A 57671-nucleotide genomic window follows, 5' to 3' on the forward strand; every position below is an offset into this window, starting at 1 on the left:
GGCTCTGGTCGATCCGGCGGCACGGGTGACGCTCACCGAGGGGGATCCGGCGCACCGTCGACGTGGTACTTCGCGGCGAAGGAGCGGGCGGAGGCATCGACGCCCTTGATTCGACCGCGCCACTCTGGATAGGGTCCAGATACCGGCCGGTCACCTACCGCCGAACGGCCGGTGAACGTCGTCCCGGACGAGAGTTCGGCCACCCGCCCAGCCTGCGGGGCCGCCTCCGGAAGGCGTTCGGCGAACGGGGGTTCCATGGTGGGCAATGCTGCGCGCCATCCGGTGCCCGATGGGTCCGGTCGGCGCCACCGCCGTGCGGGCGATCCTCCGACTCCCTGACATCCGGTCTCGTCCGGCCGATCCGCCGCTGCCTGAACGGGGGTGCAACGATCTCTGCCGAGTCGTCCCGCGACGTGAAAGTCTCCGTCATCCTACCCACCTACAACCGCTGTGACCTGCTGGCCGAGGCCCTGCGGGGCCTTGCCCGACAGAGCCTGCCGACGGAGGAGTTCGAGGTCATCGTCGCCGACGACGGCTCCTCCGACGCGACCGCCGCCGTCGTCAAGTCCTTCTCCGACCGGCTGCGACTGCGCTACCACTTCCAGCAGGACCACGGGTTCCGGGTCGCCGCCGCCCGCAACGCCGGTGCCCGGCTGGCCAGCGCACCGATCCTGGTGTTCCTGGACACCGGCGCGCTGGTCGGGCCGGACTACCTCCGCGAACACCTCGCGGCGCACGGCGACGGCTCCGCGCGCCGTGCGGTGATCGGCTACGCGTACGCGTACCGGCCCGAGGACCCGACGCCCGGCCTGGCGGAGATGGTCGGGCGGCTGCTGCCCGAGCGGGTCCTGGCGGCGTACGCGAACGACCCGTCCATCTTCGACATCCGGCACGGCGCCTTCCTCCGGTGCGGCTTCGATCCCGGACGTCTGGTGGTGCCGTGGATCCTCCTGTGGGCCACGAACTGCTCCATCCGTACCGAGGACTACTGGGCGGTCGGCGGCTTCGACGAGGACTTCCAGCGCTGGGGCGTCGAGGACATGGAAATCGGCCTACGCCTGCACCGCCGGGGGGTGGAGTTCGTGGTCAGCCGCTCCGCCTGGGTCATCGAGGCACCGCACGACCGGGACTGGGAGGGCAACCGGCAGGGCAACCACCACAACATCGGGGTCCTGCTCGGCAAGCACCCCGAACCGGTCGCCGAGATCGGCTGGTCCCTGATCACCAAGGACCTGTACTGGCCGTGGGAGGACGACTACCAGGCGCTGCTGGACTGGACGGCCCGGGCCCGGGACCTCGACGTCACCGCGGAGCTGCGCGAGGCGGCGGCGGGACTGCGCCCCGGTGAGCGGGTGGCGGTCTTCGGCTCCGGGGGCAGCGTGCCCGCGGAGCTCTCCTCGGCGGTACTGGTGGACTTCGACGAGGAGCTGCTGCGGCAGGCGCTCACCGGAGGCGGCCGGGTCGGCCACCACGCGATCGGCGTGCGGACACCGCTGCCGGAGCAGTCGGTGGACGTCGTGCTGATGACGTCCCGGCTGACCGGGCTCTGGGACCGGTGGAACCTCGATCTCGTGGCCGAGGCCCGGCGGATCGGCCGCGAGATCCGTGCCTTCGGGTTCGGGCTTTGACCGGCGTACGGGTGGACCCCGGGACGGCGCTGGCGATCGGCGGTGGCCCCGCCGTACGCGGTCCGGAGCGGGCCTGGCCCGACTGGCCCGTACCGGCACCGGCCGCCGAGAGCCACCTCGCCGAGGTCCTGCACGGAGGGCGTTGGGCGATCACCAGTCCACGCCGTGGCGAGCTCTTCGAACGCAGGTTCGCCCGGATGTTCGCCGAGTACGTCGGCACCCGGCACTGCGTACCGACCGACCACGGTTCGAGTGCCCTGGTGATCGCCCTGGAGTCACTGGGCCTGGCGTACGGCGACCCGGTCCTGGTGCCGGCGCTCACCTGGACCGCCTGCGCCACCGCCGTGCTGCGGGCCGGCCTGCTGCCGGTACTCGCGGACGTCGACCCGGAGACCGGCTGCCTGGACGTGCCGGCGCTGCGCGCCAACGACGACGTACGGGCGGTCGTCGCGGTGCACTGGGCGTGCGCGATGGCCGACATCCCGGCGATCGAGGAGTTCGCCTCGGCCCGGGGGATCGAGGTGGTCGAGGACGCGGCGCAGGCGCACGGGGCCCGCTGGCTCGGCCGCCCGGCCGGCTCGCTCGGCCGGCTGGGTTGCTTCAGCATGCAGCACTCGAAGGTGCTCACCTGCGGCGAGGGCGGTGCGGTCGTCACCGACGACGATGCGCTGCTGACCCGGCTGGAGGAGTTGCGCGCCGACTCGCGGAGCTGGCGGGACGACGCCCGCCCCGGCGAGCTGGACCTGCGGGAGAGCGCCACGGTGATGGGCGCGAACTTCTGCCTCAGCGAGTTCGGTGCCGCCCTGCTCTGCGCCCAACTGCCGGAGCTCGACGCGCAGAACACCGTCCGGGAGCGGAACTACGAGCGGCTCCGCGAACTGCTCGCCGACGTACCGGGGGTCGGGTTGCTCGCCCGACGGCCGGAACAGGACCGGATCTCGCTCTACGAGGTGCCGGTGGTCTTCGACCCGCTGCCTCCGCACCGAAACAACTCCTGGGTGGCGGCGGCCCTCACCGCGGAGGTCGGGATGCGGGCCTATCCGCCCCGGGTGCCGTTGCAGCGCAGCCCACTGCTGCGTCCGTGGACCAAGCCGGCGCTGGCACCGCTCTCCGAGCGCTTCGTGGCCCGGCACCGGGACCGGGACTTCCCCGGTGCGGACCATCTCGCCCGGCACGCGGTGCTGCTGCACCACAGCGCGTTCCTGGGCCTGGAGAGCGACATGCTCGACCTGGCGCGGGGTATCGCCAAGGTCGCCGGACACCTTGCGGAAGGCGGCCGGGAATGACGACCGAGGAGGTGGACCGGCCGCCGGAGGCGGATGTCGGAACGGTCACCCCGGGTGTCTCGGTGGTCGTACCCGTGCGGGGCCGGGTCGACGAGACGGCCCGGCTGCTCGCCAGCCTGGCCGTCGCCGCCGCCCGGTGCCCGGAACCCGTCGACGTCGTGGTCGTGGACGACTCGACGCCGGACGACGCGCGGGCACACCGGGCCAACTGCGCCCGGCACGGTGCCCGGTACGTCCGCGGCCCCCGGCACGTCGGGGCGAAGCGGAACCTCGGGGTGTCGCACGCGCGGCACGACCTGCTGCTCTTCACCGACTCGGACTGCCGGGTCTCGCCCGAGCTGTTGCGCAGATACGTGACCGGCATCCGGCGGGCCCCGGCAGAGGTGGCCGGGATCGCCGGCCCGACCCTGGTGGAGGAGAGCCGGACGGCGGTGTTCCGGATCATGCGGCGCTCGCACCTGCTCAACGGGGACCTGGAGATGCCCCGGGCCGGTCGGTCGCTGCCGTGGGCCACGACCAGCAACCTGTTGCTGCGGCGCGACGCCTTCCGCGCGGTCGGCGGATTCGTCGAGAAGTCCCTCACCGTGGTGGCGGGCGAGGACGTCGACCTGGGGCTCCGGCTGACGGGGCGGGGCTTCACCATCCGCGCCGACCCGGAAGCGACGGTGACGCACGACCGGATGAGCAGCGATTCCGTCCGGTCCGTCTGGCGCCGGTTGTTCGGCTACGGACGCTCGGAGCAGTGGCTCGCCACCCTCCACCCGCAGCGGCGTACGGCGCGGTGCAACCCGGTGGCCGTGCTCGGGCTGGCCGGCGGCGTGGCGGTGGCGACGCTGGGTCCTACCCGGGGGCGCAGCGCCCTGCTCGTGCCGCTGACCGCCGGAGTGGGGCTCGGGCTGCGGGCCTGGCGGCGCCGCCGGCCGGGCGACTCGGCGCGCGGTGTCGCGGACGCGGTCGCCTGCGCGGCACTGGAGTACGCGTTCGATGTCGGCGCGGTGGTGGCCGCCGTGCAACTCCGCCGGCCGGACCTGCTGTTCGCCGGCTTCCGCTCCACGGGCGGCGACGCCGATGAATGAGCGACGGGGAGGCAGCACCGTGCAGGTCGCGGACGTGCGGTTCGGCGAGCGCGGTACCAGTTATCTGTACGGCGTCGACTGCGTCGACCAGATCGTCGAGGCGGTCGCCCGGCTGGCCGGGGGCGCCGAGTCGGTGGTCTTCGTCGTCGACCGGCAGGTGCTGGCACACGCCGAACCGGTGCTGGCCGGGCTGGGGCGGCGGATGGCGGTGCACCGCTTCGTGCTCGACGCGGCGGAGCGGCGCAAGCGGCTCTCCGTCGTCGAAGCGATTCTCGAGTACGCGGTCGATCGGGGCGCCGACCGCCGCTCGCTGATGGTCGCGATGGGCGGCGGGCTGACCGGAAACATCGCCGGGCTGGCCGCCGCCCTGCTCTTCCGGGGCATCCGGCTCGTCCACCTGCCGACCACCCCGGTCGCCGCCTTCGACTCGGTGCTGTCCCAGAAGCAGGCGGTCAACCTGAGCGCCGGGAAGAACCTCGGCGGGACCTACCTGCCGCCGTCGCTGATCGGCTGTGACCTGACCTGGCTCACCTCCATTCCGCGCGGTGACCTGCTGACCGGGGTCGCCGAGATGGCGAAGAACGTGCTGGCGATGGTTCCGCACGAGGAGCCGACCTTCCTCCGCGCGGTGGCCGGACTGGAGCACCGGCCGGTCGACTCGTTCGTCGCGCTGTGCCGGCTCGGCATCGAGGCGAAGCTGCCGATGCTCGTCCGGGACCCACGGGAGCGGGGCGAGGCGGTGATCTTCGAGTACGGCCACACCGTGGGGCACGCGCTGGAGATCGTGACCGACGGCGACTTCAGCCACGGTGAGGCGATCGCCTGGGGGATGCTGGTCGCGGCGGAGGCGAGCGCCATGCTCGGCTATCTGGACCGGGGCGAGGTGGACCGCCATCACCGGCTGCTGGCGCGGCTGCGGCTGCCGCCGCCGGCCGGCAGGCTGGGACCGGTGGACCGGACGGTGCTGCGGACGGTACTGCGCGGCGACAACAAGCGGGGCTACCTCGCCTGCGACGCGGGGGATATCCCGATGGTGCTGCTGGCCGCTCCGGGCGTACCGGTGACGCAGGCGAGCGGCCAGCCGCTCAGCGCGGTGCCGGAGAAGATCGTGCTGGCCGCGTACGACCGGGTGGCGGACGGGCGGGGGAGGTCGGATGGCTGAGCCGGCGCCGGTCATCCCCGGCGCGACCGTGTCGATGCGCGCGATCGGCGCGCTGGCCGCGCTCTCCGTCTCGGCGTTCTGCTACGTCGCGATGGAGACCCTGCCGATCGGCATCCTCACGCTGGTCTCCGCCGACCTGGAGGTGTCGCTGTCGCAGACCGGGCTGCTGGTCACCGGGTACGCGGTCGCCGTCGCGGTCGTCTCGGTGCCGCTGACGTACGTCACCGCCCGCATCCCGCGCCGACGCCTGCTGGCCGGGCTGCTGGCCGTGCTGGTACTCGCCACGGTCTTCTCCGCGACCGCCCAGGAGTACGAGGTGCTCTTCGCCGCCAGGGTGGTGGTCGCGTTCACCCAGGCGCTGTTCTGGGCGGTGGTGGCGCCGGCGGCGGCGGGGATGTTCCCGGTGCACGTACGCGGCAGGGTCACCTCCGTCGTCTTCGCCGGTGCCTCGCTGGGGCCGATGCTGGGGGTACCGGCCGGCACCTGGGTCGGCCAGCAGGCGGGCTGGCGGGCCGCCTTCCTCATGCTGGCCGGGCTCGCGCTGCTCGCGTTCGTGGCGATCGTGCTGCTCATGCCGTCGGTCCCGGTCGGTCAGACGCACGCCGCGACCGGGACCAGCCCGGATGCCCGCCGGTACTGGATCGTGGTCGTCGCCACCGTGCTCTCGGTCGGCGGCCTGTTCACGGCCTTCACCTACACCGCCGTCTTCCTGACCGAGGTCAGCGGGTTCGCACCGGCGGCCGTCGGGGGGCTGCTGCTGGTCCGGGGCTTGGCGGACTTCGCCGGCATCGCGGCCGGCGGCATCCTCAGCGACCGCCGGCAGCGGCTCGCCATGGTGTCGTCGGTGTCACTGCTGGCGCTCGCCCTGGTCGGCATGTTCCTGCTGGCAGAGGTGGCGCTGGTGGCCGCCGCCCTGCTGGCCGTTTCGGGATTCGCCATGGGTGCGCTGACGCCGGCCCTGCAGAACCGGGTGCTGGAGGTCGCCCCGGGCAGCTCCGACCTGGCCGCGGCCGGCAACTCCGCCGCCTACAACGTGGGCATCGCCGGCGGATCGCTGCTCGGGGCCGGCATCCTGCCCACGCTGGGCGTACGGGGCACCGCACTGGTCGGCGGCGTACTGGTCGCCGCCGCGCTCGCCATCTTGCTGGCCGAGCCACTGGTCGCGGCCGACCGCCGGGCGCCGGTGGCCGGAGCCGAACCGGCACGGGCGGAACTCTGACCGGTCCGGCCGGCGTACCCGCCGCGGCGCTCGTACCCGTCCGGCGGACCCACCCATACCCATCCAACGAACCGGGAGCGCAGTCCTTGACGCAGAACGCCGAATGGCAGACCGGGTCCGAGCCCGCGGAGTGGACCTGGGACGAACCCGACCCCGGCTGGCACGCGCCGTGCCGCCGGCTGGAAGCGACCGGGCTGACATCGCCGTTGGACCGGGCCGACCTGGCGGGTATCGGAGTGACCGGCATCCAGTTCGGCTCGTGGGACGGGCGGGACCCGGGCTGCCTCAACACCGACGTGATCGGGCTGGTGGACGGGGACACCCGGACCGAGCCGGGCCAGGTGTACAGAGTGGACGGATGCGCGTACTTCGTGCGGCTGGACGCCCGCGACCCGCTGCCGCTGGCGGACGGCTGCGTGGACTGGGCGTACGCCGAGCACTTCATCGAGCACCTGACCCTGGCCGAGGGCATCGGCTGGCTGCGCGAGGTGCGGCGGATCCTCGCCGTCGGCGGATGGCTCCGGCTGACAACGCCGGACCTGCACCGGTACGTGGCCGGATACCTCGACGACGGCGCCGACGGGTTCTTCGCCCGGCACCGGCGCCGGCTGATGAGCCTCGGCGCGAAGCCCGGGGACCTTCCGGAGCGGAAGGCGTTCATGGTCAACCAGATCTTCCAGTTCCACGGGCACAAGTGGATCTACGACCTGGACGAGTTGCGCCACGCCCTCGGCGCCGCGGGCTTCGACCCGGACGCGATCTCGGTCCGGTCGTTCGGTCGCAGCGCCCTGCCGCACCTCGCGGCGTTGGATCGGGCCGTCCGCAACGATGAGACGATGTACGTCGATGTCCGCCGGACGGTCACCGCCGACCCACGGGACCAGTGACAGGCGGGTAGGGCGCGACAGTGTTAAGACTCTTTACAGTACGCCTGCCGGGTCCTTATCATTCGGCGAACGTTCTTTCGTCGATGTCCCAGATCCGTGGCGATCGACCGCCGTCCGTGCCCGCGCCATCCCGGGCCACCGGGACGAGCCGGTGCCTGGCGGGCGGCCGCCCCAGCCGGAGCAGGAGAGCGTGACAATGAATGGTTCGCTGCAGAGGTCTGACCGGTCGGCATCACCCAGCCACAGGCGTACCGCCCGGCGCGGGCCGACCCGGCTCGGCCGGGCCGCCCTCGGCATCACCCTCGTGGTCTCCAGCGTCGCGCTGGCCGGTCAGCTCGGCACCCCGGCGGCCCGGGCGGCCGCCGTGCGGAGCGGGGCGGCCCAGGTCGTCCCGGTACCGGCCAGCGCGGTCCCGGTACCGGGGGAGACCTTCACGCTCGCTCCGCAGAGCCGGATCGTGGTCGCGCCCGACGGCGGCGCGGAGACCACCGGAGTCGCCGACGGGCTGGCGGCGCTGCTGCGGCCGTCCACCGGCTATCCGCTACCGGTCAACGCTGCCGCCCCCCGCCCCGGCGACATCGCGCTGCGCCTGGTGGCCGCCGCCGAACTCGGCGACGAGGGATACCGGCTCGACGTCACCGCCGCCGGGGTACGCCTGTCGGCGGCCCGCCCGGCCGGCCTCTTCTACGGCGTACAGACGCTGCGGCAGTTGCTTCCGCCGTGGATCGAGAGCCGGACGCTCCGACCCGGACCGTGGACGGTTTCCGGGGTCCGGATCGAGGACGTCCCCCGGTACGGCTACCGGGGCGTGATGCTCGACATCGCCCGGCACTTCCAGCCGCCGGCCGTGGTCAAGCGGCTGATCGACCAGGCCGCGGCATACAAGATCAATACGTTGCACCTGCACGTCGGCGACGACCAGGGCTTCCGGATCGCGATCGACGGCCGCCCGGAACTCACCGAGATCGGGGCGCAGTTCTCCATCAACAACGACCCGGGCGGCCATTGGACCCAGGCCGAGTACGTCGACGTCGTCAACTACGCGGCGGAACGCTTCATGACCGTCATCCCCGAGGTCGACACGCCCGGGCACACCAACGCGATCATCATGTCGTACGCCGGCCCGGAGGCGGACCCGGTGCTGCCGGACGTCAACTGCAGCAACCGTACGCCCCCGGTCTGGAACCTCACCGGGGCCGTCGGCTACAGCGCGCTCTGCCCGGAGAGCCCGAACACCTGGGCCATCCTCACCGACATCGTCGCGCAGCTCAGCGCGCTGACCCCCGGCCCGTACTACCACTTCGGCGGCGACGAGGTGCCGGCGTCCATACTCTCGCACGAGCGCTTCGTCGACTTCGTCGACCGCATGGCCGACCTGGTCACAGCGCACGGCAAGACCGGGATCGGCTGGGCCGAGATCTCCCAGGCGAACTTCGACCGGCCCGGCGCGGCCCCGGCGGTCGCCCAGTTCTGGAACAACGGCAACCCGGCCGGTGCCGGCGGCGACACGGCCCGGCGGGCCGTGCAGAAGGGTATGAAGGTCGTCATGTCGCCGGCCAACCACACCTATCTGGACATGCGGCAGTTCCCCGGCAGCCCGCTCGGGCTCGGCTGGGCCGGCACCCTGGACGTGTCACACTTCTACCACTGGTCCGGCACCAGCAGCGACCCGGGCAGCTACATCCCGGCCCGCACCGTGAACGGCGAGACCCTGCCGGCGGTGACCGACGCGCACATCCTCGGCGTCGAGGCGCCGATCTGGTCCGAGACGCTGCTCACCGGCGCCGACATCGAGTTCCAGGCGTTCCCCCGGCTGCCGGCGACGGCGGAGATCGGCTGGTCGCCGAACGTCCACCCGGAGCGCAACCTGGCCTCCTTCGTCGACCGGGTGGCCGGGCACGGCCTGCGCTGGCAACTCCAGGGCCAGAACTTCCACCCGTCCCCGCAGGTGCCGTGGCGGGTCGACGTGGCGGCGCCGGACGTGCACGGCGACACGCGTACCGTCGGCGGCGCGCTCGCCTCGATCTCCGCGCCGGGGGTCGCGCCCGACCAGGTGACCGCGACCGTCGACTGGGGCGACGGCAGCAGCTCCCCGGCCACGGTCAGCGGTACGGCCGGCACCGTCACCAGGGTCAACGGCCTCTACACCGCCACCGCCAGCCACCGGTACGCCCGGGACGGCGTCTATCGGGCCACCGTCACCGCGACCCGGCCGGGCGGGGTCACCAGCAGCGCCGGGTTCACCGTCACCGTCGACACCTGCACCAGCCGGTTGTCCGGCCAGCACCGTGGGCCGCTGGTGGTCGGGGCCGGGGTGACCTGCCTGGCCGGCGCCACCGTCACCGGCCCGGTGACCGTCCGCCCGGGCGGCTCGCTGATCGCCACCGCGGCGTCGGTCCGGGGGCCGGTGCAGGCCACCGGCGCGACCACCCTCGAACTGCTCGGCGGCTCGGTCGCCGGCCCGGTGACCGTCACCGGCACCACCGGACAACTCGGCATCGAGGGCGTACGGGTCGGCGGCCCGCTCGTGGTCACCGGCACCGGCACCGGCACCGGCCCGGCGCCGGTGATCGCCGGCAACACCATCGGCGGCCCGCTGGTCTGCACCGGCAACACCCCGGCACCGGTGGACAACGGCGTACCCAACACGGTGCGTGGCCCGGTCACCGGGCAGTGCCGGGACCTCTGACCGGATCCCGGCCTCCGGGAACGAGAATCCCGGGGGCCGGGCCGGTGGCGGAGACCACCGCCGGCACCCTCGACCGCGCCGTGGGCCGTGCTATCCGCCTCCCGGGCTGACCAGGCCGGTCTCGTAGGCGACGACGACGGCTTGGACGCGGTCGCGGAGCCCGAGTTTGCCGAGGATGCGGGCGACGTGGGTTTTGACGGTCGCTTCGGAGAGGTGGAGGCGGGCGGCGAGTTCGGCGTTGCTCAGGCCCTGCGCCAGCAGCCGCAGCACCTCGAGCTCGCGCGGCGTCAGCGTGGAGAGGTCGCGGTGCGGTGCGGCGGGGTCGGCGCTGCGACTGGCGAACCGCTCGACGAGCCGCCGGGTGATGGTGGGGGCCAGCAGCGCGTCGCCGGACCGGACCATCCGGACGGCGGCGACCAGATGTTCCGGAGTGACGTCCTTGAGCAGGAAGCCGCTGGCGCCGGCGGAGAGCGCCGCGTAGACGTAGTGGTCGAGATCGAAGGTGGTCAGGATGATCACGCGTGGGTCGCCGGTGGCACCGGTGAGGATCCGCCGGGTGGCTTCCAGCCCGTCCATCTCGGGCATCCGGACATCCATCAGGACGACGTCCGGCAGGGTACGCCGGACCGCGTCGACGGCCTCGGCACCGTTGGTCACCTCGGCGACCACGTCGATGCCGTCGGCGGTCAGGATCATCCGGAAGCCGGTACGGACCAGCGCCTGGTCGTCCGCGACGACGACCCGCAGCGGTGCGGTCATGGCGCCTCCAGCGGGATTCGTGCGGTGACCTGGTAGCCCCCGCGCAGGCGTGGCCCGGTGCGCAGGGTCCCGCCGTAGACCGCCAGCCGCTCACGCAGACCGATCAGGCCGTGCCCGTTGCCGGTGGTGGCCGCGACACCGGGGAGGCCGCCGGTGTCGGTGGCCTCGACCCGGAGCTGCTCGGTGCCGTACTCCACCAGGACGGTCGCGCTCGCCCCGGTGGCGTGTTTGACCGTGTTGGTCAGCGCCTCCTGGACCACCCGGTAGGCGGTCAGCTCGATTCCCGGCAGCAGCGGACGGGGTTGGCCGGACACGGTCAGCTCGACCGGTGTCCCGGCGTCGCGCACCCGCTGCACCAGTGCTTCCAGCCGGTCGAGGCCCGGCTGTGGGGTCAGGCCGCCCGTGCCGGCCGGGTCACCGCCGTCGCTGTCCATGGTCAGCAGCCCCATGACGTGGCGCAGTTCGGCCATCGCGGCCCGACCGCCGGCCTCGACGGAGAGCAGCGCGTCGTGGGCCTGGTCAGGGCTGGTCCGCATGACCTTGCGGGCCGCTCCGGCCTGGATGACCATGACGCTCACGTTGTGGGTCACCACGTCGTGCAGTTCCCGGGCGATGCGGGCGCGCTCGTGCTCGGCGGCGCGGCGCAGCGCCTCGGCCTGCTCGTGTTCGAGTCTGGACAGCCGGGCACGATCCTCGTCGGCCCGCCGTTTCCATTGGCGCAGGCCGTTGGCCGCGAGGACGATCGGGATCAGGATCAGGAACGGGACGGCATTGTCCGGGACGGTGGGCACCGCCGACTCCCGGATCTGGGTGTAGAGGAACGCCGCCACGGGCAGGCTCGCCAGCGCCGGCACCCGGTACGGGCTGTACACGGCGGCCGTGTAGGCGGCGATGACGCAGGCGTAGAAGGACACCCGCAACGCGGCGTTGTAGTCGCTGGCCAGCGGAGCCGTGACGAGGACGGTCCACAGCGCCGCGAGCGGATAGCGGCGGCGGAACACCAACGGCAGCACCACCACGGCGAGCATGACGACCGTCCAGCCGACCTCGTAGTCCTCGATCGGCAGGAACGGGTCCGGCATTGGCGGGCGCGGGGCCCGGGGCGGGTCGGGGTCCAGCGGCGGCAACGGGTCCCGCGGCGGGATCGGCTCGGCCAGGTCCTGGTTGTCGAAGCTGGCCGAGGATGCCCGGTGTTCCACGTCCTGCTGGCCGTCGCCCTCGACGATCGCGGCGAGCAGGAGGCCCAGCGCCACGATGACGTCGAACGCCCAGCCGCGCCACGAGAGTGTCGGCAGCGGGCCGGACGGGCGCAGCAGCAGCCGGAGCCGGGCCCACAGCCGGCCGGCCATCGCCCCCTTCATCACCAGGCCATTCTCGCCCACCGTTCCCGGCCCGCGACATCCGCCGGGCTAACCACCCGGGCTACCTCGACGGACTACGCCGCAGGGATGACACCGATCCGTCTCATCCCGGGGCGGTACCGGATTTGACTCCGGTGGCCGACGCCCGCGGTCCCGGTGCGGACCTAGCTTCGAGCGGCCAAAGCTGCACGAATCAGAAGGAGATCCGCCATGGGCGCACCGGTGATCGAGTTGAACGACGTGAGCCGCAGGTACGACGGGGGGCCACCGGCGCTGGACGCCGTATCGCTGCGGATCGCGGCCGGGGAGTCGGTCGCGGTCCTGGGGCCGTCCGGCAGCGGCAAGTCCACGCTGCTGAACCTGGTCGCCGGGCTGGACCGGCCGAGCGGCGGCACGGTGACCGTGGCCGGTGTCCGCGTCGACGAGTTGGGTGAGGCCGGCTCCGCCCGGTACCGGCGGGCGAAGATCGGCATGGTGTTCCAGTTCTTCAACCTGCTCGACGACCTGACCGTCGCCGACAACGTCATGCTGCCGGCGCAGTTGGCCGGGATGGCCCGTGGCACCGCCCGGCGCCGCGCCATGGAGCTGCTCGGCATGCTCGGCGTCGACCGGCACGCCGCCGCCTACCCGGGTCGGCTCTCCGGCGGGGAGCGGCAGCGCGTCGCGGTGGCCAGAGCCCTGGTCAACCGACCGGCGCTGCTGCTCGCCGACGAACCGACCGGCGCGCTGGACACCGCCTCCGGCGAGGAGGTCCGGCGCCTGCTGGGCGACCTGCACGCCGAGGGCCAGACCATCGTCCTGGTCACCCACGACCTGGCTCTGGCGCAGTCGTGCGCGACCCGCACCGTCCGGCTCGTCGACGGCCGGGTCGCCGCCGACAGCACGATGGAGCCGGTCCGATGAGTGCGCTGGGCGGGGTGGTCCGGTCCGGCGTGGGGCGTCGCCGGGTGCAGACGGTGGTGGTCGGGCTGGTGGTGATGATCGCGGTGACCGCCGCCGTACTCGGCGGGTCGCTGATGGTGGCCTCCACGGCGCCCTTCGATCGGGCGTTCGCCCAGCAGAACGGCGCGCACCTGACCGTACAGTTCGACGGGGCCAGGGCCACGGCGGCGCAACTGTCGGCGTCCGCGCGAGCCGCCGGGGTCGCGGCGGCGGCCGGCCCGTTCCCGACCGCGACGATCACCCCGGCCACCGATCGCGGCGGGCCGGAGCGGCCGATCACGGTGGTCGGGCGGGCCGGTCCGGGTGGACCGGTCGACGCCGTCACGGTGACCGAGGGGCGGTGGGCGACCGCCCTCGGCGAGATCGTGATGCACGCCGACCACCGGCTCCCGAGGAGCCTCCAGCCGCAGGTGGGTGACGCGCTGCCGCTGTCGAGCCCGGCCGGCGGCCCGAGCCTGACGGTGGTCGGCGTGGCCCGGTCGGTCAGCGATACCGCCGGCGGCTGGGTGGCACCGGAGCAGGTCGCGGCGCTGACCGCTCCGGGGGCGACCGCCGGGTACCAGATGCTCTACCGCCTGGCCGCGAGCGACACCGCCGCCCAGATCGACTCGGGCCGCGCCGCGATCGAGGCGAGCGTGCCCACAGGGGCGTTCACCGGAGCACGGTCCTGGCTCACCACCAGGACCAACAGCGCCGGCAGCACGCTGCTGTTCGTGCCGTTCCTCATCGCGTTCGGGGTGCTGGGCGTACTCATGGCGGTCCTGATCATCGGCAACGTCATCGCCGGGGCGGTCAGCACCGGAACACACCGGATCGGCATCCTCAAGGCCCTCGGGTTCACCCCGCACCAGGTGGTCCGGGCGTACACGGTGCAGGCGCTGATCCCCGCCGTGGTCGGCGCCGTGCTCGGCGTCGTGGCCGGCAACCTGCTGGTCGTCCCGGTCCTGGCGCAGACCAACGAGGTCTACGGCACCACGGACACCGGCGTCACCCCGTCGGTCAACCTCCTGGTGCTGGCCGGGGCGCTGACCCTGGTCACCGCGACCGCCTGGGCGGCGGCGTCCCGGGCCGGGAGGTTGCGCACCGTCGAGGTGCTCGCCGTCGGCCGCACCCCCGGCCCGGGCCGGGGTCAGTGGGCCGCCCGGCTGGCCGCCCGACTCCCGCTGCCCCGACCGGTGACCCTCGGGCTGGCCCAGCCGTTCGCCAGGGTGCTCCGGACGGGCACCATCGTCGCGGCGATTGCGTTCGGGGCCGCAGCCGCGACCTTCGCCGTCGGGCTGGGCGCCTCGTTGAACGAGGTCCAGGCCACGGAGAGCCATGGCGACGTCGTCATCCACCCGGGCCGCGCGATCTCCGGGCCGCCACCCGAGGGCGCCCCGCCGGAGCCCCCGAGAGTCGCCCTTGGGCCGCCGCCGTCACCGGACCCCGTGGCCGTGGTCGCGGCTATCACCGCACAGCCCGGCACCGGCCGGTACAGCGGCGTGGCGCACACCGAGGTGACCACGCCGGGACTCACCAGTGCGCTGAACGTCCTCGCCTTCACCGGCGACGGCCACGCCGACAGCTACCAGATGATCTCCGGTAGCTGGTTCGGCCAACCCGGCGAGATCGTGGTTTCCCGACCGTTCCTGACCGCCACCGACACCCGGGTCGGCGACAGCATCGTCCTGACCGACCACGGCAGGCGGATCGACGCCCGGATCGTCGGCGAGGTCTTCAACATCGAGTCCAGGGGCATGCAGGTGCTCACCGCCGCCGCGACACTCGCGGCCAGCCAACCGGACCTGCGGCCCCAGGAATACCACATCACGCTCACCCCCGGCACCGACCCGGCCGGGTACGTCAAGGCGCTGAACGCCGCGCTGGCGTCGGTGGAAGCCACCGCGGAGGTCGTCGAACAGGAGGCGGACGAGATCCTGCTGATCATCAACACGCTGACCGGCCTGCTCACCCTGATGCTGGGCACCGTGGCCGCGCTGGGCGTACTCAACATGGTCGTGCTGGAGACTCGGGAACGCGTCCACGATCTCGGGGTGCACAAGGCCCTGGGGATGACCCCGCGGCAGACCATCATGATGGTCATCGCCTCGGTCGTCGTCACGGGGCTGATCGGCGGCGCCGTCGGCGTGCCCGTCGGCGTCGTCATGCAGAGGATGATCGTGGCCGAGATGGGCAATGCCGCAGGGTTCCACCTGCCCGCCTCGGTCATCGACATCTACCACCCCGCCGAGCTGGTGCTCTTCGGCCTCGGCGGCCTGCTCATCGCCGTGCTCGGCGCGCTGCTGCCCGCCGGCTGGGCCGCACGCACCCGCACCGCCACCGCACTACGCACCGAATAGCCCGGACCCGCGCCGGGCAGACCAGAACCTGCACCCGGACAGCCCGAGTCCGCGCCCGGACAGCCCTGCGGCTTCAGCTGGCACGGCAGGGGGTCCGGTCCGCCCGCCGGGGTGCCGCCCGCGTCGTGACCGCGCGGCGCACCCCGGCAGGCGCGTCGCATCCGTCGACGTGGCGGGCGACCGCCCGGGCGGCGTCAGCCGGGCGCCGGCCCGGTCGAGTCGCGGATCACCAGCGTGTGTCCGGTCGGCCGGCGCCGTGGTCGCTTCGACCGCGGCTTGAGGGCCAGCTCCAGGGCCATCCGGCCCATGTCGGTCATCGGCAGCCGGACGGTGGTGAGACCGGGCGCGAGGTCCGCGGCGACCGAGACGTCGTTGAACCCGACCACCGAGACCCGCTCCGGTACGCCGACCCGGTGCGCCCGCAGCGTCGAGAGCACCCCGATCGCCATCGAGTCGTTCAGCGCCACGATCGCGGTCGTGTCGGGATGTTCCCGCAGGATCCGTTCGGCCGCGATCCGGCCCCCGTCCCGGGTGAAGTCGGTGTGCACGATCGGCAGCTCGTCGAGGGTCAGCCCGTGCCGGCGCAGCGCGGCCGCCACTCCGGCGAGCCGGTCGATCACGGTGGTGAGTCCACCGGTCGCGGCGGCGACCGCGATCCGGCGGTGGCCCAGCGCCAGCAGGTGCTCGCCGAGGGCACGCCCGCCGGCCTCGTTGTCGGGCAGTACCGCGTCCACCCCGAGCGGATGCCGGCCGATCACCGCGACCCGCCCGCCCAGGTTCTGGTACGCCGCCAGTTCGCGCCGCGCCTCGGCCTGGACCCGTGGGTCGTCGTAGCCCGAGCCGGCGATCAGGACGATGCCGACCCGCTGGGCGATGAGGTGCCGCAACTGCCGCAGCTCGTGCTCGGGGTCGCGGCCGGAGTGGCAGATCTGCACCAGCAGGCCCTGTTCGTCGGCGATCTGGATGACCCCGCCGGCTATCTCCGAGAAGTAGGGGTCGTCGACCTGGTGCACGACGAGTCCGACGGTCGAGCTGACGCCGCCGGCCAGGGTGCGGGCGTACGGGTTGGCCACGTACCCGAGTTCCCGGGAGACCTGCCGGACCCGGTCGGCGACCTGCGGGCTGACGCCGTCCCGACCGGCGAGCGCCCGGGAGGCGGTTGCCAGCGACACACCGGCCCGTTCGGCGACGTCGACGAGGCGCAGCCGCCCGCCAGGCTTCGGCATCGGTAACTCCCGGGAAACATCAACGACCGTAGCGGCAACTATTGCAAGTGATGCAGGCCACAGCCTATGGTACGAAAGCGCTTCCGTAAGCGCTTTCGTTACCTCTGCGAAGGAGCGTCAGGAATGACATCCCGAGCGACACGCGGACGATGGGCAACGGCCGTCGGCGCGGCGGTGGCACTTCTGCTGGCGGGCTGTGGCGACGACGGCGGGTCGGGCTCCTCCGACGATCCGATCGTGGTGGGGATCTCGCTCCCGCTGACCGGGGACTTCTCCGAGCCCGGCAAGGGTGTGCAACGCGGCTACGAGGCCTGGGCCAAGATCACTAACGACAAGGGTGGCCTGCTCGGCCGGCAGGTCGAGCTGAAGATTCTCGACGACCAGTCCAACGCCGACCGGGTGGTGGCCGACTACGAGCAGTTGATCGGCCAGGACAACGTGGACATCGTGGTGGGTCCCTTCTCGACCCGCCTCGTCGTCCCGGCCGCCCGGGTGGCCGAGGAGTACGGCATGCTCTTCGTGGAGCCGGCCGGTGCGGCGAAGGAGGTCTTCACGCAGGGCTTCAAGAACCTGTTCTACGCGGCACCGGCGGTCGCCGACGACCACTACAACCACCTCGCCGAATACCTGCTGGGCCTGCCGCCCGGGCAGCGACCGACCACCGTCGCGTACGCCGCCATGGACGACCCGTTCGCACAGGGCACCGCGTACGGGCTGAAGGCGAAGCTGGAGGCGGGCGGGGTGCGTACCGTCGTGAACGAGGTGTACCCGCCGAACACCACCGATTTCGGCACCATCGCCGCCAAGATCGCGGCCTCCAGGGCGGACATGGTGGTGGGCGGCTCGCAGTACCAGGACGGCGTGAACCTCATCGTCGCCCTGCAACAGCTCAACTACCAGCCCAAGCTGGCGGCCTTCTCGACCGCGCCGACCAGCCCCGAGTTCGCCGCCGCGATCGGCAACAAGACCGAGGGCATCCTGGCGCCGACCGGCTACACCCAGAAGGCGCCCTATCCGAGCAACGTCGAGTTCGTGCAGAAGTACACCGAGCAGTTCGGCTCACCGCCGGAGGAGGACGAGGCGAACGCGTACACCACCGGCCAGGTGGTGGCGGCCGCCGTCACCGCCGTCGGCTGCGCCGAGCAGGGGGAGTGCCAACAGAAGCTGGTCGACTGGATCCGCGGCAACAAGGTGGAGACCGTCGTCGGGCCGCTCACCTGGGACGCCACCGGGAAGCCGCAGGGCGCGCACATGATCCAGCAGTGGGTCGGCGGGCAGATCCAGATCGTCCTGCCCACCGAGGCGAAGGAAGTCGACATCGTCTACCCGAAGCCGGCCTGGTGAGGTAACGGATGCCGTCCGGCGCCCTGCTCTTCCAGAGCGTCATCCTGGGCCTGCTGCTGGGTGGGTTGTACGCCCTCCTGGCAGCGGGCCTGACGCTCTACTTCGGCATCATGCGGGTGGTGATGATCGCCCACTCGGCGTTCCTCATCCTCGCCGCCTACCTCGCCTGGTGGTCGCATGCCAGGCTGGGCGTCGATCCGCTGCTGTCGATGGTTGTCACCGTTCCGCTCTTCTTCGGCCTCGGCGTGCTGCTCCAGCGGCTGCTGCTGGCCCGGCTGCGTCCGGTGACCCTGACCATGATGTCGGTGCTGCTCACCTTCGCGATCGCCGTGCTGATCGAGGGGCTGCTCGGCTACGCCTTCAGCGGCACCCAGCGACGGGTCCAGCTCGGGTACGGCTCGGCCAGCCTCGGCCTCTTCGGCGCCCGGATCGCGGTGGTCAAGCTGATCGCGTTCGGGCTCGCCGCCGTCGCACTGCTGACGCTGTACCTGCTGCTCAAGCGGACCAGGTTCGGCTGGGCGCTGCGCGCGACGATCCAGCACCGGGACGCCGCCCGGCTGATCGGGATCGACACCGATCGGATCGCCGGCTTCGGCTTCGGCGTCGGGCTGGCCACCGCCGCCGTCGGCGGTACGGCGCTGGCCCTGGACACCACCATCTACCCGTCGCTGCACTGGCACTGGATCGGTCCACTGATGGCGATCATCGTGGTCGGCGGGCTGGGCAGCGTACCAGGGGCGGCGATCGCCGCGGTGCTGCTCGGGCTGATGCAGAGCCTGTTGCAGATCCCGCTCGGCACCACCTGGGCCCAGACCATCTTCTATCTCGCGCTCTTCGCGACGCTGGCGTTCCGCCCGCAGGGATTCTTCGGAGGTCGGCTTGCCCAGCGCTTCTGACCTTCCCGCGACGGCAGCGGCGCCGGAGGCCGGGCCGGCCGGGTCGACACCCGGAAACCGGACGGCCGGGCTGCTCCGGGTGGCCGCCGTCCTGGCCGTCGCCGCCGCCGTGCTCTCGTTTCCGTCCTGGGCGCCGAACCCGTACATCCTGTCGGCCGGCGTCGTCGTGCTGAACTACGCGGTGCTGTCGACGTCGTGGAACTTCGTCGGCGGGTTCACCGGGTACATCTCGCTCGGGCACGGCGCACTGGCCGGGCTCGGCGGGTACGCCACCGGCCTGCTCGTGGTCCGGGCCGGACTGCCGAGCTTCGTCGCGCTCGCCGCGGCGACGCTGCTGGTGGCGGCGTTCGCGGTCCCGGTCGGGTACGCCGCGCTGCGGGTGCGCGGGGCGTCGTTCGTGATCGTGTCGATCGCGCTGGTGCTGATCCTGCTGCTGGTCTTCCAGAGCTGGGCGTCGTTCACCGGCGGGTCGCGCGGACTGGTCGTGCCGCGCCCGTTCCCGGGGCTGCTCCGGCCCGAGCACCACCGGGTCTTCTTCTATCTCTTCGCCGCCCTGCTCGCGGTCGCGTTGCTGGTCTGGTGGCTGGTCGACCGGTCCCGCTTCGGGCTCGGCCTCAAGGCGATCCGCGAGGACGAGGACAAGGCGGAGTCGCTGGGCACCCCGACCTTCGGGTACAAGCTGGTGGTCTTCGTGGTGTCGGCCGGCTTCACCGGCCTGGCCGGCGGCCTCTACGCGCTCTGGTTCGGCGACCTCGACCCGGTCTTCCAGTTCTCCATCCTGACCGGTTCCTACCTGGTGCTGATGGCGCTGCTCGGCGGGGTACGCCAGCTCTTCGGCCCGCTGGTCGGCGCGCTCGTCGTCGGGATCGGACTGGAGTACTTCAAGGTGGAGTTCGGCAACAGCCCGCTGCATCTGGTCGCCACCGGTCTGTTGCTGGCCCTGGTGGTGATGTTCATGCCGGACGGGGTGCTGCCGGCGGTGGGCGCACTGGTCGACCGGTTCCTGCGGCCGGCGCAGAGTTCGATCCGCGAGGTGACCGCGGCCGAGTTGCGTGACCGGGACGCCACCCGACCAGACGGTGGCCTGGCGGTCGACCCGCCGGCCGGGGTGCCCGTCGGCGCCCCCGACGGACGGTCGGCGGAGGAGCGGTCGTGACCGGGCAGCCGAGCGGGCCGACCGGCCCGGCGACAGGTGGCACACGCAGCCCGGCGCAGACCGGGACGGGCAGCCTGGCGACGACCGGGCTGACCAAGGCGTTCGGCGGGGTGACCGCGCTGGACGCGGCCACCGTGACGTTCCGGCACGGGCAGGTCAACGCGCTGATCGGGCCGAACGGCTCCGGCAAGACGACGTTCTTCAACTGCGTCACCGGGATGATCCGGCCGGACAGCGGGCGGACGTCGTACCGGGGCGAGGAGATCACCCGGCGCAGCCCGCACGCGATCGCCCGGGCCGGCATCGGGCGTACCTTCCAGCTCTGCCGGGTCTTCCCCCGGATGTCGGCCCTGGACAACGTCCTCGCGGCGGCCCGACCCGACGGGTTCTGGAGCCAGTTGCGGGGCGCCCGGCGCCGCGTCGAGCTGGACCGGGCCCGGGGCTGGCTGACCCGGCTCGGCATCGAGCACCTGGCCGACGTCGAGGCCCGGAACATGTCCTGGGGGCAGCAGAAGCTGCTGGAACTCGCCGGGGTGCTGATGAGCGGTCCGGAGACCGTGCTGCTGGACGAGCCGGCCGGCGGGGTCAACCCGGCCCTGCTGGACCGGATCGGCGCCCTGGTGCGCGAGCTCAACGCCGAGGGGAGGACCTTCGTGATCGTCGAGCACAACATGGACCTGGTGATGAGCATCAGCGACCACGTCGTGGTGTTCGACCGGGGACGGCCGATCGCCGAGGGGCCGCCGTCGGTGATCCGCTCCGACGAGCGGGTGCTGGGGGCGTACCTTGGCGTCTGAGATCGAACTCGTCGACGTCCAGGCCGGGTACGGGCGGGCGGCCCCGGTGCTGCGCGGGCTCTCCGTCTCGGTCGAGCCCGGCACCGTCGTCTGCCTCGTCGGTCCCAACGGTGCCGGCAAGTCGACGGTGCTCAAGGTGGCCAGCGGGCTGCTCAAGCCACGGTCCGGCCGGATCCTCGTCGGCGGGGTCGACGTGACCGGCCACGGGCCGCAGCGGATGCTCGCCGCCGGGGTGGCGCACGTGCTCCAGGGGCACAGCGTCTTCCGGGAGATGACGGTGGCCGAGAACGTGCTGCTCGGCGGCTACACCCTGCGGGACTCCTCGCTGCTGGCGCGGCGGGCCGACTTCGTCCGGGACCTCTTCCCGGTGGTCGGGCAGCGCTGGGACACCCTCGCCGGACTGCTCTCCGGCGGGCAGCAGAAACAGGTCGAGTTCGCCCGGTCGCTGATGGTCGAGCCCCGGGTGGTGCTGCTCGACGAGCCGTCGATGGGGCTGGACCCGAAGGCGACCAGCACGGTCTTCGAGCAGGTCGTCCGGATGCGCGACGCCGGCACGGCGGTGCTGCTGGTCGAGCAGAACGCCCGCCGGGCGCTGGAGACCGCCGACCTCGGCTGCGTGCTCGACCTCGGTCGGGTACACATCTCCGGCCCGGCGGCCGAGCTGCTGGCCGACCCGAAGCTCGGCGACCTCTATCTCGGCGGCCGGCCCGGCGAGACGCCACCCGCCGCCGGCACGGCGGCCCGGGCCTCCACCGACCAGGCGGGTGACGACGGCACCCGCGAGCACACCGGGTAGTGCCGCGCCGGGTCGACCCGCCCGGCCTCGCCGCGACGCACAGAGAGGTGTACGCGATGCCGAGACCGAGACTGCGACACGCCGTCGTCGCCACCACCGCCGCCGCCCTGGCCGGGCTGCTCGCGACGGCCGGTACGGCGACACCGGCCCAGGGACACGGCGACCGCCACCGCGCCGTCCACCCCGAACTGCGGCACCGGCTGGTCGCGCACTACGACTTCGACCACCCGCTGCGCGGCGACCCCGCCCGGGAACGCGACCTGGGCCACTCCGGCACCACGCTCGACCTGGTCAACGGGGGCGCCGCGATGCGGGTGCCGGACCGGGCCCACCGGGGCAGCGGCCGGGCGGTGCAGACCGGGCAGGTCGATCCGGGGGTGGCCGGCAACGACGACTGGAAGGCCGGCGTCTACGCGCCGACCGGGCTGCCCAGCCTGCACGCCTTCGACGGCGCGGCCGGGGCGAGCGTGCTCGGCTGGTTCAAGATGCTCGGCGACGGGCCGGCGCCCAACTCCAACACCGCCGACCCCGGCGACCGGTTCAACGCGATCGGCCTGGCCGGGGTACTCACCGGCGACTCCGACGGGCATGCCGTGCGGGCGCTGCTCGAACTCATCACCGTCGACGGTGAACTGCGGCTGGTCGCCCTCGGCCGGCGGCTGGACGGCGGCGAGTCGCAGACCTTCGCCGCGGCCGCGGACTGGCGGACCCTGCTGCCGGTCGGTGAGTGGGTCTTCCTCGCCGCCACCTTCGACTTCACCGACGGCAGCATGGCGCTCTACCGCAACGGCCGGCCGCTGGACGGCTTCTACACCCGGACCGACGACCCGTGGCAGGTCGCCGGGCCGGGCCGGCACCGCGCCACCGCCACCGATCCCCGAGGCATCAAGATCGGCGGCAGTTTCCCGCAGGACACCCGGGAGCAGAACCCCTGCGACTGCCGGATGGACTCGCTGATGTTCCTCGACCGGGTCGTCCCGGCCCGCCAGGTCGAGAAGCAGTACCGCCACGTGACCGGAGGACGTTGACCACCACCCACCCAAGTCCCGTCCCGAGAACGGAGTGACCCCGCGTGCGTACTCCCACCCGTCGCCTCCGCAGACCCCTCGCCACCGCCTCGCTCAGCGCCGCAGCCCTCGTACTCTCCACTTTGGTCGCGGCAGCGCCGGCCCGGGCCGCCGACGCGGTCTACGACCCCGTACCGGAACAGCAGATCCAGTCGCACCTCGGGCTGGTGCTCACCGAGTACGCGGCGTTCCCGAAGTCGGAGCCGACGCCGGCACCCACCGACCCGCGCCTGATGCGACAGGCGCGGATCAACACCATCATGGAGCTGCCGGACGGATCGGGCCGGCGGGCGGTACCCGACCTGAACGGCAGCCTCTATCTCGTGCAGGACGGCGTGCCGCACGTCTACCTGGACGTGGCCGGCACCTTCGCGCCGCGCTTCTTCTCCGGCCAGGGGCTCGGCCAGGGCTTCGGATACGTCGCCTTCCACCCTGACTTCGGCCGCAACGGCAGGTTCTACACCGTGCACACCGAGTCGGCCTCGTCCACTCCGGTGGTGCCGGACTACAGCCAGCCCAACACCGGCTACCACGGCATCATCACCGAGTGGACCGCCACCGACCCGGCCGCCGACACCTTCGCCGGCAACCGCCGGGAGGTGCTGCGGATCGGGTTCGGCGGCCGGGTGCACGGCATCCAGGAGATCAACTTCGATCCGACCGCCCGGCGGGGCGACGCCGACTACGGGCTGCTCTACATCGCGGCCGGCGACGGCGGCGTCGGCGTGCGCAACACCGACCCGCAGAACATGGCGATGCCGCACGGCAAGCTGCTCCGGATCGACCCGGCCGGCCGCAACGCGCCGAACGGGCGGTACGGCATCCCGCCGTCGAACCCGTTCGTCGGCCAGGCCGGCGCGCTCGGTGAGATCTACGCGGTCGGGATGCGTGACCCGCACCGGTTCAGTTGGGACCGGGAGACCGGCAGGATGTATCTCGGGCACATCGGGGAGCACGCCATCGAGGCGATCTACGAGGTGCGGGCCGGCGACAACTTCGGCTGGAGCGAGCGCGAGGGCGCCTTCGTCTTCGACAAGACGTCGACGAACCCGTGTGACCGGATCTTCCCGCTGCCGCCCGACGACGCCAGCTACGGCTACACGTACCCGGTCGCCGCGTACGACCACGAACCCGCGCCGGGCTGGAACTGCACCTCGGACATTGGTGTGGCGGTGGCCGGCGGCTTCGTCTACCGGGGCCGGGACGTGCCGGCGCTGCGCGGCAAGTACGTCTTCGGCGACCTCGTCGACGGCCGGGTGCTCTACACCGAGGTCGACCAGATGCGGCGGGGCCGGGACCTGGCGCCGATCCACCGGCTGGCCCTCTTCGACGCGGCCGGTACTCCGGTGCGGATGCAGGATCTCTCCGGTCCCGGGGCGCCCGGCGACCCCAACCGGGTGGACCTGCGGTTCGGCACCGACACCCAGGGTGAGCTGTACATCCTGGCCAAGGCGAACGGGAAGATCTGGAAGGTCACCGGCACCCGGGAGTACGCCGGTGGACGGGTCGGCACCACGAAGGTCCGGGACACCATGCGCCCGGGCAACTGGCGCCCGGTCACCCCGGAGAACTGGCGGTTCACCGGCAGCCAGGTGATCCTCGCCGAGGCCGGTACGCAGCGTCCCGGCCCGCGCCGCCCGTTCGAGTACTCGGTGCTGACCGCCGGGCCCGAACTCGGCGCGGTGGAGATCAACGCAGAGGTACGGCTCGACACGCCGGTCGAGGAGACCAACCGGGACGTGATCATTGTCTTCGGCTGGAAGTCCGACACCGAGTTCTACTATGCGCACCTCTCGACCGACAACACGATCTATCCGCACAACGGCATATTCAAGGTCGACAACGCCGACCGGGAGCGGATCGACTACCAGTGGAACGGCCGGTCCGAAGGGGCGGCCCCGGCCATCACCGACGACCGCTGGCACCGGGTACGCCTGGTCCACCAGCCGGCGACCGGTGAGATCGCGGTCTACCTCGACGGTTCCCGGGATCCCCTGATGACCGCCGCCGACACCACCTTCAGCGCCGGCCGGGTCGGCTTCGGCTCGTTCGACAACATCGGCCGGATGCGCGACCTGACCGTCCGGGGCACACCCGCCTGACCCGTGCCCGCAGCGGGCTCCCTCCTGCCGCCGCCGTGGTGGGAGGGGCCCGCGTCCGCCGGGAGTTATTCGCCGCTCACTCGACCAGCAGCGGCAGCAGGCTGAGCGAGTTGACCGCCGTGTGCAGTGCGAAGAGGGCCCAGATGTTGCGGTAGCGAGCCCACAGGTAACCGGCGAGGAGGCCGAAACCGCCGTTCCAGGCGAGCATCACCGCGACCATCTCCCACAGTGGACCGTCCCCGATCCGGTGCACGTGCATGGCGGCGAAGAGCAGCGAGGTGGCGACGATGGCGGACCAGCGTCCGTACAACGCCTCCAGCCGGGTCTGCAACAGGGCCCGGTAGAAGATCTCCTCGGCGAGGCTCGCGGTGACGAAGGTCAGCAGCGTGGCGGCGAGCAGGTAGAGCCGGTCGTACCGGCGGTAGCCGGACATGTCCTGGCTGCCGGCGAGCGGGCTGTAGTAGAGCAGGTAGGCCCAGCCGAGCAGGGCGGGCAGCGGCCCGAGCCAGTACCACCGGGTCGGCACGGCCCGCCGGTGTGCCCGGCCGCCCCGCCAGTCGGTCGGCCAGTACCGCAGCACCAGGGCGGCGCCGCCGAAGAAGAGGACGAGCTTGATCGGGGCGTACCAGATGCCGGGGTCGACGGCGAGCACCACGGCGGGCAGCAGCAGGGCGATCCCGATCAGCCCGATGGCCTGCCGGCGGAGCGCGGGCCGCTCGGCGGCCCCGGCCGCCGGCAGGGCCGGCAGCCGGAGCGGGACCAGCCGGACCAGCAGCAGCCCGACCAGGGTGGCGGCGACGATCCCGGCCAGCGGCTTGGCCGGCGCCTCGGCATCGGCGGAGGTACGCACCTCCGCTCCGCGCAACAGTGCCAGTGCCACCGGGGCGGCGATGAGTAGGGCCAGGCCGACGCCGGTCGAGATCCGTCTCCGCATGGTGCCAGCGTGCTGACCGGAATCGGGCATCTCGTCGCCCGGCGTGACGATTCGTCGGTACATCCTTCGGTCGATGGCGCCGGTCCGGCGGGGGCCGGGCCAGCCCGGAGCAGAAAATGTCGCAGGTGCCGACGACAATGGCGCGGGCTTCGGCTCCGGGTTCCAGGCCCGGCGGTAACGGGTCGGCGGGTTCCGGGCCGTGACATCATCGAGCGGTCGCGACACGAGGGAGGACGAGGCGATGGAGGGCGCCACGGGGGAGGGCCGACCGGGCTGGCTGCGCGGGCCGCTGCGCCCGTTCCGCAACGGGCAGTACCAGCTCCTCGCCGCTGCCCTGACGATGTCGCTGTTCGCCGCCGGGGTGTGGATGATCGCCGTCGTCTGGCAGGTCATCGAGATGGACGGCGGCCCCGGCGAGTTGTCCTTCGTCTCCGCCGCGATGGCCGCCGGCATGCTGGCCACCACGCTGCTCGGCGGGGTACTGGCGGACCGGATCCCACAACGCCGCATCCTGCTGGCGGTTGCCGGTGGCCGGGCGGTCGCCACCGGCCTGGTCTCGGTGCTGGCGCTGACCGACCAACTGCGCCTGTGGCAGCTCGCGGCGGTGGCGCTGTTGATCGGGGTCGGAAACGGCTTTCACTATCCGGCCTACTCCGCGCTGCTGCCGTCGATCCTGCCGCCCGACGACCTGATGCCGGCCAACGGTGTCGAGGGGATGCTCCGCCCGACGATCATGCAGGCCGCCGGTCCCGCGCTGGCCAGCGTGCTGATCGCCGTCTGGTCGCCCGGCGTCGCGCTGCTGGTGGTGACCGTGCTGGAGGTCGCCGGTGTGGCGTTCCTACAGGCCCTGCGCCCGGTGCCGCTGCGGCACGACCAGGCGGTACCGGCGGCCCATCCGATCCGTTCGGCCCTGATCGACCTGCGTGACGGCTTCGCCTATATGGGCCGTACGCCGTGGCTGCTCGCCACGCTCCTCTACGCGTCCCTGCTCATCCTGCTGATTATGGGGCCCATCGAGGTGCTGGTCCCGTTCGTGATCAAGGATCAGGCCGGCGGCGGCCCCGGGGACCACGCGTTGGTGATGGCGGCGTTCGGCATCGGTGGCGCGATCGGCTCGCTGGGGATGGCCGCGTTCCGGATGCCCCGGCGTTACCTGACCATCATGAACCTCTTCTGGGGCCTGGGCTGCCTGCCGCTGGCCGTGGTCGGCGTCGCCGGCCAGGTCTGGCTGATCGCCGTGGCGGTCTTCGCCGTCGGGATCTGCTTCTCGGCCCCGATGGTCATCTGGGGCACCCTGCTCCAGCGGCGCGTCCCACCGCACATGCTGGGTCGGGTCTCCAGCCTCGACTTCTTCGTCTCGCTGGTCTTCATGCCGCTGTCGATGGCCATCGCCGGCCCGGTCAGCACCGGTATCGGCCTCGGTTCGACGTTCGCGCTCGCCGGCCTGCTGCCGGCCGTGGTCGCCATACTGGCGATCGTGCTGGCCCGGATGCCGCAGGACGAACTGGCGCACCCGCTCGACCTACCAGCGGAGGGGACCGGCTCGGCGCAGCGACCGGAGGAGCCGGTCGGACCCGTCGCCGTGGAACCGGCCGCCCGCGCCTGAGCCGTGCCGTCTCCGGGCCGGCCTCGGCGGCGATTCACCCGGGCAGGCGCGCGCCCACCCCACCCGGGTCATCCCGCCCCGCCCCGGCCCGCCCCGGGCAGGGCGTCACCCCGACCAGACCCCGGTCGCGGCGGCGTCCCGGGCGAAGTCGCGGAAGTCCCGGGGCTGGCGACCGAGCGCCCGGCGGACCCCGTCGGCCAGCTGGGCGTTGCGGCCGTCCAGCACCTCCACGAAGAGGTACGTCAGCAGCGCGGAGACGTCCGCCGGCAACTTCTGCTCCGCCAGCACGGCGGCGTACTCCTCGACCGGGATCGTCCGGAACCGGATGTCCCGGCCGGCCGCCTCGGCGATCTCGCCGACCGCCTCGGCGAAGGTCAACAGCCGGGGGCCGGTCAGCTCGTAGAGTTGGCCGACGTGCCCGTCCCCGGTCAGCGCCGCCTCCGCCACCTCGGCGATGTCGTCGGCGTCAACGAAGGGCTCGCCGACGTCACCGACCGGCAGCACCAGTTCGCCGTCGCGCAGCGGTGCCAGCAACTGGCCTTCGCTGAAGTTCTGGTTGAACCAGCTCGCCCGCAGGATCGTCCACTCCGCAGCCGAGTCCTGGACCGTCTGCTCGGCCAGTTGCGCCTCCTCCTCGCCACGGCCGGAGAGCAGGACCAGCCGGCGTACGCCGCCGCGTACCGCGAGTTCGGTGAAGGACCGGACGGTCTCGGCGGCTCCCGGCACCGCGAGATCGGGATAGAAGGACAGGTAGGCGGCGGAGACCCCACGGATCGCACCGGCCCAGGTGGCCCGGTCCCACCAGTCGAACGGCGGTCGGCCGGAGCGGGAGCCGAGCCGGACCGGTACGCCCCGCGCGGTGAGCCGTTCCGCGACGCGGCGCCCGGTCTTGCCGGTGCCGCCGAGGACCAGGGTCAGGGCCGTCGTCTCGAATTCGTTCTGCGTCATGACCGCAAGTCAAGCCGGACTGGCTGCGACTTCCCATAGCCGAGAATCGCATTTCCATGCGCCAGCGTCTAACCTGGCGGCGTGGATGCGCTGACCGGACTCCTCGACGGCCCCCGGGCCCGGGGCGCCTTCCTGCTCCGTTCGGTGCTCGAACCGCCCTGGTCGCTGCGGATCCAGGATCAGGCACCGCTGACCGTGGTGGTGATGGTCCGGGGCGCCGCCGTCGTGCTGCCCGACACCGGGGAGCACCGGTCCCTCCAGGTGGGGGAGGTGGCGGTGATGCGCGGCCCGGACCCGTACACCGTCGCCGACGATCCGGCGACCGCGCCGCAGGTGGTGATCCATCCCGGGCAGCGCTGCACGACGGTGCACGGCGAGAGCCTGAGCCAGGCCATGGACCTGGGCGTCCGGACCTGGGGCAACCACCCGGACGGCTCGACGGTGCTGCTCACCGGCACCTACCAGTTGGACGGCGAGATCGGTCGGCGCCTGCTCGCCGCCCTGCCGCCCCTGCTGGTGCTGCCCGAGCACGGGCGGCTGGCTCCGCTACTGCGGCTGATCGGCGACGAGATCGTCAAGGACGAGCCCGGTCAGGAGGCGATCCTGGATCGGCTCCTCGACCTGCTGCTGGTCACGGCCCTGCGCACCTGGTTCGCCCGGGCCGAGGCCGACGCGCCGGCCTGGTACCGGGCGTACACCGATCCGGTGGTGGGGCGGGCGTTGCGGATGCTGCACCACAATCCCGCGCACGGCTGGACGGTGGCGTCGCTGGCGGCCGCGACCGGAGTCTCCCGGGCCGGATTGTCCCGCCGGTTCACCGAGCTGGTCGGCGAACCACCGATGACCTACCTGACCGGCTGGCGGCTGGCGCTCGCGGCCGACCTGCTGCGTGAGCCGGACAGCACCGTCGCGTCGGTGGCCCGACAGGTCGGCTACGGCAGCCCGTTCGCGCTGAGTACGGCCTTCAAGCGGGAACGGGGCGTCAGCCCGCACCAGTACCGGATCGGCGCGTCGCGCGGATAGCGGAGGCGGCGCACGCGGAGCTTGCCGAAACGCACGTCAAGCTTGCTGCCACACCCCCGGCGGTCGGCCGTCAGCGGTCGTCGCGCCGGTCGTCGAACGGGTCGTGGCCGAGCAGTTCGAGGAACGCCTCCCGGACGTCGATCCGGATCGACTCGCCGCGCGCGGCATGGTCCCGGATGTGCTGGAACAGCGGCGTCAGCCGGCGGAGCTCGTCGGCGGAGACGATGGCCACCAGCGGGATGTGGTCGTGGCCGCGGTCGATCTCGATGCTGACGATGCCGGCCGCGGGGATCGCCGAGAACCGGAACGGGCCGAGTCGGTCCACCGTCACCGTGGGCGTACCGGTGCCGCCACCGGCACGTGCCGCCCGCAGCGCGGTGATCCGTTCGAGCTGGTACTGCGCCAGTTCCCGGAGTGTCGTCGACTTCTCCGGATCGTCGCGGATCGCCCGCAGCCGGCGCTCCACGTCGTCGAGTTCGGTCGAACCGTCGTCTTCCGGCGAGCCTCGCATCACCGAAGGTTATCGATCCGCCCGGTGCGGCTGTCGCACACGAGGTGCGAAGGGCGTCTCCCCGGTGCGGGGCCGGTACCGCGGAGCGTGGTCTGCGGTCAGAGCGCCGCCACGATGCGGTCGGTGGTGATCGGCAGGTCGCGTACCCGGACCGAGATCGCGTCCGCGACGGCGTTGGCGACGGCGGCCGCCGTCGGACCCTGGGCCGCCTCGCCGGCGCCGACCGACGGCTCCGCCGGGCGATCCACCAGGTGTACGTCGACCTGCGGCACCTCGCTGAACCGCAGGATCGGATAGCTCTCCCAGTCCGCGCTGGTAACCCGCCAGCGGTCGAACCGGACCCGTTCCTTCAGTGTCCAACTGGTGGCCTGGACCGCGCCGCCCTCGATCTGGTTGCGTACCCCGTCGGGGTTGACCACCCGCCCCACGTCGACGACCAGCGTCAGCCGGCGCACCCGTACCTCGTGCTCGGCCTGCACCTCGGCCAGCACCGCGCAGTACGCGCCCCGGTCCTTGTAGCGGGCGAAGCCGATGCCGTACCCGACGTTCTCCTCGGTGCCGCGCCGCTGCCAGCCGCCGAGGTCGGCGGCGATCGAGACCACCTCCCGGGCCCGGGGGTCGGCGAGCTGGGCCAGCCGGTACGCCACCGGGTCCGCCCCGGCCGACAGGGCCAGTTCGTCCATGAAGGACTCGATGGCGAAGACGTTGGTGAACGCGCCGAGCGACCGTAGCGACGAGGAGCGCAGCGCGGTCCGCAGCGCCCGGTGGCCGTGGATCCGGCGCTCCGGGAAGGTGTAGATCGGCCAGGCGTTGCGGGTCGTCCCGCCACCGCCCCAGGCCGGTGGATCGGCCGCCGGTGGCGTCGGGCGGGACCGGTCCCGGTGGGTGGCGGCGAGCAGCCCCGGGCTGCCGGCGTATCCGGGCCGGGCGGTGTGCCCTTGGCTCCACACGTCGTAGGACCAGGTCAGCACCGTACCGTCGGCGGCGACGCCGGCCTCCACCTCGGCCACCATCGCCGAGCCGAAGGGCGCCCAGGTCAGCTCGTCGCGGCGGCTCCACCGTACGTGCACCGGCCGCCCGGGGACGGCCCGGGCGAGCAGTACGGCGTCGAAGGCGGCGTCGTCCGCGCCGTTGTGGCCGTAGCTGCCGGCGCTCTCGACGTGTCGCACGTCGACCCGGTCGGCGTCGAGTCCCAAGGCGGTGCCGATCGCCCGTCCCAGCCCGTGGATGCCCTGGCTGTGGCTCCAGACGCTGACCGCGGAACCGTCCTCGGTCCAGCGGGCGGCGCCGCAGCTCGGCGCCATCGACGCGTGGGCCAGGAATGGCCGGCTGTAGGTCGCCCGCAACCGCCGGACCACCTGCCCGGTGCCAGCGTCCGGAACGGCGTCCGGTGGTGCCTCGTCGGCACCGTCCACCCGCCCGGCGGGGCGGGTCGGCTTCGGCAGCTCGACCGGGCCAGAACCCCCGGTCAGGCCGGACCGACCTGTGGCGTCGGGTCGAGCCGGATCGCCAGGCTGACCGGCGGCGGGCTGGCCCGCCGGCCCGGGACGGCCCGGCTCGGGTACCGGGATCGACTCGGCCGGCCCGTCCCGGAGGAAGCCGGAGATGTCCTCCTCGTCGGGCAGAGTCGGCTCCTCGTGCCAGCGCGCCGTGGCGGCCAGTGCCGAGGCGGCCCGCTCGGCATTCTCCTCGCCCTCGGCGACCACGCCGAGGAAGTCGCCGTCCCGGACCACCGCCTGCACCCCGGGCAGGACCCGCGCGGCGGCGGTGTCGACCTCGACCAGGGTCGCCGCCGGTGACGGTGGCCGGACCACCCGGCCGGAGAGCTGCCCGGGCAGTGCGAGGTCCTGGATGAAGCGGGGCCGGCCGGAGACCTTGTCGGGCAGGTCCAGCCGGGGCACGCTGGTGCCCACCCAGCGCGCCTGGTGCCTCGGCTTCGGCCGGACCGCCCCGGTCGCCTCGCGGTCGAGGTCGACCCGCTCGGACAGTTCCCCGTACGACGTGTGCCGCGAGCCGTCGGCATCGGTGATCACTCCGTTGTGCACGGCCACGGTGTCCGGGTCGAGGGCCAGGGTCGCCACGGCCTCGGCGACGAACAGCGCCCGTACCTCGGCACACACCTGGCGGACCGCGGCGCCGGAGTCGGCGACGGAGAGGCTGCCGGCGGTCAGCCCCTCGTCCGGGCCCTCGGCGGTACTGGCCGCCGCCATCGTGACGGCGGCGAGGTCGACGTCGAGTTCGTCGGCGGCGAGCTGGGCGAGCGCGGTGAGGATGCCCTGCCCGAGTTCCACCTTGCCGACCCGGACCGTGACGGTGCCGTCCCGGCGTACCGTTATCCAGCGGGCGAGCCGGGGGTTGCCGACCACGCCCCGGGGCAGCGGCGGCGCGGCCGGGGCGGGGTCCCGGCGGTCGACGCTCACCGCTCGACCGTCGTTCCGAAGCCGCCGGCACCGGCGTCGGCCTCGGTGGCGCTCGCCCCGCTCCTGGCATCGCGCGTGCTGGCACCGCTCGTGTCGGTGTCGGTGTCGCCCGCGCCGGTGCTGCCTTCGCCGGTGTCACCTGCTCCGTACCGCCCGGCCCGGACCACGGCCCGGACCATCCGCCGCTGTGCGCCGCACCGGCACAGGTGCCGGTCGAGCGCGGCGGCCACCGTCGACTCGTCCGGCTGTGGATGTCCGGCGAGCAGCGCCGCCGCACTGACCAGGATCCCCGAGACGCAGTAGCCGCACTGTGCGGCCTGCTCGTCGAGGAACGCCCGCTGGACCGGATGCGGTACGTCGCCGTCGGCGAGCCCCTCGACCGTGGTGACCGTCCGGCCGGCGGCCGACCAGAGCGGGATGTCGCAGGAGGGTGCGGGCCGGCCGTCCAGCAGGACGAAGCAGGCGCCGCAGAGGCCCAGGCCGCAACCGAACCGCGCGCCCTTGAGGCCGAGCACCTCCCGCAGCACGTGCAGCAGGGTGCTGTCGGCGTCGGCGTCGACCTGCCGCCGTTCGCCGTTGACGGTCAACTCGAATGTCTGTTCCATGCCCCAGGCTTCCCGGCCACGCCCCCGCGACGATGATCCACAATCGGCTGGAGCAGCCTTGCCTACGTCGGGTCCGGCGTCAACCCGACGGGTCTGGTGTGGATTCCGGTGGTGTGCGGCAGCGTGCCGGCGCCGCCCGCCCGCGCGGTTCGGCGGAACCCGCCGGGAGCCGAGCCGTACGCCCGCTTGAACGCGTGCGCGAAGGCGAACTCCGAGGTGTAGCCCCACCTGCCGGGCAACCGTGGCCAGCGGTGCGTCACCGTCCCGGAGCAGCCGGGCGGCGAGTGTCATCCGCCACCAGGTCAGGTACGGCACGTGCTGGTCGGGCGGGTCGAGAGTTTCGCCGAGGCCGGGCTCGGCGCGGCGTTGAGCGTGCCGCTTCCGCCGGAGGCCATCGACGCCCTGCCGGAGGGGCCGGACGAGGAGCGGCGCCGTGGCCAGCGGTTCAGCTACCTGGTCGACGCCGTCGGCGCCGACGGATGCCGGGTCCGGGGCGTCGTGCGGGGGAGCGACACCTACGGCAGTACGGCGATCATCGCCGTCGAGGCGGCCTGCCGGCTCGTCGCGGACGGCGCCCGGCCCGGGGTACTCGCCCCGGCGCAGGCGTACGACGCCCGCGACTTCCTCGACTTCCTCGCCCGGTACGGGATCCGGTGGTGGATCGGCGAGGCCGACGGGTGAGCCGGGTCAGTCGCCGGCCCCGGCCGCCGGGGCGGTCGCGGTGGCGCGCCGGAACCGCTCGCTCCACTCCCGGAGCTGGTCGGTCAGTTCGGGCGGGGAGAGCACCTCGAATTCCGCGCCGAGCGAGCCGAGCGCCATCACCGGCCAGTCCAGCGTGTCGGTGGTCATCACCATCCGGCAGTGCCGCTCGTCGACGTACTCGATGGTGGCCCAGCGGGCCAGGCGCTCCTCGACGGTGGCCAGCGGCGCCCGCACCAGCACCTCCACCCGGTACGGCGCGGGCAGGTTCTCGATCCCGGCCCGGACGAACGCGGCGGCGTCCTCGGCGGGCAGTTGCCGGGGGTGGAACCGGGCCCCGGTGCCGCGTGGATCGTTCAGCCGGTCGAGCCGGAAGCTGCGCCAGTCATGCCGAATCAGGTCGTAGCCGACCAGATACCAGCGCCGGCCGAGTGAGACCAGCCGGTACGGCTCGACGTGCCGCTCGGTCCGCTGCCCGTCCCGTGCGGTGTAGTCGAAGCGCAGGCGTTCGGTGTCCCGGCAGGACTGGGCGACGGTGGTGAGGACCGCCGCCTCGACGGTCGGCCCGCCGCCGTCGCCCCAGAACGCCGGTACGGTCATCGCGCGCAGCGCGTCGACCCGGCGCCGCAGCCGGGCCGGCATCACCTGTACCACCTTGGTGAAGGCCCGGATCGACGACTCCTGGATGCCGGCGACCGCACCGTGCGCGGCCGCCTGCAACCCGACCGCGAGCGCGACCGCCTCCTCGTCGTCGACCACCAGCGGGGGTAGCGCGGCGCCCGGGGCGAGTTGGTAGCCGCCGTCGACGCCGCGGTGCGCCTCGACCGGATAGCCCAGTTCGCGCAGCCGGTCGACGTCGCGGCGGAGGGTGCGGACCGAGACGCCGAGCCGGTCGGCGAGTTCGGTGCCGGGCCAGTATCGGTGGGTCTGCAACAGGGAGAGCAGGCGGAGGGTCCGGGAGCTGGTGTTCGCCATGCCGGCAAGTCTGCCCGACATTCAGGCCAGAAACTGGCCGCTATGCCACCTAGCGTTCGGGACATGAGACAACCGACCCTCCGACCGGGGAGCAACGAATGATCGACGCCCGCTCGCTCACCCGGGACTTCGTGGTGAGCCGCGCCCAGACCGTGCACGCCGTCCGGGGCATCAGCCTGCGGATCGAACCCGGCGAACTGGTCGCGCTGCTCGGTCCGAACGGCGCCGGCAAGACGACCACGATGCGGATGCTCACCACGCTGATCGCGCCGACCTCCGGTACCGCCACCGTCGCCGGCCACGACGTCGTCCGCGAACCCGGCCAGGTCCGCCGGCACATCGGGTACGTCGGCCAGGGCAACGGGGCAGGGCACACCCAGCGGGTCGGCGACGAACTGCGTACCCAGGGCGCGATCTACGGCCTGGACCGGCGTGCCGCCCGGCGGCGGGCCGACGACCTGCTGGAAGCCCTCGACCTCACCGATCTCGCCAACCGGAAGGTCTCGGCCCTCTCCGGCGGGCAGCGGCGCCGGCTCGACGTGGCGATGGGCCTGGTCCACGCGCCGTCCCTGCTCTTCCTCGACGAGCCCTCCACCGGGCTGGACCCGCAGAACCGGGCCAACCTGTGGGACCACATCCTGCGGATGCGTGCCGAGGCCGCGATGACGGTGGTGCTCAGCACGCACTACCTGGACGAGGCGGACTCGATGGCCGAACGGGTCGTGATCGTCGACCACGGTGAGATCATCGCCGACGATTCGGCGGCGGCGCTGAAGGCGAAGCTCGCCGGGGACCGGATCGTGGTCACCGCCGCCGGGGACGACGCCCGACCGCTGGCCCGGCTCGTCGACCGGCTACCCGGCGCCCGGGACGTGGTCTGTGCCGGTTCACGGGTCGAGGCGCACGTCGCCGACGGGCCGGCGGCGCTGCCGGAACTGCTCCGGGCCGCGGTCGAGGCCGGGGTACGGGTCGGCACCGCCCAGGCGTACCAGCCCACCCTCGACGACGTGTTCCTCACCCTCACCGGCCGCAGCCTGCGCGAGGCCGAGCAGGAGACCCCGACCGCGCAGGGCGGCCCGCAGGACCCGCAGACCCGGAAGGACGCACCGTGACCACCATCAGCGCCACCGCCCCGTCGCCGACCCCGGTTCCGGCGGGCGGCCGGAGCGGTCCGCTCGGCCTGCTCCGCGACATCGGCATCGTGCTGACCCGCGAACTGCGCCCGCTGCGGTACGACCCGTTCTCGGTCATCTTCGGCATGGTGCAGCCGCTGGTCTTCCTCGGCCTGTTCGGCCCGCTGCTGGTCGGCTCGCTCGGCAGCCAGGCCGGTGCGACCCTCGGCGCGGGTGGGGTGTGGCAGTGGTTCGTACCGGCCATCCTGGTGATGACCGCCCTGTTCGGCACCTCGGCCACCGGGGCCAACCTGCTGTTCGAGTTCCAGACCGGTGCACACGAGCGGATGCTGGTCGCCCCGTTGTCCCGGTCGTCGCTGCTGGTCGGCCGCGCGCTGAAGGAGATGGTGCCGCTGGCCGGACAGGCGGTGATCATCGTCGCGGTGATGATCCCGTTCGGCTTCCGGCTCTATCCGGTCGGCGCGCTGGTCGGGTTGGCGCTGCTCGCGGTCTTCGGCGTCGGGCTCGGCGCGCTGAGCTACTCGCTCGCGATCGCCGTACGCAAGCAGGACTGGATGTTCTGGGCCGTGCAGCAGACCCTGATCTTCCCGCTGATGCTGCTCTCCGGGATCCTGCTGCCGTTGGAGACCGGTCCGGGGTGGATGCGGGCCGCGGCGCACGTCAACCCGTTGGCCTATCTCGTCGACGCCGAGCGCGCCCTGTTCGCCGGTGAGATCGGCTCCACGACCGTGCTCTGGGGCTGGGTCGCGGCGCTGGTCACCGCCGCTCTCGGCCTGACCGTCGGGGTACGGGCGATGGCCCGCAGCGCCGCCTGAACCGGTGGCCCGCCGGGGCGGGACGGCGCGGGTCCGTCCCGCCCCGGCATCGGCTGGAGCGTCAGTTCGCCCGGTGCGACACGGGTCGCGGGCGGACCTCGGCGCTGAGCTGGGCGTACGCGCTTGCCCGAACCCGGTGGCGGAAAATGTCGCCGCAGCCGTCTATCTTCTCGGGGCATCGAACGAGAAGGGCGGGGTCGTGGGAACGATCGAAGTCGGGTGGGAGCGGCGCAGCGTCGCCCGGGTGTTGCCGGCGGTGCAGCCCCGAAAGCTGGCGAAGGTGCCCTTCGTCGAGCTGGCGGACGGGCGGTTGCAGGGCGTCGTGTCGAGCGGTTCGGACATCGAACGGGTCTACGTCTCGTCGATCGCCGCCGGCAGCCACGCCTTCAACTGCAGCACCAACAACAACCGCCCGTGCGGCGGGTTGCGCGGCGCGCCCTGCAAGCACCTGCACGCACTGCTGGACGAGGCCACCGTGCAGTACGGCGTCGAGCGGGTCGCCCGCTACCTGCGGATCGACCTGGCCGACGGGGACTCCATCGGTGCCGATCTGGCGGACCGGCTGGACGGCAGTCACGAGCCGACACCGGCGGCGGTGGTCTTCAGCCGCTTCCTGCGGCACCTGGCCTACCTGGAGGTGCCGGGCAGCACCGAACCGCTTCCCGAACTGCACTGGTTTCCGGCGACGGGGACGGTCGACTGATGCTGGCTACCCAACTGGCCCTGCTCGACGAGGTCGAGCCCGGGATCGACGAGGCGCTCGACCTGGTCGGCGGCTTCGACGACGGCTTCACCCACGGCTTCGCCCGACTGGGTGAGCAGCCCAGGGCGGCGCTGGCCGCGCTGGCCGACGCCCTCGCGGTGACCCCGCTCGGTGACCGGGTGCACGAGGCCGTGGAGAAGGTGGTCGCGGGGTCACTCGCCGACGAGCACCTGACCGCGCTGGCCGGCGGGCGGACGGCACTGCTCGGCGCGGTGCACGACGCGCTGCTCGCCCGGCTGGACGCCGCACTCGGCCGGTCCCGGGCGAGCTGGGAGGCAGCCGCGCCGGCCGATTCCACGCCGTCGGCGCCGGACAACGTGCTGGCCGGGTGCCGGTCGTGGCTTCGCGAGCTGGCCATCGCGGGCTGGCGCGGCGTCGACCACGACCTGGTCGCCGCCTCCGCGCAGACCCTGGACGCGGCGCTGGCCGTGCCGTCGCTCCGCCGGCTGGCGGTGCTCCTCGACGGACTGGCGGCCGAGCTGCGCGGCTGCTGCCCGGTGGCGACGATGGACCGGCTCCCGGCCCGGCGCTGGACCGACCTCTGGACCCGGGCCCTGCTGCTGGCCCAGCCCGGCGGTTTGCCGGACGCCCCGGCCGCCGTCACCGTGGTCTCCGGCCGGCTGCTACCGCTCGGGGCGGACGTGCACGAGCACGGCACCGCGATCCAGGTGCAGGTGCACGGCGTGCTCGAACCGGCCGGTGGCGCCCCGCCCCGGCTGGTCCGGGCCAGCGTCTCGGCCCCGAAGGTGGAGACCATCGTCGGCCCGGCGGTCTGGCGACTGCTCGCCGGTCATCCGGTGCTGCTCGGCGCGCTCGCCCAGCGGCACGCCTTGGAGATCACCGACCTGCCGCTGCTGCCCGGTGGTGACCTGCTCTGGCGGGACGGCCAGGCCCGGCCGGCGGAGCCGGCCGACCCGTTCGCCACCGCCCGGCTGCGGCTGCCCGAGGCGATCGCACCGGCGGCCCCACCGCTGGACCGCCATCCGGTACGCATCGCCGAACCCGTCCTGCTGGAGGGCTACTCGGCCACCGCCGACGATCGGGGCGGGCTCGTCCTGGAACTCGGCGGGCAGTCCCTACCGGTCGACGTGTCCCGGCTGCCGGCCTGCGCGCCGCTCACCCCGGAACTGGTGGCCAAGTCGTCGGCCTGTCTCGGTCTGCTCCGCTGGGATGCCGGCCGCTGGCTGCTGCAACCGCTCGCCGTGCGATACACCGTGAAACGCGCGACGGCGGAGGCGCACACCGGAGACTGGGCGCTCGGCCCCACCGATCCCAAGGCGGTCAAGGCCGAGGCGAGGTCCGGCGACGCGGTGGCCGTACTCCGCGAGCGGGCAGGACGGTTGCTGCGTCGATGAACGAGCACAGTGGACAGCCGAGCAGCGCGACCCGTTCGCATGAGAACCGGCGACAGGTGCTCTACTGGCGCCTGCTGGCCCGGCTGTTCGACGCGGACGAGCAGCCGGCGCTGGAGTCGGCCAGCGTGGCGATCGTCGACGACCTCGGCCTGCCGGCGGCACTGCTGGATCCGGCGGTCTCGGTGGACACCATCGTGCAGCGCTTTCCCGATCTGGCCGCCGACCTGCGGGACCTGATGGCGCCGCCGTCCGCCGACGCAGCCAGCGATCCCGAGTCACCGGGCGAGGCCGGCCCGATCGAGCGGGTCGGCACCGCCGAGGTACGCCGGGCCGCCCTGGTGTCGAAGCTGCTGCTCAACATCTTCGCGACCGGTTCGGGCAACGTCACCGCCACCCAGTTGGCCCGCTGGCAGTCCGATGCCGGTTGGTTCGAGCAGGCACTCGGACTGGAGCCGGGGCAACTGCGCGGCGGCCGGGCCGGCGCCGGGGGCGGCCCCGGCGTGGGCACCGAGCCCGGCAACGGTGAGCTGGCCGGCGTACTGGCCGGGATCGAGGGCGACCTGGTGCGCCGGATGCAGTTGCGCGAGGTACTCGGCAACAGCGCCCTGGCCAGCAAGTTGACCCCGAGCATGTCGCTGATCGAGCAACTCCTGCGCGACAAGCACAACCTGTCGGGCGTGGCGCTGGCCAACGCCAAGGCGCTGATCCGGCGCTTTGTCGACGAGGTCGCCGAGGTGCTGCGTACCCAGGTGCAGCAGACGAGTGTCGGCACCATCGACCGCTCGGTGCCGCCGAAGCGGGTGTTCCGCAACCTCGACCTGGAACGCACCATCTGGAAGAACCTCACCAACTGGAGCCCGGAGGACCAGCGGCTCTACGTCGACCGGCTCTACTACCGGCAGACCGCCCGGCGGACCACCCCGGCCCGGTTGATCGTGGTGGTCGACCAGTCCGGGTCGATGGTGGACGCGATGGTGAACTGCACCATCCTGGCCTCGATCTTCGCCGGGCTGCCCAAGGTCGACGTGCACCTGGTGGCGTACGACACCCGGGCGCTGGACCTGACGCCGTGGGTGCACGACCCGTTCGAGGTGCTGCTGCGCACCAAGTTGGGGGGCGGGACCGACGGCACAGCCGCCCTCACCCTGGTCCGGCCGAAGATCGCCGAGCCCCGCAACACCGTGGTCGTCTGGATCTCCGACTACTACGAGTCGGATCCGCAGGGCGTCTTCGACGGCCTGGCGGCGATGCACCGCAGCGGCGTCCGGGTGATCCCGGTCGGCTCGGTCAGCAGCGGCGGTCAGCAGAGCGTGAACCCGTGGTTCCGGCAGCGTTTCAAGGATCTCGGCGCGCCGGTCCTCTCCGGCCACATCCGCAAGCTCGTTTTCGAACTCAAGAATTTCCTCAGCTAGGAGACCCCCCGAATGACCGACATGTTGCGTGCCCCCGCCGAGGTGAAGTACGCCGAGGAACTCGACTGGCTGGAGTCGGTCGACGACGGCCCCAAGCCGTTCTCCTGGCGGCTCAGCCCGCGGATGGTCCGGCTCTTCGTGCTCGGCTCCGAGCGGGCCGACGGCCTCGACCGGGAGATCTCGCAGAAGTGGTTCGGCGACCGGAGTTTCGTCGAGCGCAGCATCGTGACCCTCGCGTCGGACCGGGGCCTGCTGCTGATCGGCGACCCCGGCACCGGCAAGAGCTGGCTCGCCGAGTTGCTCGCCGCCGCGATCTGCCGCAACTCGACCCTGGTGGTGCAGGGCACCGCCGGCACCACCGAGGACCACATCAAATACTCGTGGAACGTCTCGATGGTGATCGCCCGGGGCCAGTCCCGGGAGTCGATGATCCCGTCACCGATCATGACGGCGATGGAGAAGGGCGTGATCGGACGGTTCGAGGAGCTGACCCGGTCGACCAGCGACGTGCAGGACGCGCTGATCTCCATCCTCTCCGAGAAGTACGTCTCCATTCCCGAACTCGACGACGACAACATCGTCTTCGCCCAGCCGGGCTTCTCGATCATCGCCACCGCGAACAGCCGGGACCGGGGCGTGAACGACCTCTCCTCGGCACTCAAGCGCCGGTTCAACTTCGTCCGCATCCCGGTCGTGACGAACAAGCGCAGCGAGGCCGAGATCGTCCGGTTCCGTACCACCGAACTGCTGCGCCGGCACCGGATCGAGCTGGACGTGCCGCCGACGCTGCTGGACATCCTGTTGCAGAGCTTCGCGGACCTGCGGGCGGCGGCGGCCGCGGCCGGCAGTGACGACGAGAAGCTGGAGTCGGCGCTCTCCACCGCCGAACAGATCGGGGTACTGGAGGACGCGATCCTGCACAGTCACTTCTTCGGCGACCGTACCCTGCGGGCCGCGACGCTGGCCGGCTCGCTGGTCGGCTCGCTGGCCCGGCGCACCCCGGAGGACCTGGCGATCCTGAACAAGTACTGGCACGGTGTGGTCGAGCCGCGCAGCAAGTCCGACGGCGGGTCGTGGCCGGAGTTCCTCCAGGGCGGTCGTGAGGCGATCGCGACCCTGTCATGAGCATCGGAGTAGACGGGTCCCGGGCCGGGGCTCCGGACCGGTCGGCGGGGACGTTCACCCCGCTGCGCTCGCAGCTACAGGCCGCGGCGACCGCGTTCGGCGGTGGTCCGGACGCGGTGGCCGAGATCCTCACCGGCATCGTCGACGACGTCGACCGGGCGCTGGGGGAGGAGCTGGAGATCTTCCCGGTCTGCCACCACTCACCCGCCTCCGCGCTGGCGATGGCCCGACGGCTGCGGGAGAAGCAGCCCGCGGTGATCTATCTGGAGTTGTGCGAGGACCTGCGACCGCTGCTGGAGGAGTTGCGCAACTGCAAACTGCCGGTGGCGTTGCAGGCGTTCGCGTCCGAACTCGACGGCTTCCCGTCGGCCTGGGCACCGCTCAACATCGTCGCCCCGATCAGCGAGGCGTCGGCGGAATACCAGGCCATCGCGTACGCGCTGGACAACCCGGAGGTCGAACTGGTCCTGGTGGACCGCTCGGCCGACCACGTCTTCCAGTGGACACCCACCGAGTCGCCCGACCCGGCGGCCGACGCCGGCCCGGAGCCGGCCGACGCCACCCCGGATGACGCCGGCGGGCAGCCGCCGGAGGAGGCGGCCCTGCACGGCGAGGCGGTCGGGATCGGCATCGGTGACCTGCGTCCCCGGTTCGCCGAACTCCGGTCCTACCTCTTGCACCACGGCAAGGTGCGGCACTGGTCCGAGTGGTGGGACCAGTACGTGGAGCAGCCCCTCGCCGACGCCGACTACGACACGTACCGGCAGGTGATGGTGTTGATCGGCAGCCTGTTCCGGCGGCTGCGTCCACCGGCCGGCCCCGGTCACGACGACCGCGACGAGGACCGAGAGCGCTACATGTGGACCCGGATGCGCCAGCACATGGCGGCCACCGGCGTCGACCGGTCGCGCTGCCTGTACGTCTGTGGCGCCTTCCACGCGGCCAGCCCGGTCGAGGAGTTCGGCACCGCACCCGGCACACCCGACTGGGAGATCAGCCCCCGCACCGGCACCCGGTGGCTGTACGGGCTCATCCCGTCCAGCCACTCGGCGATCGAGCGGCAGTTCGACCTCGCCCCCGGGTCGGTGTCGATCGCCCAGGCCGGCTGGGCCAAGGCGGTCGGCCGGGGCGGCGTCACGCCGTACCACCTGGCCGGGCAGGTGGCGGGCCGCAAGCGGGGCAGGGCGAAGAAGCAGGTTCCGGCACCGGCGGCACCGGCGCCGGTCACCGACCGGCTCTCGGGGTTCCTGTCCCGACCACCGGTGCTGGACGACGTCGACGAGGCGGAGCTGCTCGGCTGGTGCGTCGACATCGTGCGGCTGGCCCGCCGCAACGGCTACCTGGCCAGCACCGCAGACGCGATCGCGGTCTTCGAGACCTCGATCCTGCTGGCCGGGATCCGCAACCGGGCCCGACCGACGCCCTACGACTTTGCCGACGCGGCGGTCACCTGCATCGAGAAGGACGTGGTCCCCGGCCGGCGGGACGTACGCCGGCTCTGCGACATCCTGCTCGGCGGCGACCGGATCGGCCAGGTCGGGTACGACGCCCTGCCGCCGCTGGCCCGGGACGTCTTCGACCGGCTGGCGCCGCTGGGGCTCGCCCTGGAGACCCGCACCATCCAGCGGGCCCTGCTGGACCTGACCGCCCGTCCGGAGCTGGCATCCTGCTCGGACCTGCTCTGGGTGCTGCACCGGCTGCTGCCGGACGGAGTCGTCCGCCCGATCATGGGGGAGCGGCGGCTCGGGGAACGCTCCATCCAGGAGAGTTGGGATCTGGGCCTGGGCCGGCACCAGCGCGCGGTGATCGAGCTGGGATACGAGGGCATCACCGTCGAGCAGGTGCTGGAGAAGCGGCTGCGCCGCTCGGTCTGGGCGCCGGACGCGACCGCCGCGGCGGTGCTGGCGGCGGTGGAGGACGCGATCCTGTTCCTGCCCAGCCGGCGGTTCGTCGACGAACTCGGTGCGCGGGCGGTCGAACTGCTCTCCGCCGAGCGGACCGTGGACGACGCGCCGGCGGTGCTGCGCCGGATCCGCCGGCTGCTGGCGCACTACCGGAACACCGAGCCGGAGCTGCCGGCCTGGTGCGAGTCCTTCGTCACCACCGGGTACGCGCACTACTGCACCCTGTTGCCGACGGCGTTCGTGGACGACGAGACCGGGGTACGCCAGGTCGGTGCGATGCTCGGCTTCCTCTTCTCCATGGAGAGCCTGGCGTTGTCCCTCGGTTGCGACCGTGCCCAACTGGAACTGGCGGTGCGGCAGTCGCATCCGGAGGCTCCGGCGAAGGTGGCGCTGCTCTGGGCCGCCCAGTCCCAACTGGGGCTGCTCACCGTGGCGCAGCTCCGGGCACGGTGTGCCGAGCTGTTGACGAATCCGTTGGTCGTCCCGGCGTTCCCGCACTATCTGAGCGGCTTCGTGCAGGCGCTGGAGCCGGTGCCGTCGCTGGCCTCGTTCGTCGTGGAGGTGATCTCCGAGGCGTTCGCCCAGCTGCCGGATCCGGTGCTGCTGCCCTGGCTGCCCAAGCTGATCACGACGTTGCGGGAGCAGGCACGGGAGCTCGTTCCGCTGCTGGTCAGGGAGGCCGGACGAACGTTCCCGGGCAGTCTCGCCGCGCTCGACGCGTGGGTGCCGCCATGGTCGGCCGACCCGACCGCGCCCGCCTCGGCGCTGCCGGGCGACGGGGCGGGCGGTACCCCGGTGTCGTCCTGCGGGCCAGCGGTCGGGTTGCTGCGTGACCATCCGGCCACCTGCGACGCCGTTGCCGAGCTGTTCGGTTGCGATACCGGCTGGCAGCCGGCGGGGCCTCCGGCGGGCGGGTCACGGTCGAGCGACGCGGCGGTGCTGCTGGACACGCATCCGGCGACCACGTCCGCCGTCGCCGAGCTGTTCGCCGGGACGGCCGGTTCCCGGTGAACCGGTGCCGGTGCCGGTGCCGGAGGACGTGATATCGGTGGTCGATGCGGCCGCTGTAGATGCCAGCCGATCGAACGGGCAGTGACGATAGCCGCTTCGATCTCCTGTCGGCTGCAGCGGCCGCGAAAAGGCCCAGTGCCAACAGCGGCCACCGCCTCGACGTGGTGAACACCGCCACCGGCAGGGCGACGAGGGGCGCGGCCTCTACCGAGCTGGTTCTCCGACGACCGCGCCCGTACGCGCGGCGCGCGTTATCCCCCAGTCGTACAGCGCCTGAAGCACCGGTGCCAGGCTGAGACCCTCCTCGGTCAGCCGGTACTCCACGTGCGGCGGGTTCGTGCCGTGGTCGTCGCGGGCGACGAGTCCGTCGGCCTCCAACTCGCGTAGCCGCTGGGTCAGCATCTTCTCGCTCACCCCGGGCATTCGGCGGCGTAGCTCGCCGTACCGGTGTACGCCCTCCTTGAGATGGGCCAGGATCACCGGTCGCCATTTGGCGCCGATGACATCGACGGCGAGTTCCACCGGGCAGCCGTATCGTTTGCGTGTCGAAGGGCCCGTCGAAGCACGCACCGAATGGTGCGTACTTGTCCTTTCCGGGTCCGGATGCTGGGCTCTGTTCATGGTGATTGAGTACATCAGGTACCGCGTACCGCCGGAGCGGGTGGGCGGGTTCGAGGCGGCGTACGAGCGGGCCGCCGAGATCTTGCGGACGGCGCCGCAGTGCGTGGACTACGAGCTGAGCCGCTGTCAGGATGATCCCGCCTGCTACGTGCTGCGGATCAGGTGGACGTCGACGGACGACCACCTGCGTGAGTTCCGGGGCGGCCCGCTGTTTCCGAAGTTCCTCGCCGAGATCAGGCCGTATGTCGAGGACATCGAGGAGATGCGGCACTACAGCGGTACCGCGGTCGTCGGCTCCGGCGGCGCCGCCCCCTCCGTACCGCCGTCGCTGTACGAGTGGGCCGGCGGCTCGGACGCGTTCGAGAAACTGTGCGACGCCTTCTATCGGCTGGTCCGCGCCGACGAACTGCTCGCGCCGATGTTCGCGCGGATGGACCCTGAGCACCCCCGGTACGTGGCGCTGTGGCTTGCCGAGGTCTTCGGCGGACCGACCGCCTACACCGAGGGACGCGGCGGCTACCGCCACATGCTCGGCAAACACCTCGGCAGGGCGATCAGCGAGGCACAACGCCGACGGTGGGTCAACCTGATGATGGACGCCGCCGACGAGGTCGGCCTCCCGGACGATCCGGAGTTCCGTGCGGCCTTCGCCAGCTACCTGGAGTGGGGTACCCGGCTGGCACTACAGAACTCCCAACCCGATGCGGACCCGGTCCGGGAGGCACCGGTACCGCGTTGGGGCTGGGGCGTGGCCCCGCCGTACCAGGGCTGAGTCGTGCCGCTGGCTCTGGTGGGCGCGCTCGTCGTCGTCCGCCTCGACGACATCGCCGCACTGTTTCTGCCCGCCGCCGTCTCGCCAGGAGCGTGACGACCGGTCCACCGCCATGCCGTCGACCTGGTCGCCGCCTGCGGATCAGCGGCACAGGTCGACGGCATGGCGTCGAAGTGCGGTGGTTACGGTCAGCCCGGCAGGGTCAGCTGCGCCGGGGTCGACCGCTGGGTGGTGGTGCCGTCGCCGAGCTGTCCCGACGTGTTGTTCCCCCAGCACCACAGGCTGCCGTCGGTGCGGACCCCGCAGCTGTGATAGCTGCCGACGACGGCGCTGGTCCAGGTGGTGGCGGTGCCGACCCGGGTGGGGGCGAACCGGTGGGTGGTGGTGCCGTCGCCGAGCTGTCCGGCCGTGTTGTTGCCCCAGCACCACAGGCTGCCGTCGGTGCGGACCGCGCACGGCGCGTCGTTGCTCGTGTTGACCCGGGCCCAGGTGGTGGCGGTGCCGACCTGGACCGGGCTGGTCCGGTAGGGGCCGGTGACCCCGAGCTGTCCGTACCCGTTCTCACCCCAGCACCAGAGGGTGCCATCGGCGCGGACCGCGCAGGTGAAGGTGTATCCGGCTGTCACCCCGGTCCACGTCGAGGTGCCGACCTGGGTCGGAGTCGTCCGGTAGCTCAGGGTGCCGAGACCGAGCTGTCCACTCGAACTGTCACCCCAGCACCACAGGGTGCCGTCGGTGCGGACGGCGCAGCTGTGCCCGCGGCCGGTCGTGACACTCGCCCAGTTGGTCGCCGTGCCGACCTGCATCGGGGTGGTCGTGCTGGAGACGGAGGAGCCGACACCCAGCTCCCCGTTGCGGTTGATCCCCCAGCACCACAGGGTGCCGTCGGTCCGGACGGCGCAGGTGTGACTGGTGCTGGCGCTGACACTGGCCCAGGTGGTGGCGGTGCCGATGCGTACCGGGGTGTTCCGGTTCGTGGTGGTGCCGTCGCCGAGCTGGCCGTCGATGTTGCGGCCCCAGCACCACAGCGTCCCGTCCGTCTGTACCGCGCAGGTGTAGCTGTGGCCAGCGTCGATACTGGCCCAGGTGGTGGCGGTGCCGATGCGTACCGGGGTGTTCCGGCTCGTGGTGGTGCCGTCGCCGAGCTGGCCGCTGTAGTTGCCGCCCCAGCACCAGAGCGTTCCGTCGGTACCGATCGCACAGGTCTGCGCGTAACCGGCGGCGACGCTGGAGACCGCCGGGGCGGCGAGCGAGGCGTTCAGTGGGCCAGGCTCGGCCGGACGGACCCCTGCGGCAGCCGCGCCTACTGTCACTCCGATGGCGAGCGCGGCGATTCCGGTGGATATCGCCGCCCCGGCGATGATGGTTCTCGTCGCACGCCGCCATCGAGTCCATGCCCGACCATCATGATCTTTGCTCACGTACTGCTCTCCCTTGACGATGTCGGTGCCTGGGACGGTGGAGGCGGCATTGCCCTGGTGGGTCGGCAGCGACTCACAATTCATAGCATCGATCTTCGTCATTGACTAGAGACAATGTTGAATCCCTGGAGCAGTTCTGTGGGATATGGAGCCGCAGGTCGGCATTTTCCCCTATTCGTCCGCTGATCGGACACTCAGGTCGGTCGCTGTTCGACCCGGCCTTGGGCGAAGGCGGCTCACGTCGCGTCACCTCCGGCCGCTGCGCCGGAGCGGCCCGGCGCTCGACCCGGCCGCCGGGTGACGACCCGGGCGTCGCGGGCCGGGCGGTCAGGGAGTGCGGGTCGAGGTCTTGACTTCCGCGACGAAGCTAGACCAGGCGTACGGCGGGAAGGTGAGCACCGGTCCACCAGGGTCTTTGCTGTCGCGTACGGCGACGACGCCGACTAGGTCGTCGGCGACCTCGACACACTCGCCGCCGTTGCCTGCGCTCCGGCTGCTCTTGCGCCACGTGGCGCCGGTCAGGTCAACCATTACCAAGCTCTCCGATGAATTTGTTGATCAGGTTCTTCGATTGTCCCTCATCCAGTGCCAACCGGCCGATGCTGGCCCAGACCTTCTCGTAGGCGGCGTACTCGGGCTCCCGATCCAGGTATAGGGCTCCGGTCAGCGACTCGCTGTAGACGATCGGTGGCTCGGGCGTGTTGCGGCTGCCGGTCGGGAAGTCGAGCAGGACGAACTCACCTGCCACCGTGCCGTGGTGCGGGCCGGCAGCCAGCGGCAACACCCGTACGCAGACGTTGGGCAGGGCGGCTACCTGGAGTAGGTGTTGGAGTTGCTCGACCATCACGAACAGGTCGCCGACCGGCTGAAGCAATACCGCCTCGGCGAGGACTATCTCCACGAGAGGCGCGGGCGGCAGGCGGCGACTGAGCAGGCTCTGGCGTTGCAGCCGCACCTCCACCGCACGCTCCCGGTCTTCGTCGCTCATCTCCGGCTGGTCGATCCGGTACATCCCGGATGCGTACCCACGCGTCTGGACGATGCCCGGAAACAGTGTGTTCTTGAAGAAGCGGAGGCGGGAGGCGGCGGATTCCAGGCCGACGTACAACTCGAACCACTCCGGGATGGCGTCGCCGTACGCGTGCCACCAGCCCTTCGCCTTGGTTTGGCTGGCCAGCCCGACCAGCGCGGTGACCAGGTCCGGCCGCACGTCGTAGAGCGCGCACATCGCCTTGACGTCAAGCCCCCGGACCACCCCGAGTCCACTTTCGATCCGCCAGATCTTCTGCCGGCTGCACTCCAGGGCGTCGGCCGTCGCGTCCAGGGTCACGCCGGCCTCGGTACGCAGTTGCTTGAGGGTGCGCCCGAGTTGGCGGCGGGGCACGGTCGAACCCATGTCCTCGGTCATGTGATCACTTCCCACGGTCGATTTTGCAACATCCTGCCGCCTCCGGTGAAACGTCTATCTGTTCCGCGGAAATAAGTCAATGGGCTGCGACTGTTTCTCGCGGGAATTGCTTGCCAGGCGCCCCGCACAGGTTACAAGATGGCGTGCGAAAGGCGACCGTCCAAACAGTCCGGCACCGGACCGTCGCGCCGATCGACAAATCATCGGCGAAAGGATGCTGCTGTCGTGCGCGCAATTGTCTGTCAGATCCACTCCGCCCGTCGCCGCCGCGCGGACCGCCATCGTCAGGCGGAGACCCGGCACCCTCGGGGCGTACGACGATGACCCGGCCGAGCACCGACGACCGGGCCCTCGTCACCACCTGCCCGAGCTGCGACGGGCTGACCTTCATCCTCACCGCCTGCGCCTGTCTGGAGTACGGCGATCGGCTCCTGGTCACCGACGAGCCGGCGCCCCGAGGGCCGTACCGGGATTGCCGGGTCTGTCGCGGCCTCGGCCGGGTCGGCCGTCCCTGCCAGCGGTGCGGGCAGCGCGGGGAGCGGCGGGCGCAGCTCGTGCTGACGGTGGCCAACCTGGACACCGGCGAGGTTGCCTCGGCCAGCGTCGTCCCGGGCGCGGTCACGCCCCGCCCGGCGTCCGACGGCGGCTGGCAGTTGCCGCTGTCGCCCCTGGTCGACGAGCTGGCCGAGGCCGTCGGCGCGGCCACCTGGGCAAGCTGTTCGGGCGGCGCGGCCACCTGGACGAGCTACTCCCTTGGCGTGAGCACCCGGTCGAGCTGTTCCGGGCGGCCGGCCGCAGCCCTCGCGGTGCGGCTGCCCGACGAGTGGAGCCCCGAGCTTCCCGACGACCAGCGGTCGGCATTGCAGAGCCGGGCCATCGCCGGCTATCCCGGCGAGAGCTGGCAGGTGTTCCTCGGTCGCAGCCTCGCCCCACCGCCGGTCGCCCCGCAGCGGCGACTCGACCAGCTCCGCGCCCTCGCCGACCGGCTCTGTCTCGACCTTGTGCTGGAGGCTCGTCGGCTCTGCCACGACGACCTGCTCTGGGACGTCCGGTTCGACCTGCCCGGAGCGGCGGTGCCGGCGAACCTGCGGGGCAGCGCCGCCAGTCTGGCCGACGCGCTCGGCGACGTCACCGTGGCGTACGCGATCTCCGGGCTCGCGGCGCGAGGGATGGCCGCGCCCGCCCGGTATCTCGTCCCGACCGCCGACCCGGCCCCGGGTCCGGCCCGCGACCTGGCCCAGATCGAGCGTCGGGTCATCGCCGACTGCACCGACCTGCGCAGCGGAGAGCCGCTGCCCGGCGCGTGCGCGATCTGGCGGGACGGGCACTGGTGGCACAGCAGCCTGCGGGTCGCCGGTCACCGCGATCGGTTGGTCGAGCGGGAGACCGGGCAACTCGTACACCGGCGCACCGAGCTGCTGCGGCGGGGCTGGGAACCGCCCGACCCGGCCTGGCTGGGTGACACGATCCCGTGCACCCCCTGCCCGGACTGCGAACTGGCCGAGGGTCAGCGGGTCTGTCCGTGCGCCGTCGATGCCGCCGCCGATCCGGACTGTGCCGGCTGCGGCGGCAGCGGCCTGCGTAGCGGGGTGTCGAGCTGCCACACCTGCCGGGGCAGTCGCCGGAGCTATCAGGGACTTGTCGTCACCCTCACCGATCTGGCCGACCAGGTCACCCACCTGACCTGGCGGGCTGGGGATGTCGCACCCGCGTCGCCGGTCGGACTCCGCGCCGACGGCACCCCGGTGGTCCAGCTACCCGACCGGTTCCGGCTCGCCTGCCATGCCGCCGCTTTCGGCGTACGGCCGGAGGACCTCACCGAGGCCGACGGCGGCTGGCCGGTCGATCACGAACTGTGCCGTGGGATGGCCTCCGGTGAGGTGACCGGGGTCGAGCCGTTGACCCGCTATCTCGCCCAGGCCGGCCGGGGGAGACCCGGCGCTCGGCTGATCGTGTCGGCCGCACCACCCGAGGTGCCGGCACTGCCGCAGTTGATCCGGCTCGCCCACGGCCTCGGCCTGGCGGTGGAGGTCTCGGTACGCGACGACCGGTCGCCCGCCGACAACCCGCTCCGGACCCGGGGCCTCTGCTGGCGCGCCGAGATCACCGTTGCCGACCCGGCGCGGGCGGCAGCGGCCGAGGTCGTCTTCCCGGGCCGGCCGACCCTGGCCGGCGCGATCGCCTACGCCCTCGACTACCTGCCGAGCGTGCTGGCCGAGGCGGTACCGAACGAACCGACCCGACCGATCGCGACGCCGTGCTCCGGAATATCGGAGCCGATTGCCGATCCGGAGCCGATGCTCCGCCGGCTCGGCGCGGACCATCCCGGGCGGTGGGTCACGGTCCGCTTCGGTCCGGCCGGCTCCCGGATCGAGGTGCCAGAGCAGATCGACCCGCGAGAGTGACTACTCGGCAGGCGCGGCCTGCTCCGAGGAGCCGACCTCGGACGGGCACGCCCTGCTCCGATCTCGACAAGGGAGCGATCCGCGTGACATCGTCGGTGTCCGCCACCATCCGGGCTCCGGGGACGAGACGGAGAGACGATGTCTGCGCTGAGGTTCCTCGCTCGCCGTCGGCGTACCGCTGACCGCACCATCCACACCGGCCGGCTCGACCGAGGGCGCTGGTCGAGCCCGCAGGTCGGGACGGGTCGGGTGGCGAGCAGGCCCCGCAGCCACCGGGGTGTCACCGCCGGGCTCGGGATCGCCCTGACCGTCGTCCTCACCGCAGGTGTGGCGACGCCGGCCGCCGGCTGGACCGGCGGCACCGGGCAGCGGCTCGACATCGAGATCCTCTCCAGCCGGCCGGACCAGGTCAGTGGTGGCGACGCACTCGTCCGGATCGCGCTCGGCGGCCGGGTCGACCCGGGTACGGTCCGGGTCACCCGCAACGGCACCGACGTCACCCGCGCGCTCCAGGTCGACGGCCGCTCGCTGCGCGGCGTGGTCGACGGGCTCCGGGACGGCGCCAACCTGCTCCGGGCGAGCGCCCGGTCGGCCCGTACCGCGACGCTTGCCGTCCGCAACCATCCCGTCTCCGGTCCGATCTTCTCCGGGCCGCCGCAGTACCCGTTCCTCTGCCGCACCGAGCAGAACGGGCTCGGCGCACCGCTGGTGGACAACCAGGACGGGCAGGGCATGCGGGTACGCGGCCCGGACGGCGAGGTCGTCGGCTGGAGCCGGGACTGTGCCGCCCCGACCGTCACCGACCGGCTCTACCGGGCCACCGACGGCACGTTCAAGCCGATGCCCTCGGACGGCACCCGGCCGGCCGACCTGACCACCACCCGTACCCTGGACGGCCGGACCGTCGACTACGTCGTACGCCGGGAGCGCGGCACCATCAACCGGTTCGTCTACTCGATCGCCGTGCTGGAGGCGAACTGGAACCGGCGGGTCATCTACCGCTTCGACGGCGGGGTGGCGATCGGACACGACCAGGGGCGGCTTCCGGGTGGGCACCTTTACCACGAGGGACTCTCGCTCGGCTACGCCGTCCTCTACTCCACCGGCACCCGCACCGCCACCCACTACAACCTGGTGCTCGGTGGCGAGACCGCGCTGATGCTGAAGGAACACTTCGTCGAGGAGTACGGCGTCCCGCTCTACACCGTCGGGGTCGGCGGTTCCGGTGGCGGCATCCAGCAGTACGTCTACGGCCAGAACTACGGCAACCGGGTGATCGACGCGGCGATACCGCAGTACTCGTACCCGGACATGGCCACCCAGACCATCCACGTCGGCGACTGTGAGCTGCTCGAGTACTACATGGACGTCACCGATCGGGCGAACCCGAAGTGGCGGGACTGGGAGAACCGGACCTGGCTGATCGGCATGAACGCCAGCGCGACGGTGCCGAACCCGTACCTCGGGGGTGCGCCCGGCTCCACCGAGTGCATCGAGGGCTGGCGCGGGCTGACCCCGCTGGCGCTGAACCCGCGCTGGTCGCCCGGCGACCCGCTGTGGGCCCAGATGGACCCACCGGGTGTGGCGGAGACGGTGCAGTGGTCGCACTGGGGCGACCTGGTCAACATCTACGGCACCGGCCCGGACGGGTACGCCCGGTCCACCTGGGACAACGTCGGCGTCCAGTACGGGTTGTCGGCGCTGACCTCGGGTCGGGTCACCTCGGCCGAGTTCCTCGACCTGAACGCCCGGGTCGGCTCCTGGAAACCGCAGTCGGAGATGGTGCAGGAGGGTTGCCCGTTCACCCCGGCGGCCTGTGCCGACCCGGCCCAGTTCGACCCGTGGTCGTCCCGGAACATGCGACTGTCGCCGGACGGCGGCCGGACACCGGCACCGCGTACCACGGGGGACCGGCAGGCGATCCGGGCCGCGTACGAGTCGGGGATCGTCTTCACCGGCGACATCGACATCCCGATCATCGACTGGCGGCACTACCTCGAAGACCAGTTGGACATGCACAACTCGCACCAGTCCTTCGCGTCCCGGCAGCGGATGCGCGAGCACGACCGGAACGCCGGCAACCAGGTCATCTGGTTCACCGACGCCCGGCCGGCCGAGGCGTTCGACCAGACCCCGGAGGCGCTGGCGGTGATCGACGACTGGATGGCCAACCTGCGTACCCGGCCGTGGCGGGGTGTGCAGGGCAACAAGCCGGCGCTGGCCGTCGACCGCTGCTTCAGCACCGACGGTACGGAGATCGCCCGGGGCGACCACGTCTGGGACGGCATCCTCGACAACCGCCCGGACGGCGCGTGCACCCGGGAGTTCCCGCTCTACGGCACGTCGCGCACCGTCGCCGGTGGTCCGATCGAGGGCGGCGTCTACGCCTGCGACCGGCAGCCGGTCCGGGTGGCGATCGCCCGGGGACTCTACGGGTCGTGGCGCCCGACCGACGCCGAGCGGCGGCGCCTCGAACAGATCTTCCCGACCGGGGTCTGCGACTACCGCTGACCCGGAACCCCACGCCCCGCGCCTGCCGGCCGACGGCACGCCGCGACTCCCTCGGCGCCGCGCCCGGCCCGGCGGTCGGAAAATCGCTCGTGGATGTGTCCTTCGTCGAAACGCAATCATGTATCAGGGCGCCCAGTCGTCCGTACTGCAACCATTGAGTCGGCAATCCAACCAATTGACATCGCTGCCAATGGCCGCCGTGTCCCGGACGCCGTTCTCCGGTTGGACGTACAGACATCTGACAGTCCCGGTCCTGGTTGGCGGCTGCGGTCGACCAGGTCATCGGGCACGGCGCAGAAGGAGCGATGACGGTGCGCGGAGCGGCGGGCGCGGATGAGAAGCAGATATTCGAGCGTCGAGAATCGGCGGTGCGGAGCTATTGCCGCCAATTCGACTGCGTATTCGACACGGCGGAGGGAAGCGTGGTCCGGGACGTCACCGGCCGCGAGTACCTCGATTTCGTCGCCGGTGCCGGTTCGCTGAACTACGGGCACAACGACCCTGACATGCGGGACGCGCTGATCGCCCATCTGGAACAGCGCGGGATGTCACACTGCCTCGATCTGTCCAGCTCGACCAAGGGTGCGTTCCTCACCGCGTTCGAGTCGTTGGTGCTGCTGCCCCGGGGGCTGGACTACCGGGTGCAGTTCACCGGCCCGACCGGGGCGAACGCCGTCGAGGCGGCGCTCAAGCTGGCCCGCAAGGTGACCGGGCGGAGCAACGTGGTCGCCTTCACCAACGGCTTCCACGGCGTCTCGCTGGGCGCGCTGGCGGCGACCGGGAACCGGCACCACCGGGTCGGCCCGCAGCTTCCGCTGCCCGGGGTGACCCGGATGCCGTACGACGGATACCAGGGCGCCGGGATCGACACCGCCGACCTGCTGGCGCGGATGCTGCCGGACCCGTCCAGCGGGCTGGACGCGCCCGCCGCGATCCTGCTGGAGACCGTGCAGGGCGAGGGCGGCCTGAACGTCGCCTCGGCCGGCTGGCTGCGGCGGATCGCCGAGTTGGCCCGTAGCAGCGGTGCGCTGCTGGTGGTCGACGACGTGCAGGCGGGCTGCGGTCGTACCGGCACGTTCTTCAGCTTCGAGCCGTACGGGATCGTTCCGGACCTGGTCGTGCTCTCGAAGTCGATTTCCGGGTTCGGCCTGCCGATGGCGCTGCTACTGATCCGTCCCGAGTACGACCTCTGGCAGCCCGGCGAGCACAACGGCACGTTCCGTGGCAACGCGCACGCCTTCGTCACCGCGCGGGTGGCACTGACGAAGTTCTGGTCCGGTGACGACTTCACCGCCGACGTGGCGCGCCGCGCCGACCTGCTCGCGCGCCGGCTGGCCGAGGTGGCCGACGCCGTGCCGGGCGCGGTGGTGAAGGGACGCGGGATGATGCGTGGCGTCGACGTCGGCTCGGGGGAGCTGGCCTCGGCCATCAGCCAGCGCTGCTTCGCGGACGGCCTGATGCTGGAGACCGCCGGCTCGCACGACCAGGTGGTCAAAGTGCTGGCGCCGCTCACCACTCCGGACGAGCTGCTCGACAACGGCCTCGACATCCTGCTGGCGGCGGCCCGCGCCACCACGGCGGCGGAGCCGGCCGCCGGATCGGACCAGGAAGACCGAGCGGAGCCGGCCGTCGGGTCGGAGCGGGACGTGTGGGGCTCCTCCGGCCTGGTGCCGGCGTGACCGGGCCGGCCCCGGTGGCGCCGGGTGCCGCTCCCGCCGTCGCGCCCCGCACCCCGGTCCCGGCCACCCGGCCGGGCGCCGGCCTGGTGCTGACCGCGCCGGGCGCGGACAACCGGGTCCGCTGGCGACCGGGTGACCGCCTGCACCACCTCTTCGAGCAGCGCTGTGACCGCTTCGCCGCCGAGGGTGATCCCGGGCACCTCGCCGTGGATGACGGCGGGCGCCGGCTGACCTTCGCCGAACTCGACGCCCGGGCCAACCAGTTCGGCCGGCTGCTGCTGGCCCGGGGCGTGCGACCGGGCGACCGGGTCGGGTTGCTCCTGGACCGGTCGGCCTTCGCCTATCTGGCCATGCTCGCGGTCTCCAAGATCCACGCCGTGTACGTCCCGGTGGACGCCAACTTCCCGGCGGACCGGATCGGCTTCGTCGTCGCCGACGCGGGAGTCGGGACGATCGTCACGCTCTCGACGCTGGCCGACCGGGTCGACGGCGTCACCGGCACGGTGATCCGGATCGACACCGACCCGGACCTCGACCGGTACCCCCGCCACCGGATCGCGCCGGACGAACGCGGGCCGGCCTCGGGCGACCTGGCGTATCTCATCTACACCTCCGGCAGTACCGGTCGGCCCAAGGGGGTCGCCATCGACCAGGCGAACATCTGCAACTTCGTCCGGGTCGCCGTGGAGTGCTACGGGCTGCGCCCGGACGACCGCGTCTACCAGGGGATGACGATCGCCTTCGACTTCTCGGTCGAGGAGATCTGGGTGCCGCTGGTCTCCGGCGCGACGCTGGTGCCGAGTACCGCGCCCGGGGCGCTGGTCGGCAGCGACCTGGCCGGCTTCCTCACCCGGCAGCGGGTCACCGCACTCTGCTGCGTACCGACGCTGCTGGCCACGATCGAGGAGGAGCTGCCGGAGCTGCGGTTCGTGCTCGTCTCCGGCGAGGCATGTCCGGCGCATCTGGTGGAGCGGTGGCACCGGCCGGGCCGCACGCTGCTCAACGTCTACGGCCCGACCGAGACGTCCGTCACCGCCACCTGGACCCGGCTGGAGCCGGACCGGCCGGTGACGATCGGGGTGCCGCTGCCGACGTACTCGGTGGTGATCCTGGATTCCGACCACCGGGTCCTGCCGGCCGGCCAGACCGGAGAGATCGGCATCGCCGGGGTCGGCCTCTCGCCGGGGTACGTCAACCGGCCCGACCTGACCGCCCGGGCCTTCATCCCGGACCCGGTAGGTATCCCGGGCAATCCCTCGGGACGGATCTACCGGACCGGTGACCTCGGCCGGATCACCTCGGACGGGCAGCTCGAGTACCTGGGCCGGATCGACAGCCAGGTCAAGGTGCGCGGGTACCGGATCGAGCTGACCGAGATCGAGTCGGTGCTGCTGCGGCTGCCGGAGGTGGCCCAGGCGGCGGTGACGACGTACCAGCCGGAGCCCGGCGTCGTCGAACTCGCCGCCTTCTACACCCGGCGGGCCGGTGCGGCGGCGCTGGATTCGGCGGCGGCGCTGGCCGCGCTGCGGACCCGGCTGCCCGGCTACATGGTCCCGGCCTATCTGGAGGAGCTGCCGGAGCTGCCGACGCTGCCCAGCGACAAGGTGGACCGCAAGCGCCTGCCGGCACCGTCCGGGCCGCGTGCGCTGCCGACGACGCCGCTGGTCGCCCCGGCCGGGCCGACCGAGTCCGCGCTCGCGGAACTCCTCGCCGACCTGCTCCGGGTGGACCGGGTCTCGGTCCGGGACGACTTCTTCACCGACCTCGGCGCCGACTCGCTGGTGATGTCCCGGTACTGCACCCGGCTGCGGGAACGGCTCCGTGCCGACGTCTCGATCAAGGACGTGTACCTGCATCCGACCGTCCGCGCCCTGGCCACCGTCGTCGGGGCGGACACCCCGGCGACACCACCCGAACCGCCGCGCCCGGCGCACCGGGTGCCGAGCAACCTTGAGTGGTACGGCTGCGGGGTGCTGCAGACCCTCTTCGGGCTGGGCTACCTCGTGCTGCTCGCCGCCGTGGCGCTCGCCGGGTACACCTGGATCACCGACGGCGCCGGCGCGGTCGACGTCGCGCTGCGGTCGCTGAGCTTCGGGGCGGCCTGGTTCGTCGTGCTGGCGGTGCTGCCGGTGGCGCTGAAGTGGCTGCTGGTCGGGCGGTGGCGGGCCGGCACCTTTCCGATCTGGGGGCTGCGCTACCTCCGCTTCTGGGTCGTCAAGCGGATGATCCGGGCCAACCCGCTGGTGCTCTTCGCCGGATCGCCGGTCTACAACCTCTACCTGCGCGCGCTGGGCGCGAAGATCGGCCCGGGCGCCCTGGTGCTGTCCCGGTCGGTGCCGGTCTGCACCGACCTGATCGAGATCGGCGCCGGATCGGTCGTCGGCCGGGGCGCGAGTTTCCTCGGCTACCGGGCCGAGGCCGGCTGGATCACCACCGGCCCGGTCCGGCTCGGCCGGAACGTGCAGGTCGGCGAGGGCAGCGTGCTCGACCTCGACACCGTACTCGGCGACGGCGCGCATCTCGGGCACGCCTCGTCGCCGCGTGCCGGGCAGGTGGTACCGGCCGGAGCGCGGTTCCACGGGTCGCCGGCGGTGCCCGGCGGGAGCGGCAACCCGGTGGCGGAGCCCCAGCACTGCTCGGCGGTGCGCCGGGGCGGCTACGGCACCGCCCAGCTCCTCGGCCGGGTAGTGGTCGACACCCAGGTGCTGGTCGTACTCGCCGCCGTGGCCTTCGCGCTGGACATCAGTACGGTCTCCGGGTCGTTCCTGATGTTCGTCGGTGGCATCCTGCTCGGCGCGCTGCTGGTGCTCGCCGTGCCCCGGCTGGCGAACCTCTTCCTCGCCGCCGACCAGGCGTATCCGCTCTACGGCTGGCGGTGGATCT

45 protein-coding genes (1 of these 45 only partly in view) are annotated in these 57671 nt (G+C 72.4%); 31 read left to right on the forward strand and 14 right to left on the reverse strand.

Annotated features, from left to right (window positions below; translation table 11 throughout):
- The first annotated feature begins 413 nt into the window (after positions 1 to 413).
- The 7 genes from AAH979_RS04735 to AAH979_RS04765 all read left to right on the forward strand — a co-directional run bounded on the left by AAH979_RS04735 (position 414) and on the right by AAH979_RS04765 (position 9947).
- Positions 414 to 1628 carry a glycosyltransferase gene (locus tag AAH979_RS04735; RefSeq protein WP_346256769.1) on the forward strand — a complete coding sequence of 405 codons (1215 nt, stop codon included), beginning with the start codon at positions 414 to 416 and terminating at the stop codon, positions 1626 to 1628.
- The gene (locus tag AAH979_RS04740) at positions 1625 to 2914 is read left to right on the forward strand and encodes a DegT/DnrJ/EryC1/StrS family aminotransferase (RefSeq protein ID WP_346256770.1); all 1290 of its coding nucleotides are present in this window, start codon (positions 1625 to 1627) and stop codon (positions 2912 to 2914) included. Before AAH979_RS04735 ends, AAH979_RS04740 begins: the two co-directional genes overlap by 4 nt.
- Positions 2911 to 3990: a glycosyltransferase gene (locus AAH979_RS04745; protein WP_346256771.1), complete on the forward strand. Its 1080-nt coding sequence runs from the start codon at positions 2911 to 2913 to the stop codon at positions 3988 to 3990. The genes AAH979_RS04740 and AAH979_RS04745 overlap by 4 nt, the downstream gene beginning before the upstream one ends.
- A complete protein-coding gene (locus tag AAH979_RS04750) occupies positions 3983 to 5152 on the forward strand; it encodes a hypothetical protein (protein ID WP_346256772.1) in 1170 nt (389 codons plus the stop codon). Before AAH979_RS04745 ends, AAH979_RS04750 begins: the two co-directional genes overlap by 8 nt.
- Positions 5145 to 6371, forward strand: coding sequence for an MFS transporter (locus AAH979_RS04755; protein ID WP_346256773.1), 1227 nt, complete (start codon positions 5145 to 5147; stop codon positions 6369 to 6371). Before AAH979_RS04750 ends, AAH979_RS04755 begins: the two co-directional genes overlap by 8 nt.
- Before the next feature lie 86 nt (positions 6372 to 6457).
- Complete coding sequence (locus AAH979_RS04760; protein ID WP_346256774.1) at positions 6458 to 7258, forward strand: methyltransferase domain-containing protein; 801 nt, start codon at positions 6458 to 6460, stop codon at positions 7256 to 7258.
- Between the two features lie 196 nt (positions 7259 to 7454).
- On the forward strand, positions 7455 to 9947 hold the full coding sequence (locus tag AAH979_RS04765) for a family 20 glycosylhydrolase (protein WP_346256775.1): 2493 nt from the start codon (positions 7455 to 7457) through the stop codon (positions 9945 to 9947).
- A 90-nt stretch (positions 9948 to 10037) separates the two neighbouring features.
- On the opposite strand, the gene AAH979_RS04770 is transcribed toward AAH979_RS04765, so the two are convergent.
- Positions 10038 to 10706 carry a response regulator transcription factor gene (locus tag AAH979_RS04770; RefSeq protein ID WP_346256776.1) on the reverse strand — a complete coding sequence of 223 codons (669 nt, stop codon included), beginning with the start codon at positions 10704 to 10706 and terminating at the stop codon, positions 10038 to 10040.
- On the reverse strand, positions 10703 to 12067 hold the full coding sequence (locus AAH979_RS04775; protein WP_346256855.1) for a histidine kinase: 1365 nt from the start codon (positions 12065 to 12067) through the stop codon (positions 10703 to 10705). Before AAH979_RS04775 ends, AAH979_RS04770 begins: the two co-directional genes overlap by 4 nt.
- Positions 12068 to 12277: 210 nt before the next feature.
- On the opposite strand from AAH979_RS04775, the gene AAH979_RS04780 reads away from it, so the two are divergent.
- Positions 12278 to 12970 (forward strand): ABC transporter ATP-binding protein, encoded by a 693-nt coding sequence (locus AAH979_RS04780; protein ID WP_346256777.1) that lies wholly within the window; start codon positions 12278 to 12280, stop codon positions 12968 to 12970.
- A complete protein-coding gene (locus AAH979_RS04785; protein WP_346256778.1) occupies positions 12967 to 15348 on the forward strand; it encodes an FtsX-like permease family protein in 2382 nt (793 codons plus the stop codon). The genes AAH979_RS04780 and AAH979_RS04785 overlap by 4 nt, the downstream gene beginning before the upstream one ends.
- Positions 15349 to 15542: 194 nt before the next feature.
- Here the strand turns inward: AAH979_RS04785 and AAH979_RS04790 are convergent, their stop codons facing one another.
- Positions 15543 to 16574, reverse strand: coding sequence for a LacI family DNA-binding transcriptional regulator (locus AAH979_RS04790; protein WP_346256779.1), 1032 nt, complete (start codon positions 16572 to 16574; stop codon positions 15543 to 15545).
- Between the two features lie 123 nt (positions 16575 to 16697).
- On the opposite strand from AAH979_RS04790, the gene AAH979_RS04795 reads away from it, so the two are divergent.
- From AAH979_RS04795 to AAH979_RS04825, 7 genes are read left to right on the forward strand one after another with little or no spacing between them, the layout of a single operon-like run.
- Complete coding sequence (locus tag AAH979_RS04795) at positions 16698 to 17918, forward strand: amino acid ABC transporter substrate-binding protein (protein WP_346256780.1); 1221 nt, start codon at positions 16698 to 16700, stop codon at positions 17916 to 17918.
- Positions 17919 to 17926: 8 nt separating this feature from the next.
- Complete coding sequence (locus AAH979_RS04800) at positions 17927 to 18814, forward strand: branched-chain amino acid ABC transporter permease (RefSeq protein WP_346256781.1); 888 nt, start codon at positions 17927 to 17929, stop codon at positions 18812 to 18814.
- Complete coding sequence (locus AAH979_RS04805) at positions 18798 to 19970, forward strand: branched-chain amino acid ABC transporter permease (protein WP_346256782.1); 1173 nt, start codon at positions 18798 to 18800, stop codon at positions 19968 to 19970. The genes AAH979_RS04800 and AAH979_RS04805 overlap by 17 nt, the downstream gene beginning before the upstream one ends.
- Entirely contained in the window at positions 19967 to 20767 is an 801-nt protein-coding gene (locus AAH979_RS04810) for an ABC transporter ATP-binding protein (RefSeq protein ID WP_346256783.1), read from the forward strand. The genes AAH979_RS04805 and AAH979_RS04810 overlap by 4 nt, the downstream gene beginning before the upstream one ends.
- Complete coding sequence (locus AAH979_RS04815) at positions 20757 to 21563, forward strand: ABC transporter ATP-binding protein (protein WP_346256784.1); 807 nt, start codon at positions 20757 to 20759, stop codon at positions 21561 to 21563. The genes AAH979_RS04810 and AAH979_RS04815 overlap by 11 nt, the downstream gene beginning before the upstream one ends.
- 56 nt (positions 21564 to 21619) lie before the next feature.
- On the forward strand, positions 21620 to 22591 hold the full coding sequence (locus AAH979_RS04820) for a hypothetical protein (protein ID WP_346256785.1): 972 nt from the start codon (positions 21620 to 21622) through the stop codon (positions 22589 to 22591).
- 44 nt (positions 22592 to 22635) lie between these two features.
- On the forward strand, positions 22636 to 24732 hold the full coding sequence (locus AAH979_RS04825) for a PQQ-dependent sugar dehydrogenase (RefSeq protein ID WP_346256786.1): 2097 nt from the start codon (positions 22636 to 22638) through the stop codon (positions 24730 to 24732).
- A 76-nt stretch (positions 24733 to 24808) separates the two neighbouring features.
- Here AAH979_RS04825 and AAH979_RS04830 read toward each other — a convergent pair whose 3' ends face one another.
- A complete protein-coding gene (locus AAH979_RS04830) occupies positions 24809 to 25666 on the reverse strand; it encodes a type II CAAX endopeptidase family protein (protein ID WP_346256787.1) in 858 nt (285 codons plus the stop codon).
- 241 nt (positions 25667 to 25907) lie between these two features.
- On the opposite strand from AAH979_RS04830, the gene AAH979_RS04835 reads away from it, so the two are divergent.
- Complete coding sequence (locus AAH979_RS04835; RefSeq protein ID WP_346256788.1) at positions 25908 to 27272, forward strand: MFS transporter; 1365 nt, start codon at positions 25908 to 25910, stop codon at positions 27270 to 27272.
- Positions 27273 to 27377: 105 nt separating this feature from the next.
- Here the strand turns inward: AAH979_RS04835 and AAH979_RS04840 are convergent, their stop codons facing one another.
- Positions 27378 to 28220, reverse strand: a complete 843-nt coding sequence (locus AAH979_RS04840) for an NmrA family transcriptional regulator (protein ID WP_346256789.1) — start codon at positions 28218 to 28220, stop codon at positions 27378 to 27380.
- An 81-nt stretch (positions 28221 to 28301) separates the two neighbouring features.
- Between AAH979_RS04840 and AAH979_RS04845 the strand changes: the two genes are divergently transcribed.
- On the forward strand, positions 28302 to 29243 hold the full coding sequence (locus tag AAH979_RS04845) for an AraC family transcriptional regulator (protein WP_346256790.1): 942 nt from the start codon (positions 28302 to 28304) through the stop codon (positions 29241 to 29243).
- A 70-nt stretch (positions 29244 to 29313) separates the two neighbouring features.
- Here AAH979_RS04845 and AAH979_RS04850 read toward each other — a convergent pair whose 3' ends face one another.
- The 4 genes from AAH979_RS04850 to AAH979_RS04865 form a co-directional block, all read right to left on the reverse strand.
- Positions 29314 to 29754, reverse strand: coding sequence for a hypothetical protein (locus AAH979_RS04850; protein WP_346256791.1), 441 nt, complete (start codon positions 29752 to 29754; stop codon positions 29314 to 29316).
- Between the two features lie 98 nt (positions 29755 to 29852).
- On the reverse strand, positions 29853 to 32174 hold the full coding sequence (locus tag AAH979_RS04855) for a molybdopterin cofactor-binding domain-containing protein (protein ID WP_346256792.1): 2322 nt from the start codon (positions 32172 to 32174) through the stop codon (positions 29853 to 29855).
- Positions 32171 to 32779 (reverse strand): (2Fe-2S)-binding protein, encoded by a 609-nt coding sequence (locus tag AAH979_RS04860; RefSeq protein ID WP_346256793.1) that lies wholly within the window; start codon positions 32777 to 32779, stop codon positions 32171 to 32173. Before AAH979_RS04860 ends, AAH979_RS04855 begins: the two co-directional genes overlap by 4 nt.
- Before the next feature lie 62 nt (positions 32780 to 32841).
- Positions 32842 to 33039, reverse strand: a complete 198-nt coding sequence (locus AAH979_RS04865; RefSeq protein ID WP_346256794.1) for a hypothetical protein — start codon at positions 33037 to 33039, stop codon at positions 32842 to 32844.
- A gap of 55 nt (positions 33040 to 33094) precedes the next feature.
- On the opposite strand from AAH979_RS04865, the gene AAH979_RS04870 reads away from it, so the two are divergent.
- Positions 33095 to 33460, forward strand: a complete 366-nt coding sequence (locus tag AAH979_RS04870; RefSeq protein ID WP_346256795.1) for a hypothetical protein — start codon at positions 33095 to 33097, stop codon at positions 33458 to 33460.
- Positions 33461 to 33466: 6 nt separating this feature from the next.
- Here AAH979_RS04870 and AAH979_RS04875 read toward each other — a convergent pair whose 3' ends face one another.
- Positions 33467 to 34453 (reverse strand): YafY family protein, encoded by a 987-nt coding sequence (locus AAH979_RS04875; protein ID WP_346256796.1) that lies wholly within the window; start codon positions 34451 to 34453, stop codon positions 33467 to 33469.
- A gap of 98 nt (positions 34454 to 34551) precedes the next feature.
- On the opposite strand from AAH979_RS04875, the gene AAH979_RS04880 reads away from it, so the two are divergent.
- The 7 genes from AAH979_RS04880 (at position 34552) to AAH979_RS04910 (ending at position 43971) form a co-directional block, all read left to right on the forward strand.
- On the forward strand, positions 34552 to 35565 hold the full coding sequence (locus tag AAH979_RS04880) for an ATP-binding cassette domain-containing protein (RefSeq protein WP_346256797.1): 1014 nt from the start codon (positions 34552 to 34554) through the stop codon (positions 35563 to 35565).
- On the forward strand, positions 35562 to 36401 hold the full coding sequence (locus tag AAH979_RS04885) for an ABC transporter permease (RefSeq protein WP_346256798.1): 840 nt from the start codon (positions 35562 to 35564) through the stop codon (positions 36399 to 36401). The genes AAH979_RS04880 and AAH979_RS04885 overlap by 4 nt, the downstream gene beginning before the upstream one ends.
- Before the next feature lie 199 nt (positions 36402 to 36600).
- A complete protein-coding gene (locus tag AAH979_RS04890; RefSeq protein ID WP_346256799.1) occupies positions 36601 to 37104 on the forward strand; it encodes a hypothetical protein in 504 nt (167 codons plus the stop codon).
- Positions 37104 to 38519 carry a hypothetical protein gene (locus AAH979_RS04895; RefSeq protein ID WP_346256800.1) on the forward strand — a complete coding sequence of 472 codons (1416 nt, stop codon included), beginning with the start codon at positions 37104 to 37106 and terminating at the stop codon, positions 38517 to 38519. Before AAH979_RS04890 ends, AAH979_RS04895 begins: the two co-directional genes overlap by 1 nt.
- Positions 38516 to 39931, forward strand: coding sequence for a VWA domain-containing protein (locus AAH979_RS04900; RefSeq protein WP_346256801.1), 1416 nt, complete (start codon positions 38516 to 38518; stop codon positions 39929 to 39931). Before AAH979_RS04895 ends, AAH979_RS04900 begins: the two co-directional genes overlap by 4 nt.
- Before the next feature lie 12 nt (positions 39932 to 39943).
- The gene (locus AAH979_RS04905; RefSeq protein WP_346256802.1) at positions 39944 to 41056 is read left to right on the forward strand and encodes an AAA family ATPase; all 1113 of its coding nucleotides are present in this window, start codon (positions 39944 to 39946) and stop codon (positions 41054 to 41056) included.
- On the forward strand, positions 41053 to 43971 hold the full coding sequence (locus tag AAH979_RS04910; protein WP_346256803.1) for a DUF5682 family protein: 2919 nt from the start codon (positions 41053 to 41055) through the stop codon (positions 43969 to 43971). The genes AAH979_RS04905 and AAH979_RS04910 overlap by 4 nt, the downstream gene beginning before the upstream one ends.
- 204 nt (positions 43972 to 44175) lie before the next feature.
- Here AAH979_RS04910 and AAH979_RS04915 read toward each other — a convergent pair whose 3' ends face one another.
- On the reverse strand, positions 44176 to 44493 hold the full coding sequence (locus AAH979_RS04915; protein WP_346256804.1) for a helix-turn-helix domain-containing protein: 318 nt from the start codon (positions 44491 to 44493) through the stop codon (positions 44176 to 44178).
- A gap of 97 nt (positions 44494 to 44590) precedes the next feature.
- Between AAH979_RS04915 and AAH979_RS04920 the strand changes: the two genes are divergently transcribed.
- Positions 44591 to 45364 carry an antibiotic biosynthesis monooxygenase gene (locus AAH979_RS04920; RefSeq protein ID WP_346256805.1) on the forward strand — a complete coding sequence of 258 codons (774 nt, stop codon included), beginning with the start codon at positions 44591 to 44593 and terminating at the stop codon, positions 45362 to 45364.
- Between the two features lie 188 nt (positions 45365 to 45552).
- Here AAH979_RS04920 and AAH979_RS04925 read toward each other — a convergent pair whose 3' ends face one another.
- The 3 genes from AAH979_RS04925 to AAH979_RS04935 form a co-directional block, all read right to left on the reverse strand.
- Positions 45553 to 46785: a hypothetical protein gene (locus AAH979_RS04925; RefSeq protein WP_346256856.1), complete on the reverse strand. Its 1233-nt coding sequence runs from the start codon at positions 46783 to 46785 to the stop codon at positions 45553 to 45555.
- A gap of 327 nt (positions 46786 to 47112) precedes the next feature.
- The gene (locus tag AAH979_RS04930; protein ID WP_346256806.1) at positions 47113 to 47316 is read right to left on the reverse strand and encodes a DUF397 domain-containing protein; all 204 of its coding nucleotides are present in this window, start codon (positions 47314 to 47316) and stop codon (positions 47113 to 47115) included.
- Positions 47309 to 48193: a helix-turn-helix transcriptional regulator gene (locus tag AAH979_RS04935; protein ID WP_346256807.1), complete on the reverse strand. Its 885-nt coding sequence runs from the start codon at positions 48191 to 48193 to the stop codon at positions 47309 to 47311. The genes AAH979_RS04930 and AAH979_RS04935 overlap by 8 nt, the downstream gene beginning before the upstream one ends.
- Positions 48194 to 48513: 320 nt before the next feature.
- On the opposite strand from AAH979_RS04935, the gene AAH979_RS04940 reads away from it, so the two are divergent.
- The 4 genes from AAH979_RS04940 to AAH979_RS04955 form a co-directional block, all read left to right on the forward strand.
- Positions 48514 to 50598 carry a hypothetical protein gene (locus tag AAH979_RS04940; protein ID WP_346256808.1) on the forward strand — a complete coding sequence of 695 codons (2085 nt, stop codon included), beginning with the start codon at positions 48514 to 48516 and terminating at the stop codon, positions 50596 to 50598.
- 138 nt (positions 50599 to 50736) lie between these two features.
- Positions 50737 to 53109 (forward strand): DUF6351 family protein, encoded by a 2373-nt coding sequence (locus AAH979_RS04945; protein WP_346256809.1) that lies wholly within the window; start codon positions 50737 to 50739, stop codon positions 53107 to 53109.
- Between the two features lie 305 nt (positions 53110 to 53414).
- On the forward strand, positions 53415 to 54788 hold the full coding sequence (ectB, locus tag AAH979_RS04950; protein ID WP_346256810.1) for a diaminobutyrate--2-oxoglutarate transaminase: 1374 nt from the start codon (positions 53415 to 53417) through the stop codon (positions 54786 to 54788).
- Positions 54785 to 57671, forward strand: the 5' portion of a protein-coding gene (locus AAH979_RS04955; RefSeq protein ID WP_346256811.1) for a Pls/PosA family non-ribosomal peptide synthetase. It continues 1184 nt past the right edge of the window; only the first 2887 of its 4071 coding nucleotides appear in the window; the start codon lies at positions 54785 to 54787; its stop codon lies beyond the right edge, outside the window. Before ectB ends, AAH979_RS04955 begins: the two co-directional genes overlap by 4 nt.

This window comes from Plantactinospora sp. ZYX-F-223, assembly GCF_039649625.1.
Classification (GTDB): Bacteria; Actinomycetota; Actinomycetes; order Mycobacteriales; family Micromonosporaceae; genus Plantactinospora.

Coding starts and splice junctions, on each gene's coding strand:
- AAH979_RS04910 (WP_346256803.1), top strand. CDS start 41,053: ATGAGCATCGGAGTAGACGGGTCCCGGGCCGGGGCTCCGGACCGGTCG.
- AAH979_RS04755 (WP_346256773.1), top strand. CDS start 5,145: ATGGCTGAGCCGGCGCCGGTCATCCCCGGCGCGACCGTGTCGATGCGC.
- AAH979_RS04745 (WP_346256771.1), top strand. CDS start 2,911: ATGACGACCGAGGAGGTGGACCGGCCGCCGGAGGCGGATGTCGGAACG.
- AAH979_RS04795 (WP_346256780.1), top strand. CDS start 16,698: ATGACATCCCGAGCGACACGCGGACGATGGGCAACGGCCGTCGGCGCG.
- AAH979_RS04905 (WP_346256802.1), top strand. CDS start 39,944: ATGACCGACATGTTGCGTGCCCCCGCCGAGGTGAAGTACGCCGAGGAA.
- AAH979_RS04945 (WP_346256809.1), top strand. CDS start 50,737: ATGTCTGCGCTGAGGTTCCTCGCTCGCCGTCGGCGTACCGCTGACCGC.
- AAH979_RS04840 (WP_346256789.1), bottom strand. CDS start 28,220: ATGACGCAGAACGAATTCGAGACGACGGCCCTGACCCTGGTCCTCGGC.
- AAH979_RS04780 (WP_346256777.1), top strand. CDS start 12,278: ATGGGCGCACCGGTGATCGAGTTGAACGACGTGAGCCGCAGGTACGAC.
- AAH979_RS04835 (WP_346256788.1), top strand. CDS start 25,908: ATGGAGGGCGCCACGGGGGAGGGCCGACCGGGCTGGCTGCGCGGGCCG.
- AAH979_RS04920 (WP_346256805.1), top strand. CDS start 44,591: ATGGTGATTGAGTACATCAGGTACCGCGTACCGCCGGAGCGGGTGGGC.
- AAH979_RS04940 (WP_346256808.1), top strand. CDS start 48,514: ATGACCCGGCCGAGCACCGACGACCGGGCCCTCGTCACCACCTGCCCG.
- ectB (WP_346256810.1), top strand. CDS start 53,415: ATGACGGTGCGCGGAGCGGCGGGCGCGGATGAGAAGCAGATATTCGAG.
- AAH979_RS04900 (WP_346256801.1), top strand. CDS start 38,516: ATGAACGAGCACAGTGGACAGCCGAGCAGCGCGACCCGTTCGCATGAG.
- AAH979_RS04875 (WP_346256796.1), bottom strand. CDS start 34,453: ATGGCGAACACCAGCTCCCGGACCCTCCGCCTGCTCTCCCTGTTGCAG.
- AAH979_RS04800 (WP_346256781.1), top strand. CDS start 17,927: ATGCCGTCCGGCGCCCTGCTCTTCCAGAGCGTCATCCTGGGCCTGCTG.
- AAH979_RS04765 (WP_346256775.1), top strand. CDS start 7,455: ATGAATGGTTCGCTGCAGAGGTCTGACCGGTCGGCATCACCCAGCCAC.
- AAH979_RS04850 (WP_346256791.1), bottom strand. CDS start 29,754: ATGCGAGGCTCGCCGGAAGACGACGGTTCGACCGAACTCGACGACGTG.
- AAH979_RS04750 (WP_346256772.1), top strand. CDS start 3,983: ATGAATGAGCGACGGGGAGGCAGCACCGTGCAGGTCGCGGACGTGCGG.
- AAH979_RS04895 (WP_346256800.1), top strand. CDS start 37,104: ATGCTGGCTACCCAACTGGCCCTGCTCGACGAGGTCGAGCCCGGGATC.
- AAH979_RS04830 (WP_346256787.1), bottom strand. CDS start 25,666: ATGCGGAGACGGATCTCGACCGGCGTCGGCCTGGCCCTACTCATCGCC.
- AAH979_RS04790 (WP_346256779.1), bottom strand. CDS start 16,574: ATGCCGAAGCCTGGCGGGCGGCTGCGCCTCGTCGACGTCGCCGAACGG.
- AAH979_RS04860 (WP_346256793.1), bottom strand. CDS start 32,779: ATGGAACAGACATTCGAGTTGACCGTCAACGGCGAACGGCGGCAGGTC.
- AAH979_RS04935 (WP_346256807.1), bottom strand. CDS start 48,193: ATGACCGAGGACATGGGTTCGACCGTGCCCCGCCGCCAACTCGGGCGC.
- AAH979_RS04880 (WP_346256797.1), top strand. CDS start 34,552: ATGATCGACGCCCGCTCGCTCACCCGGGACTTCGTGGTGAGCCGCGCC.
- AAH979_RS04930 (WP_346256806.1), bottom strand. CDS start 47,316: ATGGTTGACCTGACCGGCGCCACGTGGCGCAAGAGCAGCCGGAGCGCA.
- AAH979_RS04785 (WP_346256778.1), top strand. CDS start 12,967: ATGAGTGCGCTGGGCGGGGTGGTCCGGTCCGGCGTGGGGCGTCGCCGG.
- AAH979_RS04770 (WP_346256776.1), bottom strand. CDS start 10,706: ATGACCGCACCGCTGCGGGTCGTCGTCGCGGACGACCAGGCGCTGGTC.
- AAH979_RS04820 (WP_346256785.1), top strand. CDS start 21,620: ATGCCGAGACCGAGACTGCGACACGCCGTCGTCGCCACCACCGCCGCC.
- AAH979_RS04775 (WP_346256855.1), bottom strand. CDS start 12,067: ATGAAGGGGGCGATGGCCGGCCGGCTGTGGGCCCGGCTCCGGCTGCTG.